Origin of the sequence: Aquabacterium humicola, from assembly GCF_030167915.1 — a bacterium.
Taxonomy (GTDB): Bacteria; Pseudomonadota; Gammaproteobacteria; order Burkholderiales; family Burkholderiaceae_C; genus Pseudaquabacterium; species Pseudaquabacterium humicola.
The window spans coordinates 1-57,671 of sequence record NZ_JARGNB010000013.1 but is presented as its reverse complement, the minus strand read 5'-3'; the positions used below and the strand labels follow the sequence as shown (position 1 = coordinate 57,671).

General features: G+C 68.0%; 43 protein-coding genes and 1 pseudogene (1 of these 44 running past the window's edge). 18 read left to right on the top strand and 26 right to left on the bottom strand.

Annotation, left to right across the window (positions count from 1 at the left end; genetic code table 11):
• The 7 genes and pseudogenes from P1K89_RS31660 to P1K89_RS31630 form a co-directional block, all read left to right on the top strand.
• Window positions 1–1,054, top strand: a pseudogene (locus P1K89_RS31660) (ISNCY family transposase); its annotated part reaches 253 nt to the left of the window's first position; the annotation flags it as partial.
• 701 nt (window positions 1,055–1,755) lie between these two features.
• Entirely contained in the window at window positions 1,756–2,760 is a 1,005-nt protein-coding gene (locus P1K89_RS31655) for a hypothetical protein (protein ID WP_284620553.1), read from the top strand.
• Between the two features lie 26 nt (window positions 2,761–2,786).
• Window positions 2,787–3,725: a site-specific integrase gene (locus tag P1K89_RS31650; protein ID WP_284620552.1), complete on the top strand. Its 939-nt coding sequence runs from the start codon at window positions 2,787–2,789 to the stop codon at window positions 3,723–3,725.
• Between the two features lie 34 nt (window positions 3,726–3,759).
• The gene (locus P1K89_RS31645; RefSeq protein ID WP_284620551.1) at window positions 3,760–4,974 is read left to right on the top strand and encodes a DUF1173 family protein; all 1,215 of its coding nucleotides are present in this window, start codon (window positions 3,760–3,762) and stop codon (window positions 4,972–4,974) included.
• A gap of 435 nt (window positions 4,975–5,409) precedes the next feature.
• Window positions 5,410–6,102, top strand: coding sequence for a vWA domain-containing protein (locus P1K89_RS31640; RefSeq protein WP_284620550.1), 693 nt, complete (start codon window positions 5,410–5,412; stop codon window positions 6,100–6,102).
• 26 nt (window positions 6,103–6,128) lie between these two features.
• On the top strand, window positions 6,129–7,523 hold the full coding sequence (locus P1K89_RS31635; RefSeq protein WP_284620549.1) for a PP2C family serine/threonine-protein phosphatase: 1,395 nt from the start codon (window positions 6,129–6,131) through the stop codon (window positions 7,521–7,523).
• Window positions 7,524–7,533: 10 nt separating this feature from the next.
• Window positions 7,534–9,600, top strand: coding sequence for a protein kinase domain-containing protein (locus P1K89_RS31630; protein WP_284620548.1), 2,067 nt, complete (start codon window positions 7,534–7,536; stop codon window positions 9,598–9,600).
• A gap of 17 nt (window positions 9,601–9,617) precedes the next feature.
• Here the strand turns inward: P1K89_RS31630 and P1K89_RS31625 are convergent, their stop codons facing one another.
• The 7 genes from P1K89_RS31625 to P1K89_RS31595 all read right to left on the bottom strand — a co-directional run bounded on the left by P1K89_RS31625 (window position 9,618) and on the right by P1K89_RS31595 (window position 18,349).
• Window positions 9,618–11,954: a hypothetical protein gene (locus P1K89_RS31625; protein WP_284620547.1), complete on the bottom strand. Its 2,337-nt coding sequence runs from the start codon at window positions 11,952–11,954 to the stop codon at window positions 9,618–9,620.
• A gap of 26 nt (window positions 11,955–11,980) precedes the next feature.
• Window positions 11,981–14,752: a hypothetical protein gene (locus P1K89_RS31620; protein WP_284620546.1), complete on the bottom strand. Its 2,772-nt coding sequence runs from the start codon at window positions 14,750–14,752 to the stop codon at window positions 11,981–11,983.
• Entirely contained in the window at window positions 14,745–15,962 is a 1,218-nt protein-coding gene (locus P1K89_RS31615) for a hypothetical protein (RefSeq protein WP_284620545.1), read from the bottom strand. The genes P1K89_RS31620 and P1K89_RS31615 overlap by 8 nt, the downstream gene beginning before the upstream one ends.
• A gap of 797 nt (window positions 15,963–16,759) precedes the next feature.
• Window positions 16,760–17,242 (bottom strand): SRPBCC family protein, encoded by a 483-nt coding sequence (locus P1K89_RS31610; protein ID WP_284620544.1) that lies wholly within the window; start codon window positions 17,240–17,242, stop codon window positions 16,760–16,762.
• Window positions 17,243–17,267: 25 nt separating this feature from the next.
• The gene (locus P1K89_RS31605) at window positions 17,268–17,630 is read right to left on the bottom strand and encodes an ArsR/SmtB family transcription factor (protein WP_284620543.1); all 363 of its coding nucleotides are present in this window, start codon (window positions 17,628–17,630) and stop codon (window positions 17,268–17,270) included.
• Between the two features lie 281 nt (window positions 17,631–17,911).
• On the bottom strand, window positions 17,912–18,088 hold the full coding sequence (locus P1K89_RS31600) for a hypothetical protein (RefSeq protein ID WP_284620542.1): 177 nt from the start codon (window positions 18,086–18,088) through the stop codon (window positions 17,912–17,914).
• Window positions 18,089–18,133: 45 nt separating this feature from the next.
• Window positions 18,134–18,349, bottom strand: coding sequence for a DUF3606 domain-containing protein (locus tag P1K89_RS31595; RefSeq protein WP_284620541.1), 216 nt, complete (start codon window positions 18,347–18,349; stop codon window positions 18,134–18,136).
• Window positions 18,350–18,480: 131 nt separating this feature from the next.
• Between P1K89_RS31595 and P1K89_RS31590 the strand changes: the two genes are divergently transcribed.
• Complete coding sequence (locus P1K89_RS31590) at window positions 18,481–18,699, top strand: AbrB/MazE/SpoVT family DNA-binding domain-containing protein (RefSeq protein ID WP_284620540.1); 219 nt, start codon at window positions 18,481–18,483, stop codon at window positions 18,697–18,699.
• Window positions 18,700–18,720: 21 nt separating this feature from the next.
• The gene (locus P1K89_RS31585; protein ID WP_284620539.1) at window positions 18,721–19,146 is read left to right on the top strand and encodes a hypothetical protein; all 426 of its coding nucleotides are present in this window, start codon (window positions 18,721–18,723) and stop codon (window positions 19,144–19,146) included.
• Window positions 19,147–19,178: 32 nt separating this feature from the next.
• On the opposite strand, the gene P1K89_RS31580 is transcribed toward P1K89_RS31585, so the two are convergent.
• A complete protein-coding gene (locus P1K89_RS31580) occupies window positions 19,179–19,382 on the bottom strand; it encodes a hypothetical protein (RefSeq protein ID WP_284620538.1) in 204 nt (67 codons plus the stop codon).
• A 70-nt stretch (window positions 19,383–19,452) separates the two neighbouring features.
• Here P1K89_RS31580 and P1K89_RS31575 point away from each other — a divergent pair, with 70 nt between their 5' ends.
• From P1K89_RS31575 to P1K89_RS31555, 5 genes are all read left to right on the top strand, one after another.
• Window positions 19,453–19,671 (top strand): hypothetical protein, encoded by a 219-nt coding sequence (locus P1K89_RS31575; protein ID WP_284620537.1) that lies wholly within the window; start codon window positions 19,453–19,455, stop codon window positions 19,669–19,671.
• 319 nt (window positions 19,672–19,990) lie between these two features.
• Complete coding sequence (locus P1K89_RS31570) at window positions 19,991–20,233, top strand: hypothetical protein (RefSeq protein WP_284620536.1); 243 nt, start codon at window positions 19,991–19,993, stop codon at window positions 20,231–20,233.
• Window positions 20,234–20,510: 277 nt separating this feature from the next.
• The gene (locus tag P1K89_RS31565) at window positions 20,511–24,086 is read left to right on the top strand and encodes a patatin-like phospholipase domain-containing protein (protein ID WP_284620535.1); all 3,576 of its coding nucleotides are present in this window, start codon (window positions 20,511–20,513) and stop codon (window positions 24,084–24,086) included.
• 83 nt (window positions 24,087–24,169) lie between these two features.
• Entirely contained in the window at window positions 24,170–24,511 is a 342-nt protein-coding gene (locus P1K89_RS31560; protein WP_284620534.1) for a hypothetical protein, read from the top strand.
• On the top strand, window positions 24,508–25,368 hold the full coding sequence (locus tag P1K89_RS31555) for a hypothetical protein (RefSeq protein WP_284620533.1): 861 nt from the start codon (window positions 24,508–24,510) through the stop codon (window positions 25,366–25,368). Before P1K89_RS31560 ends, P1K89_RS31555 begins: the two co-directional genes overlap by 4 nt.
• A gap of 141 nt (window positions 25,369–25,509) precedes the next feature.
• On the opposite strand, the gene P1K89_RS31550 is transcribed toward P1K89_RS31555, so the two are convergent.
• The 10 genes from P1K89_RS31550 to P1K89_RS31505 form a co-directional block, all read right to left on the bottom strand.
• Window positions 25,510–27,729: a DNA/RNA non-specific endonuclease gene (locus P1K89_RS31550; RefSeq protein WP_284620532.1), complete on the bottom strand. Its 2,220-nt coding sequence runs from the start codon at window positions 27,727–27,729 to the stop codon at window positions 25,510–25,512.
• A gap of 378 nt (window positions 27,730–28,107) precedes the next feature.
• Window positions 28,108–29,019 carry an endonuclease/exonuclease/phosphatase family protein gene (locus P1K89_RS31545; protein ID WP_284620531.1) on the bottom strand — a complete coding sequence of 304 codons (912 nt, stop codon included), beginning with the start codon at window positions 29,017–29,019 and terminating at the stop codon, window positions 28,108–28,110.
• A 394-nt stretch (window positions 29,020–29,413) separates the two neighbouring features.
• Window positions 29,414–29,992, bottom strand: a complete 579-nt coding sequence (locus tag P1K89_RS31540) for a JAB domain-containing protein (protein WP_284620530.1) — start codon at window positions 29,990–29,992, stop codon at window positions 29,414–29,416.
• A 371-nt stretch (window positions 29,993–30,363) separates the two neighbouring features.
• Window positions 30,364–31,035: a hypothetical protein gene (locus P1K89_RS31535; RefSeq protein ID WP_284620529.1), complete on the bottom strand. Its 672-nt coding sequence runs from the start codon at window positions 31,033–31,035 to the stop codon at window positions 30,364–30,366.
• Between the two features lie 115 nt (window positions 31,036–31,150).
• Window positions 31,151–31,705: a hypothetical protein gene (locus P1K89_RS31530; RefSeq protein WP_284620528.1), complete on the bottom strand. Its 555-nt coding sequence runs from the start codon at window positions 31,703–31,705 to the stop codon at window positions 31,151–31,153.
• Between the two features lie 995 nt (window positions 31,706–32,700).
• Entirely contained in the window at window positions 32,701–34,935 is a 2,235-nt protein-coding gene (locus P1K89_RS31525; RefSeq protein WP_284620527.1) for a S8/S53 family peptidase, read from the bottom strand.
• A gap of 1 nt (window position 34,936) precedes the next feature.
• Complete coding sequence (locus P1K89_RS31520) at window positions 34,937–36,373, bottom strand: phosphatase PAP2 family protein (protein ID WP_284620526.1); 1,437 nt, start codon at window positions 36,371–36,373, stop codon at window positions 34,937–34,939.
• Between the two features lie 49 nt (window positions 36,374–36,422).
• The gene (locus P1K89_RS31515) at window positions 36,423–38,231 is read right to left on the bottom strand and encodes an adenylate/guanylate cyclase domain-containing protein (protein WP_284620525.1); all 1,809 of its coding nucleotides are present in this window, start codon (window positions 38,229–38,231) and stop codon (window positions 36,423–36,425) included.
• 156 nt (window positions 38,232–38,387) lie between these two features.
• On the bottom strand, window positions 38,388–38,672 hold the full coding sequence (locus tag P1K89_RS31510; protein ID WP_284620524.1) for a hypothetical protein: 285 nt from the start codon (window positions 38,670–38,672) through the stop codon (window positions 38,388–38,390).
• A gap of 338 nt (window positions 38,673–39,010) precedes the next feature.
• Complete coding sequence (locus tag P1K89_RS31505) at window positions 39,011–40,039, bottom strand: hypothetical protein (protein ID WP_284620523.1); 1,029 nt, start codon at window positions 40,037–40,039, stop codon at window positions 39,011–39,013.
• Window positions 40,040–40,625: 586 nt separating this feature from the next.
• Between P1K89_RS31505 and P1K89_RS31500 the strand changes: the two genes are divergently transcribed.
• Entirely contained in the window at window positions 40,626–43,562 is a 2,937-nt protein-coding gene (locus tag P1K89_RS31500; RefSeq protein WP_284620522.1) for an AAA family ATPase, read from the top strand.
• A 66-nt stretch (window positions 43,563–43,628) separates the two neighbouring features.
• On the opposite strand, the gene P1K89_RS31495 is transcribed toward P1K89_RS31500, so the two are convergent.
• The 4 genes from P1K89_RS31495 to P1K89_RS31480 form a co-directional block, all read right to left on the bottom strand.
• Entirely contained in the window at window positions 43,629–45,284 is a 1,656-nt protein-coding gene (locus P1K89_RS31495; RefSeq protein WP_284620521.1) for an SH3 domain-containing protein, read from the bottom strand.
• A 160-nt stretch (window positions 45,285–45,444) separates the two neighbouring features.
• On the bottom strand, window positions 45,445–46,548 hold the full coding sequence (locus P1K89_RS31490) for a DUF3616 domain-containing protein (protein WP_284620520.1): 1,104 nt from the start codon (window positions 46,546–46,548) through the stop codon (window positions 45,445–45,447).
• A gap of 208 nt (window positions 46,549–46,756) precedes the next feature.
• Window positions 46,757–46,942, bottom strand: coding sequence for a hypothetical protein (locus P1K89_RS31485; protein ID WP_284620519.1), 186 nt, complete (start codon window positions 46,940–46,942; stop codon window positions 46,757–46,759).
• 78 nt (window positions 46,943–47,020) lie between these two features.
• Window positions 47,021–48,253, bottom strand: coding sequence for an alpha/beta fold hydrolase (locus P1K89_RS31480; protein WP_284620518.1), 1,233 nt, complete (start codon window positions 48,251–48,253; stop codon window positions 47,021–47,023).
• Window positions 48,254–48,598: 345 nt separating this feature from the next.
• On the opposite strand from P1K89_RS31480, the gene P1K89_RS31475 reads away from it, so the two are divergent.
• Window positions 48,599–49,129 carry an H-NS family nucleoid-associated regulatory protein gene (locus P1K89_RS31475; protein WP_284620517.1) on the top strand — a complete coding sequence of 177 codons (531 nt, stop codon included), beginning with the start codon at window positions 48,599–48,601 and terminating at the stop codon, window positions 49,127–49,129.
• 294 nt (window positions 49,130–49,423) lie between these two features.
• Here P1K89_RS31475 and P1K89_RS31470 read toward each other — a convergent pair whose 3' ends face one another.
• The 4 genes from P1K89_RS31470 to P1K89_RS31455 all read right to left on the bottom strand — a co-directional run bounded on the left by P1K89_RS31470 (window position 49,424) and on the right by P1K89_RS31455 (window position 55,823).
• Window positions 49,424–49,702 (bottom strand): HNH endonuclease signature motif containing protein, encoded by a 279-nt coding sequence (locus tag P1K89_RS31470; RefSeq protein ID WP_284620516.1) that lies wholly within the window; start codon window positions 49,700–49,702, stop codon window positions 49,424–49,426.
• Window positions 49,702–49,953, bottom strand: coding sequence for a hypothetical protein (locus P1K89_RS31465; protein ID WP_284620515.1), 252 nt, complete (start codon window positions 49,951–49,953; stop codon window positions 49,702–49,704). The genes P1K89_RS31470 and P1K89_RS31465 overlap by 1 nt, the downstream gene beginning before the upstream one ends.
• A 161-nt stretch (window positions 49,954–50,114) precedes the next feature.
• Window positions 50,115–51,212 (bottom strand): DUF4236 domain-containing protein, encoded by a 1,098-nt coding sequence (locus P1K89_RS31460; protein ID WP_284620514.1) that lies wholly within the window; start codon window positions 51,210–51,212, stop codon window positions 50,115–50,117.
• A gap of 60 nt (window positions 51,213–51,272) precedes the next feature.
• Complete coding sequence (locus tag P1K89_RS31455; RefSeq protein ID WP_284620513.1) at window positions 51,273–55,823, bottom strand: PDDEXK-like endonuclease domain-containing protein; 4,551 nt, start codon at window positions 55,821–55,823, stop codon at window positions 51,273–51,275.
• Between the two features lie 418 nt (window positions 55,824–56,241).
• Here P1K89_RS31455 and P1K89_RS31450 point away from each other — a divergent pair, with 418 nt between their 5' ends.
• Together P1K89_RS31450 and P1K89_RS31445 are read left to right on the top strand one after the other, a co-directional pair.
• Window positions 56,242–57,291 carry a hypothetical protein gene (locus P1K89_RS31450; RefSeq protein ID WP_284620512.1) on the top strand — a complete coding sequence of 350 codons (1,050 nt, stop codon included), beginning with the start codon at window positions 56,242–56,244 and terminating at the stop codon, window positions 57,289–57,291.
• Entirely contained in the window at window positions 57,288–57,593 is a 306-nt protein-coding gene (locus P1K89_RS31445) for a hypothetical protein (protein WP_284620511.1), read from the top strand. The genes P1K89_RS31450 and P1K89_RS31445 overlap by 4 nt, the downstream gene beginning before the upstream one ends.
• Window positions 57,594–57,671 lie beyond the last annotated feature (78 nt).

Sequence of the window (57,671 nt, the reverse complement as noted above, 5' to 3'; positions counted from 1 at the left end):
GCCGCAGATCCACCAGCCACGCAATCGCCGGGCGTGCCTGGGCGAGTTGATCCAGATCGACGGCAGCGACCATCACTGGTTCGAGGACCGCGCGGCGGCGTGCACGCTGCTGGTTTTCGTCGACGATGCGACGAGCCGGCTGATGCAGCTGTACTTCGCGCCGACCGAGACCACCTTCGCGTACTTCGAGGCCGCGCGGGCGTACCTCAAGCGCTACGGCAAGCCGGTGGCTCTCTACAGCGACAAGGCCTCGATCTTCCGGCCGACGCGCGACTCGACGGAGTTTGGCCGCTCGGCCACGCAGTTCGGGCGCGCGCTGTACGAGCTCAACATCGACACGTTCTGCGCGAACTCCAGCCAGGCCAAGGGGCGCGTGGAGCGCGCCAACCTGACGCTGCAGGACCGGCTGGTCAAGGAGCTGCGGCTGCGGCGGATCTCCACGATGGAGGCGGCCAACGCCTTTGCGCCACACTTCGCCGCCGACCTCAACGCCCGCTTCGCAAAGGAGCCGCGCAGCGCGTTCGACGCCCACCGGCCCGTACGTAGCGACGAGAACCTGGAAGAAGTCTTCACCTGGCGCGTGCAGCGCAAGGTCACCCAGTCGCTGACCCTGCAGCACGAGAAGCGCATCTACTTGCTGGCCGATTCGCCGGACATCCGCAAGCTGATCCACCGCTACATCGACGTCTGGGAGTACCCGGACGGGCGACTGGAGATCCGGGCCGATGGCCGAGTGCTGCCCTATGAGCGCTACGACCGGCTGTCGACCCTGGATTCCGGCGCGGTGGTCGAGAACAAGCGCCTGGCCAGGGCGCTCGAAGTCGCCAAGGCCATTCAGGAGCAGCGTGACGACCGGCGGCGCAGCGTGGCGTCTCGAACGCACCGCGGCGAGCCGGCCAATGCGAACCACGCCGAGCGCCGCCCCGGCACCAAGACGCAACGCGCCTTTACCGCGCAGGACATCCGCGCTGTCGTCGAAGAGGTGTGCTCGGGCAAGAAGCCGAAACCGACGTTTGCACCGCGAAAGCCGAGCCCTGCCCTCACCGCGCACTGAACACGGACTTGCCCACCGTCGGCGTTTGCGTGGCGGACCGCCACGCCGCCGGTGGACAAGGTCCTGCACCGAGCGCTGCGCTCAGCCCCGATGCGACACTTCAACTTAGCCAGCGGGGCGACATTTCAACTTTGCCTTGACACGAGGTGGCCGATCCAGTCCTGTGCCGGCACGTTCACGGCGGGTGCCGAACTGCTCGAGCGACATCTCATGCCGCACCGCCGCAGTTCACCCTTCGGGGTGCGACGCGCGTTTGGCTCCAGCCGGCGCGCGCTATTTCCGCCGGCGGTACCTCCATGCGCAGCGCTCGGCGCGCGGGTCTCAGGCGATGAGCCTGTACTTCGGCCGGGCAGCCTTTGCCCGGCAACGACCAACCGCAGAGGGCCTCGGCAACAGGCGACCCCGTTGTTGATGAAGTAGCCCTCGAGCCGGATCCGCTTGTCGATGCCATGCCAGCCGCCGGCTGCAGCGCGGAACGTGTCTCGACATGGTTCGCACTCTTGATCGACGGTCCTTGCAAGCTCGCCTCGCGTCTGGTGCAGCAGGCCTTGCCCGCAAGCCATCGCGTTGTCACCAGAGGCTCAGCCGCGCATGGCCCCACCATTGCGCCGCGGCGTGGGGGTGAGCGCTTCTTGCCGAACGTTCTCGGCGTTGTTCTAGGTCGCATGTGTGGCTCGGATCGTCCGGCGCGTCATCTGAGCATGCGGAACTCCGATGCCAGCGACGTGGAACCCCGGGCGGGTCTGGCGACCTGGCACCTGTGCTGGCAGGCGGCCGTCGGACGGGAGTTCTTCTCGGACGTGTCGCTGTACGGTCGTGTCCAGGCGCGCCTGGTCGATGCGCATCGGCGGCGAGGCGGGCAGTTGCTGGACTATGTGCTCCTGCCCACCGAGATCCACGTGGTGTCGGTGCTGCCTTCGGGCGAGACGCCGGGCGGCATCGCGCGTGCGGTCGGCAATGTCGTGTCCCGCTGGGTACGGCAGTCCCAGCCGATCACGAGCCCGGTTCTTGCGGCGCCGTTCCGGGCGCATCGGCTCCTGTCGCTCGGCGAGCTGCGTGAGGAGTTGCGCATGCTGGCCTGGCGTCCGGTGTTCCAGCGCCAGTGCAGGACACCGATCCACCACTCCCATGGCGCACTGCGCGTCGCGCTGGGCCTGCGGACGTCGCCCCCCGGCTTCAATGCGCGGCCCATGCTGCAGGCGTTCGACTCTTCGGTGGTCGAGGCGCGCGCCGCGCTGAAGGCCTGGATCGCGCGCCGGCCGGCCGACCGCGACCTGCTGGCCTGGGAGCTGGCGCGGGGCCTGAGGCTCGCCTGCGGCCGTTCCAGCCCGCAGCGCAGCGTCGCCGTGGACCTCCGCGGCACGGCGGCGGCCGCCCTCGTGGCCGAGGGCGGCTCGGCCGGGATCGACGGGGCGCTGGAAGTCCTTGGACGATGGGCAGCTGCGAGGCTCGGCATCGCCGGTCCGCTGGAGAGCCTTCCGAGTGTCGATCCAAGGGGCGTGCGGTGCCGCGCGCTCGTGGGTTGCCTTGCCGTCAGGCACCGGATCTGTTCGGCCGCGTCCGTCGCGCGCTACTTCGGCCGGGCCAAGGCCACGCTCAGCGAGCAGATGGCGGCTGCGCGGAAGCGGCCTTCTGAGCAGCTGCTCATTGCCACGCCGGTCGAGGTCATCCTGGCCGAGGTGGCCGCCGTGCGGCGCAGGAAGTGATGTCGTCGGCGTTGCGGGAGCACCAGATGGACAACGGAACTGTGGGCGGACGTCGCCGCACGACCGAACAGACGATACAGATGCTGCGCGAGGTGCTCAATGGCGAGCCGTATTCGGCGGTCTCCGCGCGGCGCGGCATCTCTCGCTCGGCCGTCGAGCGGCGCGTCAAGGCGCTGGCCGTCCAGATCACGCAGGCAGTCGGGGTGGACGGCCTTCAGGCCGAGGGCGCTGCCTTCGTGCAGCGCCTGCGGGCGCGCCGGGATGCCATCCTCGCCTCGCTGGAGCGCTTCGATCCGGAACGGCGGGGGTCGCGTCGGGCGGCACGGGTGCTGGCGGTCGAGGAGGTGAGGCTGGGCGCCTTGCGGGTGCGGTCCCGCTCGAGCCGGCCGAACCATGACCTGGCGCTGTACCACCTGCTGTTCGCGACCGGCATGCGCCCGCTCGAGATCGCGCGGCTGAAGGTGGGCGACTACCTTCGGCCAGATGGCGAGGTCCGCCGCGAGTCACTCGTCCGGGCCGAGGTCGCCATCAACGGAAAGGAGCGTCCGCTGCTCTTCGCCCATCGGCGGCTGGACGAGGCGCTTGCCGCCTACCTTGACGAACGCGTCAACGCGGGCCACGGCCTCGGCAGTCCTGGCGCATGGCGCGGCCTCGATCCTGGCAGCCCGCTCTTCCTCGATGCGGCGGGTGCGGCGTACCCGATCACGTCAAACGGGTCGGCGGGCCAGGACCGGCATGTGTGCCGGGCCTTGCTGGATATTTATCGGCGGCTGTTCCGGCAGGCCGACATGCGGTCGTTGTCCGCGCAGTCGGCGCGGCTGACGCTGATGTCGCGCATGTACGCCCGCGGGGCCGACGAGGACCAGGTCGGGCTGGTGCTCGGCATCGCCGACCGCAGTGCCGTTCGGGAGCAGCTTGCGCGGCCGCGGGCGCCGCTCGCGCAGTTGCTGGACGATGCGGAGTGAGCCGGCGCGGGTCGCCGGCGGGCAGGGCGATCGCATGAGCGAAGGCCAGAGATTCTCGTTCGGCGGCCGGGTCTTCGATGCCGAGGATCAGCGGCTGCAGGAACTGCTGGCGGCGATTCGGGAGTCGTCGACGCGGCTGCGCTGCATGTGCGTGCCGGGTGGCGTGGAGATGTACGTCGCGTTTCATCGCCAGTACATCGTCAAGCGCATGCCGGACAGCGGGCCGCGACACCATCCGGGCTGTCCGTCGTTCGAGCCCGGTCCAGCTTCGTCAGGGCTTGGGGAACTGATGGGCGATGCGGTCGTTCGGCTCGACGGGGAGCGGTTCGAGCTGCACGTGGGCTTTGCGTGGACGCAGTCCTCGAATCGCACGGCTGTACGTGGCGACCCGGCGGACGTCGCGGAGGTGAGCCGACCGAAGCGGCGGATGAGCCTGCGGGCATTGACGCACTTCCTGTTCGAGCGCGCCGGGTTCAACCGCTGGAGTCCCGCGATGGCGGGCAAGCGAGGGCAGGGCGTATTGCATCGGCATTTGGTGCTGGCGGCCGAGGACATCCGGGTGAAGGGCCAGTCGCTGGCGGAGCGCCTCTATGTCCCGGAGCCCTTCAGCGTTGAGCGCAAGGTCGAGCTCGCGGGGCGGCGGCGCGAGCGCCTGGCCATACTGCAGCCACGGGACGATAGCCATCCCATGGCGCTCGTGATTGGCGAACTCAAGGCCTGCGAGTCATTGGCCGGGGGTCAGCGGATCTGGGTCCGGCACATGCCGGATGCGCCGCTCGTGGCCGAGCCGCAGACTTGGCGGCGCATCGAGAGGGGTTTCGCATCGCTGTTCGAAGCTCGCGACGCCGATGGCGGGCAGGGGCTGAGGTTGCTGCTAGCCGCGCTGATCCGGGCGCGGCGCGAGGACACCTACGAGGTCGAGCTGGCCAGCCTCATGCTCGCCAGCGAGAACTGGATCCCGCTGGAGGGCGTGCACGAGGCGCCGCTGGTGCGTGCGCTGGTCGCGCAGGGACGCCGATTCATCAAGCCCATGCGCTATGACGCGCGCTCGGCATGCGCCTTCGCGAACGTGCTGCTGCTCGACGCCGGCATCCATCCGGTGGCCTTGCATGTCGTGAGCCCGTTCATGAAACAACGTGACAGGGCCCTGAAGGATCGCCAGCTGGATGCCAGCGGCTCGGGGGCATGGGTTTGGTCGCTCGACGGGCCGATGCCGGAGTTGCCCGAGCAGATCCCGGTGCGGCACTAATGCTGCCCGCTCTTGCGCGGCGAGATCCGCGCCATCGCGTACGCGTGCCGGGTCGATCGAGGCTTTCCAGCTGCGTCCAGAGCCGCCTGAGCAGCCGGGCACCTCGAGTGATCGGGGCACGGTCGCCAGCAGGCGTCCACAGGCCGGAAACGATGTCGCATGCGGCCGAGGGACGGATCCCCGATGCGCCGGTGGTGCCCGTCCGCAGAATTGATGATTGACGGCATACCTGCTGCACGTTCTACTTGGAAGGCACTGCCTCTCGCAGAGCAGGTCGGTTCCCGCCTGTGGCCGGCTTGGTGCCATGGGCCGAAGTCTCGGGTTGTTTGCACCTGCTGCGTCGAAGAAGATTCGATCATCGAGGACCGACAACCTGCCACGTAGATCGCCCCCGGCTGTACGCGGCGCGTCCATGTCGTAGGGAGTTCAAACCACATGAGCGACTTCGCCCCGCAATATCACCGCAACCCGTCGCAGCGAACTCCCTGCATGCTCGTGCTGGATGCGTCCGGATCGATGTCCGAGACCGTCAGCGAGACTAAGCGCAGCCGCATTGATGAACTGAACGATGGCCTGGGGCTGCTGCAGCGCGAACTCCTTGCCGACGAGACGGCCGCGCAGCGCGTGCAAATTGCGATCGTCGTCGTGGGCGGGCCCACGGCCGACGCCCACCTGTTGATGGACTGGACCGACGCCGCGCATTTCCAGGCGCCGAAGCTCACGACCGGCGGGAAGACGCCGCTCGGCAAGGGGATGAGGCTTGCCCTCGACCACGTCGCCCGGCAGAAGCAGACGCTGCAGCGCAACGGTATCGGATATACGCGGCCGTGGATCATGGTCATGTCGGACGGCGAGCCGACCGACGAGGAGAACGAATGGCTCGCCGCCGTGCAGGACTGTCGGGCGGCGGAGGCCGCACGGCGGTGCATCATCTATCCGATCGGCGTCGCCGACGCTAGCCTTCCCACACTGCAGCAACTCTCGTCGACGCCGGCCATGCGCATGTCCGATGCGCGCTTTCGCGAGTACTTCCAATGGCTGTCGAGCAGCCTAGCCAGCGTCAGCCGGTCGCGCCCGGGTGAGCAGGTGCAACTCGCCGCAGTCAATCCGTGGGCCATGGTCGGATAGTGCCGGCGGCCTCCCCGCCAGCGGCGGTGGTCGACGACGCGTCGGCCTGGCAGGCGACGGGCGCGAGCGTATGCGGCAAGTCACACATCGATGGCGGCCTGCCCAACCAGGACTACTTCGCGATCGAACGGGTGCTCGAAGGCGACGCGTGGATCGCCATTGTGTCGGACGGCGCTGGAACCGCGCCGCGGGCAGCGGACGGTTCACGCGAGGCCTGCCGGGTCATCGCCGCCGGGCTGCGGACGTTCGTGCACTCTCGGCGCGGCGGTGGGCCGGAACTTTCGGGATTCCGTGACACGATCGAAGCCTCCGTCGACCACTTGCGTGCCCGTCTCGCGGCGACCGGGTTTCCACTGTCAGACTTCCATTGCACCTTCGTCGCCTGCCTGGTCGCCGGGCCGGTCGGCTTCATTGCGCGCATCGGCGACAGCGTCGCGCTGACGACCCGCTTCGCCTTGGTGCCAGGCAGCGCGGATCGGCATGTCGACTTCTTTCCGGATGCCAGTTCCGTCTTGCACGAACCGGACCGCGGCGAGTACGCCAACGAAACCCACTTCGTCACTGAGCCCGACTGGCGAGATCACCTGCGCGTGACGCCGCTGCCCGCCCAAACCGATGCCGTCGTCTTGATGACCGACGGCGCGATGGACGTCGCGATGACAAGGAAGAAGGTCTTTCGCGGCTTTCTGTCAAACCTCGTCGGCCGGCTCGCCGTAACCCCGGGGCGGGCGGATCGCGACGCCACGGTCAGCGCTTGGCTGGGCGATCGCCAGACCTTCGCGATCACTGGAGACGACAAGACGCTGGTCGTGCTGTTGCGCAATGACGCCCGGAACCTGGCGCGGTTGCCGCTCTTCCTCGGCGAGGACCCGCCCGCATCGATGCCGCAACTGGCAGCCCCCTTGGCACCGGGCGACCACGCGTCAGGGTCGGAAGTGCCAAGCAGGCCGGCGGCGGGGGCCCTCGCACCCGTGGAGGAGGCACCTGTCGGTACAACGGACACGCCGCTGTCGTCGGTGCTGACGCTGGTCGGGGCCGCGCTGGTTCTGGCCGCAGCACTCACCACCGCCTATGCGATATGGCTGCATGAGCCTGGCGAGCTTGCTGCAGGCCGGACCGAGCCGCAAGCGGCGTCCGCGCCCGCATCGGCGCCGACCGTGGCCTCGACCGGCGCAGCCCCGGCGGCGTCGGGTGTGTCGGGTCCGTCCTCGTCCTCAGTGGCGGCGAGCCACCCATCGCCGCCTTTCGGTGGCGAAGCGATCCGCGAGGCCGCGAGCGCACCAGTGGAGCCGGGTGTGCGGGCGGCAACTGCAGCCGCCCCGACGGCGTCCGTCCCGGTGGCCGGTCGCCACCCGTCCGCTGTTCCACGTGCTGCCGACGCACAAGCCATCCGCCCGGATGCATCCGGCCGCCAACATTGAGGACGCGCACTTGACCACCTACCACGCAGCGCTCGCCGGACGCCGCACGCCGATCGTCCTCGACGACCCGATGATCGGACGCGGCGGCGAAGCCAATGTGTACCGCGTGCGCGGCCTGCCGGGCCAGGTGGCGAAGATCTACCACAATCGCGCCAGCGCCGCGCACGCGGATAGAGCCAAGCTCGAAGCGATGATCGCGACGCCACCCGAGCGAGCAACAGGCCAGGCGAATGGCCAGACGCTGCCGCTGTTCGCCTGGCCGGCGACGGTCGTCGAGGACGACGGCGGCAGCTGTTGCGGGTTCCTGATGCCCGAGATTCCGCTCGAGCGCGCCGTGACGCTGCACGGCTACATGTCGCTGCTGGACGGCAACCGGCTGCTGTCGCCGGACGACCGCAGCCTGCCCAGACGGTTGCTGGTCTGCCGCAACCTGGCAGCGGCGATCGCCGAGCTTCACCGGCAACGTCACTACTTCGTCGACATCAAGCCGCAGAACATCTACCTGTTCAAGGACACCGGGATCGTCTGCCTCGTCGACAACGACAGCTTCTCGATTGCCGGCCGCGACGGACGCCGCTTCCCTGCCTCCGCGTACTCCGCCGAGTACGTTGCCCCCGAGTTGCTGAAGGGCGCACTGCCGGCAAGCAGCGTGGTCGACGACCGGCAGGACTGCTTCGCACTCGCTGTGTTGATGTTCCGGCTGCTCGACAACGGCCTGCATCCGTTCCAGGGCATTCCCACCAGGGATGTCGACGAGTGGAACATCGACCTGTCGATCGAACGCGGCTACTACCCCCACGGCAAGGAGCCGGATCCGGCGATCAGGCCCGCGCCGTCGTCGACCTGCGACCTGTGGGATGCCTCTACGCGTGCGATGTTCGACCGGGCACTCGGGTCTCGCCTGCCCTCATTGCGGCCAAGTGCCGCAGAGTGGCGTGACCACTTCGACCGTCTGCAGCAGCAAGGAGGCGTCTTCGTCAAGTGCGAGCGGCGGCCTGCCAATGTGCTCCACATCCACTTCGCGGGAATGGGTTGCCCTGAGTGTCGGCTGGAGTCGCTCGACACGGTGACGCCCGTGCCGCCTCCGCCGCCTTCCGCGCCTGCCGAACTGCCGCCGCTCGCGGCCGCGCCGGCAAAGAAGGACCGCCGCTGGGCCTACGCGCTCGCAGGAATCGGCGTGGTCGGCGTGATCCTGGCGCGTCAAGGCGAGAAGGTGCCTGAGGCTTCTGAGGCGGCGCCACCGGCGGTGGCGACGCGGGCGCCGGCGCGAGTGCCGGCTCCGAAACCTGCCATTCCCGCACCACCGCCACTTGCCCCGGCGCCGCCTGAACCTGCACCACCGCGAACCACGGGAGAAATGCCCTCCACGGACGACGCTTCGCTCGCGCGATCGATGTCCGATGCCGGCCAGGCCGACGCATTGCAGGCCCGATGGCGCATCGTGGAACGTGCCATCAGCGACGTGGCAAAACGCCAGCAGGACGAACTCCTCGCGGTGCTGAAGGCCGCCTGGGCGGGCGACGATGCACAGACCTTGGCGAGCGCGCAAGCCGCGCTACGCCAGATCGCGTGGGATCAGCACTACAACGGATGGACCCGGTTCCGCGTCGCCGCCCGCCAGCTGAACACCGAGGCGTTGGCGCAGGGTTCCGACCCGGCGCGCGCATTCGCGCTGGAGGCCGCTGCGGTGGCGCTCGACCCCTACGACCGCGAGATTGCGGGCAACATGGGCTATTTCCTCGCCCGCAAGGGAAACGCCGCCGAGGCGAACCTCGTGGCCGTCTACGCGTTGAGCCTGCCGCGTAACGGCGCGACGGACACCGGACGTGGCGCCGACTGGCAGTTGCTGGGCTCGTCGTTGGCCAAGCTGGGGAAAGCCGACCACAGCCTGGCCGCCTACTACGTTGCACTCGCGACGACACCGAACCTGGCCGGGCTTTGCGCCTCCGTGCTGGCGCAGCAGGCCGCCCTGGGCGAGGAATTGAAGGCTCCGATCGACAGGCTCTTCCAGCGGATCCAGCAGCGTGGCCAGGACTCGACCGAGGGCTGCGCCTACCCGCCGCGCTGGCGCAACTGAGTGCCGCCGGTCGCACCTCAATGTGGCGGCAGAGATGCCGGCGCCTTCTCCGCGCTGGCGTCGACGAGCCGGCCGGTACGCGGATCCTGCTCGATGCGCACGGTCTGTGTGCGCTCCAACGTCGCATCCTGGCTCTTCCCGGCAGCCTCCAGTTCACGCTTGACGTCGCCGATGCGCGCCGTGAGCGCGGCGCGTGTCTCGCCACCGTAGCCGGTGTTTTCCTCCACCAACGCCGCGCGGCGCTCGAAGAGACGCTCGAGCTCGAGTTTCAATGCGGCGACTTCCATTGCAGCGATCTGGCCGGCGTTCGGCCGCTCGATGGTCAGCTGCAGCGGAAACAGCCGGATCACCAGGCCGAGCTCCTCGCTCATGCGGGATGTGAAGAGGTGGACGATCTGCTCCTTCACGTTCAGCCGCTGGAGTTCGCCCGGAGCGGCATTGACGATGAGCCCCTCCATGAGGCGCAGCGTGTCCTCGAGCGCAGCGCGGATCTTCTCCTTGTGCTCCTGCAGCGTGAGCCGGTTGGCGTTGTGGTGAAAGCTGCTCCAATGCTCTGGCGCGATCGATCCGATGAAGAGCGTGGCGAGCGCCCGCAGCGTGATCGTGGTCTCCGCGTCACCACGCCCGAATCCCAGCTCCAACTGATACGTCGTCGAAGACCGATTGAGCTCGCCCATCCGCTGGATCAACCGATCCTCGCCAGGAACGAGGCGGAACTCGGTCGCCTCAAGGCCGAACTTGCGGGCCAGCGAGGCGTTGATGGCCGCATGCATGTCGGCGTGGAACTGGCTGTCGTCGACGGCGAGAGAACGCCACTCGCCCGTTGCCGGGTCCTGCACCGTCCGCACACCGTTGACGTAGGGTGACGAGTAGTAGCTCAACGCGCTCACGTTTCGCAGCATGGCGCGCACCGTCTCCTCGATGTCGGCTGCGACGCGCGCCTCGAAGTCCTTGAACATCGCCAGTGCCCGCGCGAACATTGCGCCGTCGTCCTCGTGCTGGCGCACCTGCACGCGTGCTTCGATGTGCAGCGCCGGTTCAACGTGCGGATCGGCCAGGCCGTAGGTGCGCTCTGGGAGCTTCAACGCGCGGCCGTGGATGAAGTCCATCTCCGGGATCGCCAGGATGGTCGCCACCGCGTCGAGTCGATGCCCGATCGCCTTGATCGAGGCGCCGACGCGCGAACCGATTCCATCGCGGAACGTCTTCTCGCCGTTGTTGCCCTGCAGGAAGAGGGCGACGACATCTTCGAAGCGCTTGTCGATCAGGAACGACTTCGCCGCCTCGACCACCTGCGCCTTGATGAACGCCGCCGGATCCGGTGCGCCCTGCGCCTGCCAGCGGTCGCGGTCGACGAGCGTGAAGCGGATCGCATGCTCGACCTCGATGCCTTCTCCACGCACGCCCGTGATCGCATAGCGGGCGTTGAACTTCGTCGTTGACTCCGCGTACCCGTCGCGTTCGATGACTGGCAAGACGATCAGCGTGTCGACGACTCGTCCCGTCCCGGCCCCGAGCGCCTTTGACACCGTCCGCGAGACGCGCTCGATCATCTGGGCGTCGCCGGCCACCACTGCGGGCCACTCCTCGCGCGAAAGCGCTTCGGCCAGCAAGATGCGCAGCCAGTGCTCGAGCGGCTGCGTTTGACCGGCGACCACGGGATGCGATAGGCGTGGGCCTTCGCTACGGCCGCTGATGCTGCCACCGTAGGTGAGCCGGCCCGCTGCCTGTTCGTCTGTCGTGCCCCAGGCAAGCCTCACCTTGTAGCCCACGCGGTGGCTTTCCAGCGTGCCCACCGAACGCACGTGCAGCGGTTCGTTGGCGTCGTCGAAGTTGAGCGTCGGTCTTACGTCCGTCATGACCGGCGCGACCGTGATGCGCTGGGCCGGGAAGCCGGCATCGCGGAATGCCATCACGAGCGCGCGCTGCATCCGCTCGTGGCCATCGGTCTCGCGCAGGTGGTGCACGAACCCGCCCTGAATGGTCTTGGCGTAGTCGCCCAGTGCAGTCTCGAGCAGCCGGGAAACCAGCGGCTCGAACTTGAAGTCCGCGGCCAGCGCGGTTTCGACGAAGCGCCTCGCCGCTTCCTGCGTGTTGTCGACCTGGCCCTGGATGCGCGCCCTGCATGGGACATTGCGGACGACTTGCATCGTCATGTCGGGCAGCGTCACGTCGACATCGATCTCGAACGGGCGGTTCGCCTGCACGCGCAAGGTTTCGCCGGCGCCGAACAAGGCCATGAACCCGAGCACCTTGCGTGCCGCTCGATCGATCGTGAACTCGAACTGGTCTGACGGCAGCGCGAGCGGCTTGGGTCCCTTGGGAACCGTAACGAGCAGTGCGTCGATGTTCATGGATGCGATCCTGTGTGCTGTCGGTCTCAACCCTTGGGCGCCGCGACTGCCGGCCCGGCGGCTGCGCCGGCCGCCGCCACCGCCGGTGCGGCGGACGACGGGGCCGCAGGGGCCATTGGCGTCGCGGGTGCAGCACTGGCGGAACCGGCCGCCGGGTCTGCGCCGGCCGGTGGTGCCGTCGCCAATGCGCGCGGGCGGCTGGCACCTGCAAGTGGCTCAAGCATCCGCGCGAACCCGTGAAGTGCTGCCGTGCGATCCTCCATGGCGGCCTTGGCAGCGGACCAGTCCACGCCCCTCAACCGCAATTGCTCGTGCGCTTGCCGCCAGACCTTCTGGAAGTCGAAGCAGGCCCGGACGCGGTCGAGCAGTACCTGCGCCGGTGACTTGGCGGCATGACGCGGGATCTCGACCAGCCAGTCGCGAAGCGCGGGCGAGAACACGAATGCATGCCCGCCCGGCGCAGGCGGGGGCGCGTGCGTCGCAGCCATCATCGCCACCACGGGAAACATGTCGAACACCGGATCGACCGCTTCCTCGAACGCGGCGCCGACCTCCTCGTCCAGGCTGGTCGGATGCCCGACATAGCGCCACCAGAAGGGCGCGTAGCCGAACGAGTAGGCGGATATGTCGCTGCCCCGCTGGCGCATCGCGGCAAACAGCCAGATGTCGATCGCCAGGATGTCGAGGTCCCCGAAGGCGGCGCTGCCCACGACGGCATCGATGATCAGTTGCCCGAGGTCGAACAGCGCGCGACCGTTTTCGTTCGCATCGCTCGCCGCGCTCGATTTCCCGGCAGCGCCGTCGTGTCCGCGCAGGCGGGCCTGGCGGATCCAGTCGGCACTGAAAGGCCGGTCGCCCGCCAGCAGCAGGCGCGCCATCGCCAGGTCGGTCGGCGCCGAATTGCCCTGCAGTTGCGCCAGCGGCCGCATGAGCGACTCCCAGTCGGCGACATCGACCCAGCGGGTCCCGCGGACCGTCCGGCGCAGGTAGTGCATCCACGTCTCGGTCAGCAGGGTATCGCGCGCGATTTCGGCCGTATCGTTGGCGATTCGCGGAGCTTCCTGAGCGATGTCGTTGAGCAGCCAGACGAGCAGGTCGGGGCGATCGAAGTTGTCCAGGTGCCTGCGATCGCGGCCCTGCTCGAGCGGATGGAGGATGTCAAAGAGCGCTCGTACGCAGGCACTGCGCCCCTTCTGCGCGCCGGGGTCGCTCTGGAACAGGCCAGGGAAGTCGCGCAACCTGACCCGGCCGACGTAGTGCACGTAGAGCAGCCAGAACAGCCACGCGCTCCCGAGCCGCTGCACGTCCTCGGGAACGAAGCCCGAGCGGGTCGGATCCGGCGAGCATAGGGTCCGCACCGACTCGAGCAGGCGATCGTCCGATGACGAGCCCGCCAGTTCATCGAGCAGCGCCGGAACGCGATCGAGCGCCCGGTCGAACACTTCGACGCGGCGTGCAGCCTCCTGCCATCCCGCAGCTTCGCCCGGCGTGTCGCCCGCTGCCGCCGGGGCGTCGCCGTACACCGCGCGGCGCAGGCGCTCCTCGAGGGTATGTGCGTCCTCGTTCCCTGCAGCCGAACGCAGCGCCTTCGCTTCGTGACGGATGAAGTCCCGCGCGATCGGCCACGACGCGTGCCCCAGCGTGAGGCTGTTGGCCAGGAAGCGGAGGTAGCGCTCGCGAAGCAGCGGCGCACGCCGCTCGAAGAGCCAGCGCAGTTGCTCGGCGCGGCCGGGGCCTCCGCCACCTTTGGCATCGTCGTGCCCTCCGCCGGCCGATGCCAGCATGGCGGACATTTCGCCGCGCGTGCTTGGCGCGAACATGATGTTGCAGTCGGCCAGGACCTGGTCGGTAAGCAGGCCCGGCGCAGCGGCCTCGGCTCGCGCTGGGCGGCCCTTCGGCGTGTGCATGACCAGTGCGTCGCCGAGCTCGATGAATTGGCGGGGGGACAGGTGCGAGAAGTGGGAGACAAGGAAAAGGCTGGCTGCATGCCGCGGCCGATCCTCTGTCGGACTCATCACGTAGCGCTTGAAGCCATCGGCGACCTCGGGCAATGCGTTCGTCCTCAGCCGTTGCGCATGGCGCAGGAAATCGCCGTGCGAGGGCGTGCTGAGCCCGGAGATCACCCGCTCGAGGGTCAGGTCGGGCTCCTGGAGCAGCCTGTCCAGCCAGCGCTCGGCCTCGTCCTGGTCGGCGAGGTCGAGATCGGGCAGCGCAAGTCGCCACAGCGCACCCGCGACCAATCCGATCGCGTCCGAGACGTCGAGCAGCACGTCCGGATCGCCCGCCATGGGCGTCGCGTTCTTGCGCCGGTCGCACAGGCACACCACCCCGCCATTGAGCGACGGAACACTGGCGAGTTCGGCGGCGATCGCGTCGCGCCTGCCGAGTGGATCACGTGCGTCCCATGCCAGCATCAGCGATGCCGTCTCGCGCCGTGGCAGGCCGCGGCACTCGCGCACGAAGCTGCGGAGTTCGTGGTGCATGCTTACGGCGTCCGACAGCCGGTCGATGCGGCGAAGCCGCCGCTGCCTGCCTCCGACGATGGGAATGTGTATCTCAGGCAAGCTGTACACAGCCGCCGCCGCGAGGCCGAGCAAGGGATCCTCCGCGACCACCAGGCTGAGCGCCGGCAGCCGTGCCGGTGGCGCTGGAAACATGTCGGAAGCAGAGTCGACCAGGGCAGCCCAGAAGGCAGGTTCGACGAAACGAGGCACGAACTCGGACAGCGGCTCGAGATCCGTCGTCAGCGTGTCGTTGGCGTAGGCTTGAACCGCTTCCTTTGCTTGGGTTTCAGCCACGAGGAGCCTCCTGCGCCGCCGCCGCCACCAGCAGCAACTCGCCACGGTCCGCGGCGCCGGACTGGGTGACCAGCGCGCCGTCCGCCGCGACCGTCCAGAAGCCGCGTGGGACGCTCTGCAGACCGAGCCGATGGACCGCCCCTCGATCGACGGCCAACGTCTTGACGAGGCCAGCGGCCTCGCCGACGCTCGGGATGTCGAGGCCTTCGTCGCGCAGGGCCGGCCGTAGCGCCTCGATCGCTTCGCGCGACCATGTCAGCGCGCCCGCAGCACCCGGTTCGGCGCTAAAGAGCGTCCCGAATCGCCGCGCCCATGTTCGCGCGTGTCGGTTCGCCACCGGCGCGCTGGCACACCAGAAGGCCGACATGCGATCGTCGTCGCGCGGCAGGAGCACCAGCGTCAGTCCCAGTTCCGGGCGCTCCAGACGCGTCTTGCCGCCTGCATAGCGTCGGGCCAGTTCGGCTTGCCGCGTGGCAAGTGAGAGGTCCCCGAACGCCGGAGCGTCTTGCCCCGACGACTCGCCGCCCTCGGAAGCGCGCCGGGAGAACTCGTCGAGCCATGCGTCCTCGAAAGCGCGGGCGTCGGTCGCGAGCACATCGCACCAGCCGCGCCAGGACGTCTGATGGGCCTCGAAGACAGCAGCGACCCGTGCCCGGATGGCAGCCGCCGCATCTACACAGGCGAGTGCATACACACTGCCGGCGGATTGATGGCGACGCCGGAACTCGGGCAACATCAGCGACGGCACGACGTTCATGCGCTGCCAGTCGCGGGCCAAGGCTCTTCGCGCGGGGTCCGGCACGTCGCGCCATTGGTCCTCGTCGACGTCGAGCCAGCGTATCGGAACCACGAGGGCCGACCAGAGGTCTTCGAACGCCGCCTGCGGATCGTGCGGCTTGAGCACAGCGGCTGCACGACGGACACGATCACGGAATGCCTCGAACTCGAGGCGGCAGACCGGCCGATGCAGCCAGCGCGGCGACTGGACCCAGAAGAGCAGCGTCGAGCGCGCCACCGCCTGGACAATTCCACGCCGCCAGTCCTCGCCGCTCGCCAGGCCGTTAGCCGCCGAATCCCGGAAGATCCGCAACGGCATCGGCGCGATGGCCTCTTCGAGCGATGCCTCCATGGCGGCATGCAACGCATCGGTGCCCTGCAGCTCGGTGGTCCGCGAGTAGCTCCAGAACGCGTGGACCGTCGGCAGCCGCATAACTGGAACCCCCGGTGAGCATGCGCTTGCGCTCGCAGCACTGCTGCGCTGCATTCTGTCAACTGGAGTGAAAATGTAAAGGCTCCAGCAGCGCGTTCCGCCCTCGGCCGGGCGAGTTCATCCGCTTGATTGCGGGTAGCCGTCTTGTCAGGGCATGCCTCGGCCGACGCGCTCCATCCCGGACCAGCCACTGGTGTGCCCGGGCTTACCTGGCGACAACGGGACGGTACGCGCATCCGCCAGCGACCGACTTGCGAACACCTGCCGCAGAGACTCGGCGTGCTGGCATCGGGCTGCGGTGACAGCGGCTCCATCGAAGCGTTGCACGCTGCGGCAGCAGAGCCGGCTGCGCCGGCGGTGCTACACGAAGGAGCGCGCGAAGCTGTGGTCCGATTCAGTGGACGAACGCCTTCGGGCCACCCGCATCAGCGCCGGTCTGCAGGTTCGCTGCGGGCTCTGGCCGCCGGCCGCAAGCCGAGAGCGGGTACCGCGCCAATGGCGTACTGTGCATCATCAGTCTTGATGACGGTGGCTGGTTCAGCGACCTTGAAGAGACTTGCGCCATTGCGCCTGCGACCTGAATCAACCACGCAAGCTGCAGGTTTCTCAGGTTGCGCTGCCGCGCCGGTCGCCCTGGACGAGCGCTTCACGCGTCATCTTTGCCTTCGCTCAACTGACCGGTGCTGCGTGCCACATGCCTTCGAAGTACTTGCGATGCGTGCTCGACTGTCAGCCTCGTGCCTGAAGCGGCCTGAGCACCGGGATCGTTCGCTCCTCCGGGCGTGCTGAAGACGTCACTATGACCGGGCCGGGCTCGCGTGCGGGGCGGCGAGGAGCTCGTCGAGCTGGTCGAACGTCTCGTCGTTCCAGTTCGTGCTCCCGGCGGCGATGTCGTCGTCGAGCGCTTGCTTGGAGGGATAGAGCTCGTGCACGACAAGCAGGGTCTGCCCGGCCCTTTCCTCGAACGTGACCGTCGTGACCTGCCCGTTCCCGCTCGCTTCCTCATTGGTCCAGACGAGGCGCGAGGGCGGTGTCACTTCCAGGTACCGGCCATGGAATGCCATGGGCTCGGGTCCGGCAGGGTTGCGGAAGACGAGGCGGTATGTGCCGCCCGCGCGAACATCGAGCTCGCAGGAAAGCAGCGCCAACCCGAATGACTTCGGCACCCACCAACGCCGGAACAGCTCGGCCTCGGTCCATGCCCGGAACACTAGTCGGGGCGGGGCATCGATGGTTCGCGTGACGACGAGCTCGCGCTCGGACTTTCGCTGTACCGACATTCGATTCCTCATGGAGGCTGGCTCGCTACTTCTTGCTGCGTCCATCGGTTCTCTCCTTGCGTTTCAATTCCTCGATGACCCTGTCCAACTCGTCGAAGCGTTCGTCCCAGAGGCGGCGATAGCTCTCGATCCACTTCGCCTCCTCATCCAGTCGGCGACGGCCGAGCGTGCAGGTCCGCACGCGCCCGACCTTCTCCGTGATCACGAGCCCGGCCTGCTCAAGGACGTCGACGTGCTTTCTCATGCCCGTGAGGGTCATGCTGAACTTCTCGGCCAGGTACGTGATGGAGGCGTCGGCACGCACGAGCTGTTCCAGGACGCCACGCCGCGTCGCGTCCGAGAGGGCGGAGAAGGAGGCATCGAGTCGGGTGCCCGAATACTGAACCATATGGTTCAGTATGACGCCGGCCCGCGGGAAATGCAAGGACAGGCCGCGGGGCTTGGGTCACACGCCGCGACGCAGCGGCTGAGCGGCTCAGCTGCTCCGGTTTCTCATCGCGTCCTCGCTGTCACACGGGCGCGCGGCTGCTCGCCGGCCGCCGCCTTCGCGGCGCTCAAAGCCAACAGATCAGCAACAGGATGATGGCCGAGCCCAGCAGCGAGACGAGGATCGATCCGAGGCAGCCCAGGCGGTTGGAGAAGAAGACGAACATGCGCTCCTCTTGATGCCTAGGTCCGACCGTTGCGGTCCATGACTTTCAGCGGTGTCATGAGCTGTTGGCTGGCCTTGAAGTAGGCTTGCCACTGATCCGCCTTGGCCCAGTGCTTCTGGAGGACGAACGAAAGGGCCTTGCGCGGCTTCGCGCGCAGGCCCTTGTGTTCCGGCGTGATGCCGAAGTTGCGCATGACGTGTATCGCTCGAGCCGGCCCGCGCCCGCCGCGGGCTTTGCTTCAGCCGCGCGAGGGCTTGTCGCCGCTGCCCCCGCCACCGGACGACCTCAGGTGGTCCCTCACCTTCTCGGCGTTGTCGCCGACCGCCCGAACGGCTTCCTTGAGCTGTTCCTTCGTGACGCCGAGCTTCTTCGACCAGTCCTGCAGCTCGTAGTCCTGATCGACGTCGATGCGCTTCCGATCCTGACAGCCTGAACGTTCCTTGTTGTCGGGCATGAGGTGTCTCCTCGCTGGCCTGCATCTCGGCTGGCAAGGATCGTTCCCGAGGTCCCTGTCCGCATGGTCGCCCTCCGCAGGCCCGCCGGCATACGGGTTGCTGCACTGCGGACCAACGCTGAGCCACGGCGATGAAGCTGACTGCCAGGATCCAGACAAGGGGTCGGGTCACCCTCCCTGCCGAGGTCAGGCGAGCGTTGCAAGTCGCAGGAGGCGACGAGCTGGTCTTCGTGGAGACCGCGCCGGGCCGCTATGAGGTCAAGGCAGAGGCACGAGGCGCCGCGCTGCTCAAGCGCCGTCGCACGGCAAGACTCGAAGTCCCGGTGAAGCGGCAACTTGACCTGCTCTGATCCGGCTTCGCCCCATCGCGAATGCTGTATGCTTATCCAGTGTTGTGCGATGTCGTCCTCCTCCGCGAACGCGGCCGGCGGCTGCGCCGGCGCGAGTTGAAGCCGCCTGTGCGCGGCATGCTCGTCGTGGGCGAGGGGGATGGGCCGCGCAGCTCGTTCAAACGCGAACTGTTGACCGCTCGGCTGCAGGTGGCCAGGGGCGTCAACCATCTGGTGGTCGACGCGCTCATGTTGTCCGATGTTCGGCTGCTTCGCACCATTGGCGACACGCTCGTGCTCATCGGCATCGAGCTGTCCTCCAGCGGAAACCGAGAGACGGGGATCCGGGTGACCGAGTCGGTCCAGATCTGGCGCTGCACGGTCATCGGGCCGAGCCAAGGAAGGCCACCCGACGCCCAGCTGCCCGCAGCCTCGCCGACGACGTCAGAGCGCCTGCTGCCCGTTTAGCCGAGCCGGTGTCGCGTGGCGTGCATCGGCGGTCATCTCGGGCGCTTGGCCCCTTGCTGCTGGTCGAGCTGCGCCGACTCTTCCTTCGCGGCCTTGATGGGATCCACGTCCTTGGTCCCATGCCTGTGCCAGGCCGCCATGCCGAGCGTCGAAAGAAGCCGCTCGGACAGGTGAGGGCGCAGGATGCTCATCTGCCCCTCGAAGGAGTCGATCCACTGGTCTTTGTTGTAGGCCATTGCCAGGCTCCGTTTCGTGCACGGCGTACCAGCAATGTAGTCCTTCGAGCGAAGTGCAGAATCGCCCTTCATGACGGACGAAGAATTGTGCGCGTTTAAGCAAGCGGAAGTGGCGGCCCTACGCCGCCACGTTGAATCGATGCGTCGATTCGCGCGCAGCCTCGAAGGCCAAGGTGCCCAGGCGGAACTGTTGCGCCAGGACACCCTCGAACTGGCGAGCCTGGTCGATCCCGATCGGACGCAGGACCCGATTGCCACGGCTGCGATCGACCGGGCCAAGTGCGTGTGACGCGACCGACCCAGCAGAAGGATCAACTCATCGATGTGCTACTCGGCCCAGATCGTCCAGGACTACCGGCGCTACGTGCGCGCCTTCGGCGCCGACATCGTTCTTCCGGGCCTGGCTGACAGCGACCAGCTCTCCGACGCGCCATCGACCTTGCTGGCGCTGTGCTGCTCGCCGGCGCGCTCCGATCGAGGCGACGCGCGCCGCAGGCGCCATGCCGAGGCCGATCGAGTCGTTGGCGGCCGCCACGCTCGTGCATGCTGCCGCGTCGACTTTCTGGACGCTGGTCTTCGTCCGCTGGTTGCCACGTCGGCAGATCTGATTGTGGTCGACCGCCGCCGCCGCGACCGTCGCGGTGCTGGACCTTCGGATCATCGCGTCGCTGCTGTTCCCCGCCATCGCAACGCTGTCGTCCTGGCCGCAGTTCGCCGACCACCTGATGTGGGGCGCCTGTCTCGGCGGGACGCTGCACTGGCTGGTGCGGCGGCGGGCGATCGAGGAGCGACGTAACCAGGCAGCGAAGATCCGGTTCCGGCGCGCGCACCACGCTCTGCCCCACCGTTGATACTCAAGGGCGAGTCTCATCCGGGAACCGGACCAAGCTCCATCGCGGTCAGCAATAGCGGCAGCATGAGCACTGCATCACCAATGCTGTTGATGCAATACGAGGAGTTGGTTTGTAGCCTCTCCAGGGTTCCATGATGTGTGCCCGCGGCGACGCTCTGATCGCCCGGCGACGCTCCTCGATACTTCCCGCTTCCACTGGGCGTGAACTCAGGTCGGAGGTTGGGGGTGGCTTGTCAGGGCGACAGGCATGCTTCGGATTGCGCCCGGGAGGCGGCATGGGCAGCGATTGGGCAGGGATCGTCCAGAAGGGAATCGAAGAAGCGGCGAGCCGAGCCGTCGGCAAGCCATCGGTCCCGAGGGCCGACATTCCGCTGCTCCGCGCGACGGATGGGATGCTGGCCGAGGAGGCGGTGCTTCTCGGCTTTGCGCCATCCATGCCGAACGCAGGCCCAAGTCGGCCCTCCGATCCGGTGGTCGCCGAGGTCACGTGGAGTCAGGTGCGCGAGCATCTGAACAGCTTGCCCGCGGACAGTCGACCGGCTGCGCTATGCCTGTCCGGTGGCGGCATTCGCAGCGCAACGTTCTGCCTCGGCGTACTGCAGTCACTCGCACGGACCGGCAAGCTTGGCAAGTTCCGGTACCTCTCCACGGTCTCCGGCGGTGGATACATCGGCAGCTTCCTGTCTGCGCTGGTCGACGAACACCGCAAGCAGGGCAGGGGTGCGCCGCGATCTGCGATCGACAGTCTCGCATTCGACAGGCCGGCGGGGCCCGGCGCCACTGATGAGGTCAGCCGCCTGCGGGCCTACAGCAACTACCTGAGCCCGATGACCGGCATGTCCGGCGATGCGGTCACCCTCGTGTCGATCTTCCTGCGCAACCTGCTGCTGAACCTGCTGGTCTGGCTGCCGCTGATTTGCGTGCTGCTCATGTTGCCCCGCGTCTACCTGCTTCTTCTTGACGCCTGCATCGAGGAAGCGCGAAGCAGTCCGGACGCCGCGTTGAGTCAGCTGCTCGCCTGGTTGGCGCTCGCCGGCTTGATGACCGGCCTGGCCTACATCGCCCGCGACCTGCCGCCGCCGCGCAAGCCTCCGAATCCTCCATTGGAGCAGTTCAGTCCCTTCTGCTTCTGGCCCATGCTTGTATCGGCGATCCTGCTCAGCTTGTCTGCTGCGGCGGCTTCGCAGGACCATCACTTCCCCTACTGGTACTTTGCCGCTGCCGCCATAGGCGCGCATGTCGTAGCGGCCGCCACTGGCTCCATCTGGCGTGTCGTCGTGAAGCAGGAGCCGCGAGAGATCAACTTCGTGCTGCTGCGGCTCTTGACGATGATCGTGGCAGCTGGCGTCGCCGCAACCCCGACGTGGCTGATATGGATGGGAGGGCGTGCGCTCGCGGACATGGAGCCCGATGCGCGCCTGCAGTACGCGACCGTCGGCGTGCCCTTGCTGCTCGTCGCCCTCTGGGTCGGCATGGCAGCCCACGCGGCGGTCGGTCGGCGCGCCAGCAACGAAGACGAGCGCGAGTGGTGGTCTCGCTCGGGCGGGTACTGGCTTCGGGCGGCTGCGCTCTGGATGCTGTTGTTCGGTTTCGTGATCTTCGTGCCGCCCCTGGTAGTCGACTGGCTGGGAACGGCGGCTCCGGCAGGGCTCCAGTTGGGCGCCGGTGGCGCGCTGCTTGGCGCAATCGCCAGCGCCGTCGGTTACTGGAGCAAGAACGGCGCGACGCTTTTGAAGAAGGCGAGCGGGGTGGTGCAGGCGACTGGCGCGCGAATGCTCGACGTCCTGTCGGCCTTGGCGCTGCTGTGCTTGCTGCTTGCACTGAGTCTTGGCATTTCGGCGCTGCTGGTCTGGCTTGACGAGACGTTCGGGGAAGGCGCGCTCCAGGGGCAGGTCCGCTACCTCGGCTCTGGCGCCCTTGGAAATCCTCCGATGGCCGCGGACGTGCTCGCGGACTTCGAGCCGATATACCGCCTGGTGCTGCTCGAGGCGCCCGGAGCACTCCTGATCCTCACCGTGATCGCCCTGATGCTGCTCTCGTACGGTGTATCGCGATTCATCGGTGCCAATGCGTTCTCTCTGCACGGCCTCTATGGGAACCGGCTCACGCGTGCGTTTCTCGGCGCCGCGCGCGACAAGCGCGTTCCCCACCCTTTCACCGGCTTCGACCCGGACGACAACCGGCCCCTGCACGAGATGCGAGGCAGTGGCGCACCATTCCACGTCATCAACATCGCCCTGAACCTCGTGCTGCCGAGCAGCAACCGGCTCGCGTGGCAGCAGCGGAAGGCGGCGTCGTTCACGGCCACGCCGCTGCGCTGCGGCAGTGACTGCACCGGCTACATCGACAGTGCCCGCTATGCCGCCGACAAGGGCATGTCGCTCGGCAGGGCCATGACGATCTCCGGCGCCGCTGCCTCGCCGAACATGGGCTACCACAGTTCGCCGCTGGTCACAGCCTTGATGACGCTGTTCAATGTGCGGCTCGGCTGGTGGCTGCCCAATCCGAGAATCTTGACCGGCACGGATCCGAGCGAGAATGACCTGAAGCGCCTGCGGGCACCCGAGCCACCGACCGGCCTTTCGACCCTGCTCGACGAAGCCCTCGGGCGTACGACCGACGACTCGAAGTCCATCTACGTCTCGGATGGCGGCCACTTCGACAACATCGGCCTCTACGAGATGGTCCGGCGGCGTTGCCACTGCATCGTCGTCATCGACGCGACCGCCGACGGCGACTATGGCTACGGCGACCTGCTGGAGACGGTGCGCCGCATCCGCATCGACCTCGGCATCCGCATCACGCTGCCCGACGAACTGCCCGGGCAGTCCGGCAAGGCCCGCTTCGCCCGAGCGGTGACGGGGCAGATCCACTACTCCGATCAGGACCCTGACGCGCCCGTCGGACTGCTTCATGTCGTCAAGCCGGTGCCGCGCACGGAGACGGATGCCAACGGAAAGGCAGATCCGCAGGAGCTTCGAGCCTATGCCGCGAGCACCGAGGGCAAGCGAGGCGGCCGTTTCCCGCACCAGAGCACCTCGGACCAGTTCTACGACGAAGTCCAGTTCGAGAGCTACCGTCACCTGGGAGCGATCACAGCCATGGAGGTGCTGAAGGGCGACCTGCTCGAGCCGATCCTGCCGCCTGCGCCGCCACCACCGCCTCCGAAGCCGCCACAAGGCGAGGAATCCCTGCCCGGTCCGAAGCAGGGGTTGCTGGCGGCACTGGACCCTGCTGCGCTGGCCCTGGCCGCGCTCGCCGTCGGCGGCACGCTCGGCGTCGCGGGGACGGTCACGCTGGCGCCGTCGGAGATTTCGCTGTCGGCAGCCGACCGGGCGCTGCTCGCGCGTCCGATGACGGTCGAGCTGCGCCCGTCTGAGGATCTGCGTGTCAACGGCGTGCGCCTCAATGCCGGGGAGGTGACCGCGGCGCTGGGAGACGTTGAGCGGCGACTGGGCGAAGCTGCGGACCAGCTGAAGACGATCGGCGGTGCCCTGAACCAGCCGACCCTTCGTGACGGCTTCGAGCTCGTGGCGGCTCAGCTTCGGGACATCAACGTCGCTCTCCGCGACATCAAGCCGTTCTCGACATCGGCGGTCATTGCCGCCATGCCGCGTGCGGGCCAGGAGCCGCTGAAGGACGTCCGCCAGAAGCTGGAGGAGATCGAATCCGCGGTCCGGCAACTGCGCAGTACTTCGGTCACGAGCAGCTCGACCGGCACGGGCAGCGACCTCGCGAGCGTCGTTGCCGGCCTGGGCAAGGTCGAGGCCGCGGTCAAGGCCCTCAACGACTCGGTGGTGCAACTGTCCCCGCGCCGCAACGTTCAGGGACCCGAGGGAGCGCGCAAGTGATGTCGTGGAGAACCTGGGCCGCCTGTGCAGTCGTCGGTGCGCTGTCGGGATGTGCGACCCGGCCGGTGCCGGCGTGCTTTGACGTGTCGGCCCGCTGGTACTTCTTCGACGGCGGCCTGCAGTTGATGGTGTTCAACGAGAGCACGCTGGATGCCGAGCTCACCCGCGTCGCGCTCAACTCGCAAGGGTCCGTGCCCGGCGGCTGGGCGTGGAGCGTCCCGCGTCCGGGTGTTCCGCTGAAGTCCGGCGAGATCCGCGTGCTGCCTGCCGCGCAGTTCAGGAGCGAATCGGGCAAGTCATTCCCTGAATGCACCGCGCCAGTGCACGTCATGATCCAGTGCGGCCCTCACGAGCAGTCGGTGCGCTTGTCGGGGTGGCCGAGTTCATTGCCTCCCGAGTGGCAGAAGTGCGGTGACCAGCCATGAGAATGCGTGTCGGCATTTCGCGTGCGTGTGGCGTTTGCGTCGCCCTGGTCGGGCTTGTGGCGCTGACCCAGGCCGCCACGGCGCCGCAGGCCGCGAGCGATCCGTGGAAGGCGACCGGCGAGGCCTATCGGCGTGTGGTCCTGCTGGATCTGCCGCCGCAGTCTCTGGCCCGCGAACTGGTCAGCTCGGTCGATTTCGTCCAGGAGCGCTCCCCGTCGGTTGATGCGCGCATGCGCCATCGGGGCGGTGCGCGCCGGGTTGTCGTCACCACGGCGTGGATGTCGACCATGAAGGAACTGATGCACGCGGCGGCAGTGGCGAGTGTCGCCAGGAATCCAGACTGCTTCGCGGGTTTCCTGGCGCAGCAGGCGGATGCGCTGTCGCCACCTGAAGGGGGCGCACTGGCATGGTCGCGTCGCATCGCCGCGCAACCGTTCGGCGACTATGCCGAGTCGTCTGCGGGGCGAGCCTGCAAGGGGATCACGCGCAGGCTGCGCCACGGGCCCGCTGTGGCGGCGGCGACGCAAGCGGGCATGGATGCGGCGATGAGCCTGGTTGTTGGACGAGCTCTCGAACCGTTGGCGGTGGCGCCCGGACCGGCCGACGCGCGGGGAACCGCTGCATCAGCCACCTGCGCGCCGCCGCCGCACGAACTTCGCGTCATCGAGACGATGAGCAAGCTACGCATCGACGCCGCTCCCTTGGCTCCGCTGTACCTGCTTGAGGCACGCGTTCGAGGCGCATCTCTCCCGGGATGCGGGACCCAGCGAGAACGCGCCGAGGCATACCTGGCGCTGCTTCCGACGTCCGCACGTGAATCGTCGAAGCCTTGGGTGCAGGCGCTCTGGCCGAACTGAGCGAGAGACGCTGCCACTGAAGCCACGGTGGTGGATCTTAGACCCAGGGCTGCTCGTGGCCACTCCGGTCGACACTGAGCCGGAGCAGCTGGTTCACCGGTGTGGCGCTTGCTGACAAGCGCCTATCCGCGCGTTGCGTGTCTAGGCGGCGGGCGCGATCGGGACGACAACCGCTGTTGCAGGCTGCGGCCGCGCGCGCAGGATGCCCGCGCGACGCAGCACTTCATGGCCACCCGCCGTGTCGGCCTGGTCCGCGAGGTGGAGGACCGGGTCGAAGGCGATGCTGTCGCCGGTCATCGCCTCGATCTCCTTGAGCGTGTACATGTACTCGCGCCAGGACGGATGCATGCTGAACTCGTAGGTCAGCGAGACGCTCGAGAGATCCTGTTCCAGCACGAAGCCGTAGGCCTGCAGCTTGCCGTCGGTGCCTCGCGCCACGACGACCTTCCAGAAGCTGGCCGGTACCTTGAACTTGAGGTCCTGGTTCTTGTACTTGGCGGTGAAGTACTTGTCCTCGTCGCGCAGCACGCAGCCGGCGAAGACCGAGAGCTGTTCGGCCTTCGCGTTGTCCTTCACCACTTCCTCGAGCAGCCCCCAGACGCCGTTCTTCTGCGACTGGTTGTAGTGCGCAACCTGCGGGGAGCAGTTGGTCAGGTGGTAGGTGTCGCCGTTGGCGCGGCGAACCTCGTCGTAGCTCGAGCCCCAGCACACGTCATCGCGGCGGACGATGTGGCCTCGGTCGAATGCGCCGCGATCGTTGCTGTAGAACTCGTCCGGAATCTGATGGAGCTCGCCCAGGCGCGGGTCGGTCAGCCAGGCTTCCAGGTCGTTCTTGCCAAGGCCGCCCAGCGAGTCCCGGTCGTACTTCCTGCTCGAATCGGGCTTGCGCATCGCCTCGCGGTAGTCGACGTTGGAGGCGGCCAGGATCGCCAGCCGGCGCTTCCTGTGCACGCACAGGCTGAAGTGCACGTAGGGGATGAAGTGCTTGCCGTCGTAGCTTGCCGCGGTCGACGGATCCACCACGGTAGGCAGCGGCACCGGTACGCCCAGGAAGTCGGCGTTGTAGCCCTCAGTGGCCCGGTTGTCATAGTCGTCGTCGAACCACGGCTTGACGTAGCGCTCGACCTGCTCGAGCGGCTCATCCGGCGCAAGAGGGGCGGCGACGCCGGCCGGCTGCTGGGCGGCGACCGCGCCCGCGATGCCGACACTGATCCGCAACTCGATCGGCACCACGAGGACGCCAGCTTCATTGTTCGCGTTCGACATGGTGATGCTCCTGGGGGAATTGGGCGCCGGGGAAGACGCTGAAAGGTTCGCCTCGACCGGACCGGCTGATGGCTGTGCTGGCGCGGGTGAATGGCTCCGGTTCAGCACGGTCGCAATGAGATCGGGCGGACGCCCGGCGATCGCCTCGCGCAGGCCCTGGTCGATCGGCGTGGGCCGCAGTCGCGGCAGGACGTGCCTGCACAGCGCGCTCACGCGGATGCCTTCGTTTGCGATCCACTCCACCTGCTCGTCGTCGATGCCGCGCAGGCTCGCGACCTTGCTGCCATCCTTCAGCACATAGAGGCCCGCGTCGTCGCGCGGCGCGACGCCCATGTGGTGCAGTGCGACGACCTGGAGGGAGTCGTTGAATACCGGCGCCCCGGAGGATCCGCGCGCCGTATCGCTGCGGTACCACAAGGTCTGCTGGCCATCCTCCTTGCGCACCAGCTTGTTCTCCCTGATCGCAAACTGCCGGCGCTGCCCTTCGGGGTGCTGGATGATGGTCAGCCAGTCGTGCTCCTCGGCCTTGCCCGTCTCCGGGATGAGCCGGTGGAAACCGAATCGTGAAAGCGATCGCCTTCCGGTCTCGTCGTCCGCCTGGATGCCTACAAACGCGTAGTCCAGATCCTTGTCGTCCAGGAACAGGATGTCCGGCCGGACGCGAAAGTGGACGGATTCGACCGGGTCGCCGCGAATGTCCAGGCTGTAGTTGAATTCGGCGATGGCATGTCGCGGATCCATGCCGTCCTGGAAGACATGCCAGTTCGTCAGCATCACCCCGGGCGCGACCATGAAGCCGGTCGCATGGCCGCGTTCGCTGCCGGACGCACTGCGGAGCACGATCCGGCATACCGGATCGGCCGCCCGCAGCGCGCGCTCGAGGTAGAAGCCGTCGACCAGGTCATTGCCGTCGATCGCGCGCTCGAACTCCGTCGGTGTCGGGGTGTTCTCGCCCAGGCCGTAGTAGGTCAGGCGCCGCTTCACCTCCTTGACGTCGGGCGTCGGTCGCGGCGGCGGGTCGAGCAGTGGTGTGGTGGCGTCGAGCGCCCGGGCGCGCGCTTCGCTCGCGCGCAAGAGATCTTCGTTGATCTTCACGAGCCCCCCTTATCGACAACGCGCGGCAAGCTGCGCGACACGGGTCATGTCGGGCATCCTGGCGTGCACCCATGACAAGCCGGTGGCACAACGTCATCCGACGGGCCGAGAATCCACCGCCCCGCGCTGCCCCGCAAGAGGCCGCCGCATGCTCGAACGGTCCGGCCTCCCGAGAATTGATGAACACCTGTGCCGGAGGGCCTGCGCCAATGCATTGACCAGCAGCAGCGCTGGAAGGTGACCTTCAGCCGACACTGATCCTCATCGCACAAGTGAGGAGGGCGGTTCGCACCGGTCTGCCCGGCCGTGTCCTGCAGTGCGCAGCGCCGCGCGCTGGAACAGCTTCCGAGTCGAGTGGCCGGTGGTGCGGGTCTCGCGTCAGCAGGTCAAGTCCAGTTCGACGAGCACGGGTTGGTGATCCGACGCGGTCGTCGACGAGTCGACGCGGACGTTCTGCACGCGCCTGGCGATGTCGCCGGTCACGAAGACGGTGTCGAACGACACGGGCTGGTCGTTCCACTGGACCCGGTCGTGGACCCCTGCCGTTGCGGGATGCTGCGCGCCCGGAGAAGCCACCTGCCAGGTGTCCAGGAACGGCGGGGTGAGGTCGTCGACGGCCGAAGTGATCCGCAGGCGCTCCGCAGAGCCTGGGACGCAGTTGAAGTCGCCGGCGAGGATGGCCGAGCAGCTGCCGGCATGGCCGTCGTACGGCCCGCCGGCCGGGGAAACTGGCCGCGGCCGTCTCGCGTGGGCCGAACCCTCGGCATGCAGCATCAGCAGCCGTTCGACCTGCGCATGCCGCTGGATCGCCGAGTAGTACTCCAGGTGGGTGGTCGTGAGGCGGACCTCGCCGAGCGCGGTGTGCAGGAGCACCTCCAGCGCAACGCGCTGCATGCTGCGCACGCCGGCATCGGCTGGCCAGGGCAGCAGGTGCGGCCGGACGGCCACGATGGGGCAGCGGCTCAGGATCATGTTGCCGAATCGCCGTCGGCGGCCTGTGGAGGGAGGCATGTCCACCGCGACTCCGATCGCGGTCTCATGGCGCGGAAAGTAGCCGGCCAGCGCTTCGAACTGGTTGCTGCCGTCATGGCCCGCGAGCTCGTTGTCGGCGAACCCGTCCGCAACTTCCTGCAGGCAGATCACGTCGGGCATCCCGAGGCGCTCGATCTCGCGCGCCACGCGCTCGAGATCCACGCGCCCGTCGACACCTCGGCCCCATTGGATATTCCAGGTCATCAGGCGCACGATCCGAGCCCTCCGCATCGGCAGTTTGTCACCGCGAGCCAGCATGCAAGCGACACCTGGATCACCAAATGGAGGGACACGGGACGGACCCGTTCATGGTGGGAACACAAGCACTGATGGCGGTCACTGCAGACTGGCAGCAATGGGACCCGGAAGGTGGATGGAGAGGGCGCGCAGAGCCGACAACGTGCGTCGGGTTAGCCGATTGGGTCGGTGTCGGCTGGCTGGCGCCGAAGGGTCCGTGTTCCCGTCGCCCAGCGCGCAAACGCGTTGGCGCCGCCTTCTTCTGCGAACCCTTCTGGTGGCACCTCGATCGGGACTGGCTGGCAGCCCAGCACCTTTTCGGCGCTGGCTCCGGCCTTGTACGCATGCTCGACTCTTTGCTCGACACGCCGATTGCGCGTGCCTGCCGTGGTCGGCGCTCGATCGATCAGGGGCTTCAGACCAAGCCTTGCTCGGCCATGGAGACAACCCGGTCGCCGGCCACGATGAAGTGGTCGATCAACCGGACATCGACCATGGCGAGCGATGCCTTCAGGACCTGCGTTAGGTACTCGTCGGCGCGGCTCGGCCGGCCGTCGCCGCTCGGGTGGTTGTGGGCGACCGCCAGCGCTGCGGCGTTGTGAACCAGGGCGGCCTTGACGACTTCCCTCGGATAGACGGAGGTCTGGGTCAAGGTGCCGAGGAACAGCGTCTGCGCCTCGATCAGCCGGAGTTGGTTGTCGAGGAACAGGCCCAGGAACACCTCGCGCTCGAGCCCGCCGCAATGCAGGCGCAGCCACTCGCGAAGCCTGTCTGGCGTGCCCAGGACCGGTTCCTCGGCCAGGCGGGCCTGCAGCTCCCGCTTGAGGAGCTCTCTTGCGGCGTCGAGGCGATGCCGCAGCAGCGTGCGAGGCGATGCGGCGTTCTCCTCGGGGCTGGCCTCCGCGCAGCGCGCGGCTGCGCGCGGGAGCCTGCTCGTGTCCCGGCCGAGCACTTCGGCGGCCAGTTGGGCATCGGACAGCAGTTCATACTTCATGGCGTTCTCCAGGATGCGGGAACGCCTTGCCCGATCGGGGGGTGTCCCCGTGCGGGTTGAAGGGTGGGCGGACCGTCCGGCGGTGCGGAACAGCTCGGCGCGTGTTGTGCAGGTGTCGACTGCGACGCCGGCGCATGGCCGGAACGCACTGCGAACGAGTGCGTGGCGAGCCGTGCCAGTGTGCGACGAAGCGGGGCGGTCGCATGGGCTTCCGCTCGATCGCCCGGCCAAGCTCCTGCGCGGCCAGGGATCTGGGCGTTGCTCCGAATGCCGCTGGCCTTGCGACCGTTGCGCGCAAACCGAACGGCCACGCCACAGCCCGATGGCTGGGGACGTGGCCGGGGCCTGCGTGCCGATGTCTTCGTCGGGGTTCAGCGGAAGAACCGCGGCTCGACGCTGGCGCCGCGCATGAAGGCGATGTAGGCGCCTGCCTTGCCGATGTCGGCGAACCGCGCGATCGTGCTGTCCCGGTGCATCACGCTCCAGGGTCGTGACTCGTGTTCGCAGAAGGCGAGCTTCAGCTCGGGTGGGCGGTAGCCGGGGTGCCTGTACAGCGCCAGGCCGGTCTCCCAGTCGAGGATCGCGAGCACGCGGCCGCAGGTGACCGGCGAACCGAACGCCTGCCCGTCCTCGAGCAGCAGCGGAACCTTCAATGCACCGTGGGACCTGCCGATGCGTCCGACGACGTCGTTGTCGTCGAAGGCGACGGAGCCGGTGCCTGTGTCGCCGACGACGAGGTGCACCTTGCTGCGGCTGTGCCGGCAGGCTTCGAGTGCCGAAGCCAGCTCCTTGGAGCAGCCGGGGCCGAAATAGGTCTCCTCGGCGCGCGGGGAGTCCAGCCAGGCCTGGATGGCCGACAGGTACTTCCGGTAGCCCGCGGGCGTGCCTTCCTCTTCCGGTGTCGGCTGGAGGTCGGGTCGCATCAGGCAATCGGCGATCCGGCGCGCGTGGTCGCGTGCCTTGTCGAACCCCAGGCACCTGACGCCGTCGCTGCTTGCGATGACGTACAGCCGGCGCCTGGGATCGATGGCGATGTCAAGCATGTTGATGCCTCGTGAAGTGAGCGGGCATCCGCCCGCGGGCGGGTGCCCGCGGGGCTCTTGAGTGGATATGCCTGGTCGGAAGCGCCGCCTTCGGCGATCGAGGTCAGGGGGCGGCTCAGCGGCGCAGCGTGACGGCAGGCGTCGGGTCAGCCATTGCGTTGCGCACGGGATCGGACCCGCGTGCCGGAAGGTCGGACAGGCCTTCGCCTTCTTCCTGGGGCGCGCCGCGCACCAGTTGCCTGACGCTCGGACAGGCGGGGCCGGTGGCCGGCTCCGCTGGCTTGGAAGCGGAACGGCCATCAGGCCGACCGTGAGTCTTGCGGACCGGAGCGAAAGCGGCGATCAGGTCGGCTGCGCGAGCGGCTGCCGTTCTCGTCGCCCGGAGCGGCCGCAGGATCAGCGCCCGGAGCACCAGTCGCACAAGCTCGCCAATGCGTCGATCACGTGCCTCCCGGGCCTTGTGGCAACGAACGGACTGCTTGCACAGCAGGTACAGGGCAAGGTGGCGTCGCTTGGAGTCCGGGTCCGGGTCCAGCACGGCCATGATCTCGATGGCGAGTGCCGGGTGCCGGCCGACGCGTTCGTAGAAGCCGATCCAGGCGCGCTCTTCTGCTCGGTCGACGCTCGCCGGCGGAGCGTCGCGCTGGGAAACGTGGTTGTCATGGGCCATGGGGTTCTCCGATTGACTTGCGGGGAACCCCGGCCCGCCGGGAGGCAGCGGGCTCCCGAAGGGTTGGTGGTGACGACGACAGCGGCTCGCGCAGCTGCATGAACTCGGGGCTCCGGGCGATGGCGGCGCCGCTTGCGCGGATCCCCCATCTCCCTGAACCCGATGAACGGGATCACCCGCGCAGTGCACGTTGGTGCGCTGCACGGGACTCCCGCGCGTCTATGCCGGTGTCATCTGGCTCCATGGGGAGCCGTCGAACGACTGGCAAGGCTTCGGTGCTTCTCGTGCTGGCGCCGACCGCCCGTGGTCCGAATGGACTGCAGCCGTCGATGGCACCAAGGCGTCGCGAAGCTGCGTCGCCAGGTCCGCGGCGGATCCACCGGTCGTGGCATCCGACCCGGCATCAGGCCACGCCTGGAGCAGCATCGGCACGATGGCATGCACGCCCGTCGGAGCAGGGGCGCGCCCTGTCCCGCCGAGCAGCATGCCGACCGCTGCGCCGCTCTTCCTCGGGATGAAGTGACTCACGCGATCCTCCTTCGAGCTTGAAGGGGAACGCGCCTCCCGACCGGGAAACGCGGGTTCCCCGGGCGGGCTGCTTCGCGAGTGGCGAAGCGCTGGGTCCGATCACCTCGACGGTGACCGGGACGACTGACTTCTGCGACCGGGACGAGCCAGGCGCATCGGCTGGTCTCGCCAGGTCGATCCGAGAGCGCGGCAATCGCTCGGGATTGCAGCGTTCGTTCCGGAAGGCAGGTCACGACTGCGACGCCAGCGGGGCTGGACTTCGAGGCGACGCGAGGTCGCCGGCGAAGGCTTTGCGGTCGCGATGGCCGCAGGTAGCCTGGCCAGTATGCGCCGGCGCGCCATGGAAGAGTGGGCCACCAGTGGCGATGCCACGATCAAGCGTCGGTGCGGGCCGGGGCTTGCGGCTGGGGCCTGTACTGTGCGCGGCGCTGTGTCTGGGGCCGGCGAGCGCTCCTCGTCGCCGAATGTCAGGTTGCGACGGCCGCGGTCGGATCGCGCACTGCGCTGTTCTTCCGGGCCGATGCCACCTGCTTCTTCGGCCTGAGCCCGCCCGACAGGCGCAGGCGTCCGTCTGCAGCGTCCGGGGTGGCCGCAGGGGCTGGCGCCGGTGCCGGCGCATTGGGGTGCCCGACCTTGCCTGCCTGCGGCGGACCTGGGGGCGGGGCGTGGCTGGTCACCGGGGCCGGCTCCGGCGACAGGCCTTCGACGATCTCCGTTCGCGTAAGGCCTCTCGCCATCTCGTTGGCCAGGAAGCGCGCCGCCTGCGGGGCCGAAGCGCTGGTGCCGTTCATCCGGCGCAGGGTGTCGCCGCGATTGCCCATCACCCGAATGCCTGGATGGCTCCTTCCGGCGTCTGCAACCGCCGCGAACGGCAGGTACTGGCGACCCGCCGTTCCGGCCGGGTCCCTTGGCTGGCCGCTGTAGCCGCACACCGGCCCGGCCGGTACCTGATGGCCGTTGACTTCGTGCGCTACGGCGCGGCCGCGGAAGGCTGCCACCGGGAACGTCAGCCGGCCGGTGGCGATGTTGCTCAGCGTGTCGGAGAGCTGGAGCGGCGGCGCATGCGGCCGCTCGTGGCCGGCCACCGGGCGTGCCGGCTCGAGGCTGAAGAACCGGGCGACCTGATCGCGACGCTTGCCGAAGACCACCTCGTCGCGCTCCACCCAGGCCCGGACAACCAGTTCCCCCTTGGAGCGGTTCTTGACCCGAACCGTCCACGGGCCGCTGCGAGGGATCCCGGTGCGCGAGCTCGTCACGGTGGTGCCTGCGATCGCGAGCATGGCCATCGTTCGATCAGTCGCCTGCACGACGGACGGATACAGGAACAGCGCTGCCATGACCGCGCCGCCGCGGTCCTTGAGCAGACTCTCCGAATGTTTGCCGTGGACGGTGAGCGTGCCAAGGCCTGGCTCGGTCACCGTGATCTTCACGTCGCGCAGGTCGGTGCCCTGTGGCAGCCAGAACTCCACGCAGGTGTCGAAGGGGTGCGACGCCGGCACGAACAGGCCGACCTCGGCCACGCCCGCCGCGGGCACCTCCAGCTGTGCATGCGCGTCCGTCTCGCGGCTGTTGCCGGCGGCCAGGGTGATCGCCAGGCGATCGTCGGCCTCCAGCAACTCGTCCATCGCCCGCTCGAGCATCGCCTGGCCGGCATGTGCGCCCGCGCTGGCGCCGGAGGACAGGTTCACGACGACGGGCACCTTGGAGCCGTCGGCCCTTCTGAACCGGCGACGTGCCTCGCCGATGATGAAGCGGATACCGTCGAGGGCCTGCACCGGCATCCAGCGGCCTGAAGAGATCTCCACCTGCTCTCGCGGCAGGTCGACGCAGAGGATTGGACAGTTGGCGGCAGGCTCATGGGCGGCCTGGGTGGCGTCCTCGCCGTGGGGCCGATGGCAGCGCGTCTCCTCGTCCTGCAGCGAGTAGGCAGCGCGCACCGGGGCGGCCGCCAGCCCGATAACTCCCGCGCCGTGCGATGCCCGCGTCAGCATCGCGCGCGATGGCTTGGGCCACGACGCCGCGACGCAGGGTTGGCCGTCGGCATGGTCCTGCACCGTGTAGGCCAGCTCGTAGAGCAGGCGCTCGTCGACCTCGCCGAAGCGACACGACTGCCAGATCAGGGCTTCCATCGAGTCGCGATCCAGCACGCGTCCATACGGAAAGTCCGCGGGAAGTTTCCATGGATGGCTTGCCGGGTCCCGCGTCGTCTGCTGCCAGACGGCGGCGATGCGCGGATTCCCCTTGCCGTCCAGCAGGGCGGGGTGGCCGAAGGGGCAGCCGTCGTCGATCACGCCAAGCACGACCTCGGCATTCTCGGGGTCGCCTTCCTGCTGGCCAGGGGGCGCGCTCGCCTGGGCCACGGCTGCGCCGCGCGGGTAGCCCAGTTGCAGGCGAGCGACGTGCTTGCAGCCGGCGATCTTGCGCACCCGCTTGTCGACGTCCACCGGGAGGTCGGTTGGCCGGGTCGCCAGCCTCAGGGTGGCGAAGCGGGCAGCGTGGCCAGTGGCAAGTGGCAAGTCGTAGGCGGCGGCGATGGTGCCGTTGATCTTCTTGCCTGCCAAGTACTGGCGCATGTCGTCCCACGTGCTCTTCTTTGCGCGCTCCACGACGAACGTGAGCTCGGCCGGCCATCGGCCGCCCGGCCGGAGGCGACGCCATCCGGTGGCACGCGTCCAGGCGAGGTAGGGATCCCTGGGTTTCATGTCAACGGGGCCTCTTGGCAGCGCCCTTTGCCCGGGGCTTGGGTGCGGGTGCAGGTGCAGGTGCAGGTGCAGGTGCAGGTGCAGGTGCAGGTGCAGGTGCAGGTGCAGGTGCAGGTGCAGGTGCAGGTGCAGGTGCAGGTGCAGGTGCAGGCCAGTCCTTCCACTCCGCGAGCGCTTTCCGCCAGGCATGCCTCAGCAGCGACATGGGCTGGGCGGACTGGTCTTCGTCCTTCAGCTTGCCGAACAGCGATGACGACTCGAGCGTGACGGGAGTCGGCGGCTTCCCCTTGGCGGGCTTGAAGTACGCGGGCAGGTCGGCGCCGCCCAGCTTGGGGTCGGCCAGGTCCATCGGTGTATGGCGATCGAAGTCGCGCATCAGCTCCGGGAGTGGCGTAGGTTCCTTCGTGGTCGGATCCTTGGCCATCGTTGCGGCGCCGACGAAGACCCGCGGCTGGTAGTCGCTCCTCGCGCCGCATCGCGCCAGCAGGTACTCGGCCAGCGTGACGCCCATCATGCGGCCGGCCACGTTGTCGATGGGGAAGTGCACGCCGGCCACGACCCGGTTGTCGGAGATGCGCTTGGCCAGCCGTTGAAGCTGGGTGTAGAGCGCGCCTTCGCGCGGACCGTTCGCGGTGTTCGCGACGCTGGTCTGGCCGCTCAGCTCCTGCAGCAGGCGCGCCACCAGGAACGCCTCGGCCGCGTGGCCGCAGGGGAAGGCGCCGAACCGGCGCGGGTTGATCATCGGCTGGATACTCGGCGAGAAGGCCGTCGGCCGCGGCTGGGCGAACGCATGCTTGGCGAACTGGTTCACGTGCGACAGCACGAGCAGGCCGACGCCCAGCAGTTCCAGCGTGCGCCGCTTGTCGGCGAGGTTGAGGTCGGTGATGGATGCCCAGAACTGCATCGGGATGCCGATCTGGGTGGTGATCTCGGCCAGCCGTTCGTTGCGCAGGTCGCTCATGTCGAAGACCAGCTGCGTCTGCGCCTTGAACAGTTCGATCGGCGGTCGGCTGAGCTCGGCGATGGGCGAGAACGTCGCCGTGTCGCCCTGGAGCGCCAGATGACGCAGTTCGAAGACGCCCTGCGCCGTGACCCGCATCGAGACCGACTGCATGAACTCGGTGATGCAGTTCTCCACCCGGATGTCGTCGGCCCATGCGTCGGAGTTTCTTGCTTCGCCGATCTCCGGCAGGGCCACCGGGCGCGGCGGGTCCCATGGTGCGGCGACGCGCGGCGCCACCAGTTCCTCGCGGCTGGAGGTGAGCGCGAAGCTGACCCCCGGATCGGCACCGGGGCCCAGCGTGGCTGCCGGCGATGCGCCTTGCCCGCCGAAGTGCGGTGACCATGACCCCTGCGAGCCCTGTGATCCCTGCGACCCCTGGGAACCTTGAGAGCCCTGGGAGCCTTGAGAGCCCTGCAGCATGGTGTAGCCGGACATGTCTTCCTCCTCGAAGCCTTGTGCCGGTCCCTCGCGGACCGCCCGAACGTCAGCCTGGCGGCAGCCCGGCGTCGGCCAGTGCCTGCGCGAACCGTCGGTTCTGTGCGCTGTCGACTGCAGCGCGGGCCACGAACTGCCTCACGTTCGAGCCGGGCTCGATCGCGAGCAGCCGCTGCACCGTCACGCGCGCCTCGGCAGGCTGGCCCAGCATCGACTGCGCGATGGCCAGCGTGCGATAGGCCGACCCGTGCATGCAGTTGGCACGGATCGCGTGCTGTGCCAGATCGACCGCGCGCTCGTAGCGGCGGGCGCCCATGGCCGCGGCAGAGCTGAGGGAGTGGTAGTAGTAGCGCAAGGGGTCCAGCGGCGACAGCTGCAGCGACCTCTCGCTGGCTAGCAAAGCCTGCTCGCCTTCGCCCAGGAAACCATGTGCCACTCCCTTCAGCAGCCAGGCCAGCGGCTCGCTCGGGTTGCGAGCCAGGGCCTGGTCATAGTAGGAACGGGCCGCGTCCATGTCCAGTTGCACGCCGGCCTGAACCGATCCGGCCATCACTAGGGCGAGGGACGAGTCGGGCTCGATGACGAGCGCGCGGTTTGCGTATTCGAGGGCATCGGCGCTGTCCTTCGCGCGATCGTCGGACCAGCCCTGGACGATGCGGAACACATGCCAGCGCGCGAGCCATGCCAGCGGCGTGGCGTGGCGCGGCACGCGGTCGCGCAGGGCCTGCAGCATCTCGTGCGCACGCTCGAACTCCTGGCGCCCGAACCGGTGCAGCTGGTTCACCGCGGCCAGGTGGAGGGTGTGGAGCGCGAGGTTGGGCAGAGGGCGTCCGCGCGCGAGCTGCCACTCGGTGACCAGCAGCGCCTGCACCACCTGTTCGGCGATGCCCGCGACGGCCGGGTGGGTCAGGTCCACGATGCCGTCCTCGTGCACCCAGACTTCGTCCTCCCAGACACTGTCGCCGCTATCGACGTGGATGAGCGACAGCTGTGCGCGCATCGCCTCGTATCCGATGCCCGCCGTGCCGGCGAGTACGAAGTCGGCCTGCAGGTGGCGTCCGGCCGCGCGAGGCTGCATTGCTCGGTTCTTGAACGCCACGCTGGACTGGCGCGAGGTGACCTGCAGCATCGGGCTGCTCGACAGGGCGGCGATCCACTGGTCCAGCAGCACGTCCGCGAGCGGAGGCAGTACCGAGCCCTGGTCGGCCGGCACGAGCGGGAGGATCGCCAGCCGCACGCGGATCGGCTCCGGCCGCGGCAGCGCGGCCGTTGCCGGGGCCTGCACGTCGGCTGGCAGCGGCAGGCTCGTGGGCGCGGGTTCGATGCGGAAGGCGCGCACCGGATGCGGCAGGTGGCGCAGGTGGCAGGGACCGAGGTCGTGAAGCTCGCCGTCGAGCGGCTCGATGAGGTGGTCGCGCACGGCCTCGCTGACGATGACCTGCCCCGGCGACGCCATCGTCGCGAGGCGGGAGGCGATGTTCAGGCCCTGGCCGTAGGCGGCGCCCGACTCGAACATCAGGTCCGCCAGGTGCAGGCCGATGCGCAGCCAGATGGGGTCCTGGGGCAAGTCTCCGGCGGAGGCGATGTCGGCGGCAGCGCGGTGCATCCCGTAGGCCGCCGCGACCGCCTGGCGTGGGTCGTCGAAGGCTGCCAGCAATGCGTCGCCGCGCCGTTCCAGCACGGTGCCGCCATGCCCGGCGACGACGCGGTCCTCCAGCAAGTGGAAGAGGCCGCGCAGGCGGGCGATCTGCAGGTCCTCGTGGTGCGCGTACAGGCGCACCGACTCGACCACGTCGGCGAAAACAACGGTCTTCGTGACCCAGGGCAGGGGCGCGAGTTGGGAGGCGTCGACCGGCATGACGCTCTAGATTACCGGAAGAAACATCTCCAGAGGCTTTGGCCGTGCAATTCGACGCCGCGGGCGAGCGTCCAGGCGGCGTTGACTGACGCAGAACCGGATTGCCGTGCTGTCCCGGCTGCCGGCGGTCCTCACGCGCGCGGTGTTGGCCGAGCATCAAGAGGGCTGATGGCGGCCGGAACCAGCGTGGTCGCGGTCCGGCTCGTGACGAGCGTCCAACCGCTTCCGCGGCGCCCTGGCGGCGTCGTAGCGCTCCTGGGTGAGGCGGGCGCCGGCCACGCGCGCCTCGGCATCGCGCAGGCTCATGCTCGGCTTGGTGTTCGCGCGGACAGCAGCTTCGGCCGCTCGCCTTGCCAGTGGGATGTCCGCCGTGGTCGGATGCGGCGTCTTCAGTGCATCACGCGTGGTCCGGTGCGTTCGCTTGTCCGACGGGTCGTTCATCGAAGGCGCGCCCGGTGGCAACTGCATGCGGCACCTCGATCGCCTGTGCGAGCCCAACTGCCAGGCCATCGAGTACCGGACGACGCGGGACGAGCTGGAAGTCCGTCTCCAGACCCGGCGCGCCATCGTCCCATGGAAGAGCTGACGACCGACTACGCCCTGCAGTCGGAGGAGCCTCCTGCGAAGTTCCCGTGCTATTGCGGCAGCGGCAGCGGGGGATGCCGCTGCACCTTTGCCGGCGATTGTCCGAGAACGTGTGGCGTTAGGGATCCAGAGTGCGCCGCCGCATGCAGCTGGCGGCGTCGCGAGCGAGTTCCGCGGGCAGGCAGCCCGGGACGCTACTTCTGTATGCCTTTCGCGGCGAGGTAGGCGGCATGGCTGAGCCCGAGGAGGGCGACCGCGTTCTCCTGGAGATCAGGCATGGAGGGCAGCATCGTGCTGGACTTGCGAACCTCGAGCATCTGCCATAGCAGTACGGCGTACGCGATCAAGGCGAGCAGCGTGAAGATGAACTGCTGCAGGCGCGACACGTCGACCGCCGTCCTGTTGCCGGTGTACTCCCCGACGAACAGGTCCATGAAGCTCCAGGCTCGCTGGGTGGTGCGAGCGTCCACCGGCCCGATGTTGGTCACCTCCTGGCTCTCGACGTAGGTCGGGCCGGGCTTGTCGCTCTGGCCGTCCTGCTTGGCCGGGCCTTGCTCGGTCTTGGACTTCAGGATCAGGCTGCTGGCCAGCGGCGAGGCGAACACGATGCCCAGCAGCAGCCACAGGTCGCGCGACATCGTCGGTAGCACCTGGTCGCCAGTTGCGGCGAGCCCCGCATGCGCGATGCCGATGTTCCAGGCCGACACCGTCCAGTATCCCGAGAGGATGAGGACGGACCATGCCACGAGCTGCAGCCGGGAGAGGCTCATTCGTCCTCGCTCATCGACGAGGAAGCCCAGGGGTTGCCGGTCCAAGCCATAGGCGATGACGGCCAGCAGGGAGCTGAGGGCGGCAAGTGCCAAGGCCCACGCAGGTAGCAGGGACGGCGGCTGCGCCTTGTCGAGCGCCGCCTTCGTCTTCTTGACCGCCTCCAGGGCCGCGGCACTGCGCGTGGCAAGCGCTCGGTCATCCGGTTTCTCCGCGACGGCCTTGGCGGCCGAGTCAGCTGCGGCGACGGCACGCTCGTGCTCCATCCTGGGCACCTGGGCTTGTTCCCGCAGGTAGTTCGGCAGCCATGCGGAAAGAAGCAGCGCGGCCAGTACGGCCACGAAAGCAGCTGCGCCGAAATACGGCTTGCGATAGCCTGGCTCAGGCGTCGTGACGACCGCCGGGCGCCCATCCGGATAGCGCCCCGATCGCGAAGCACCTTGCGCGACCCCCACGGCTGGATCGGATTGCCGTGGCGCTGCGCTTTCCCTACTGGCTCCAGCGCCGTGGAGGTGAGCCAGGGGTGTTCCTGGACCAGCCCCTGGATCATCGTCGGTCTGTCGGCCGTCAGGAACGCGACATCCGGCTCACGCGGGCCGAAGCTGGGCGGCGCGGCGGGATTGGCTGCGGCTTGCTGGCACGCCTGCCAGGCAGCGAGTTGGTCGGGCGTGTCCGTCACTGCACTGCCCGGGTCGACCGGGGCGCCGTAGCCAATCCCGCGATCGGACCTCCTGATCATCCACGCCATGACAGCGCGAATCTTGGCGAGCTCGTCCGGGGCATCCGGGTCCGCGGTGAGATCCGAGGTCTCCGCGAAGAGGATTCGAGCGACCACGCGCTGGTCGTAGATGGGCATGCCGGCTCCCTGCGTGTTCCTGGACTTGGCCCCTTGAGCCGCTGAGGCTAATTCGGACGTCGGTGCCGGTCATCATGAATGCGGTGCTTGACCAGTCGTTCCTGACGCGGTATCGCAGCGTCCAGGAGTCGCGAAGGTTCAATGAATCGAGTCGGCGCATTGGACGCCGCGCCTCCCCTCCTTGATTGATTCCTCGGCAGGGGCTGCGATCGATACTCGCGCGCGGCAGGGCGGGTGCCCTGCATTCATCACTGGGGGAGTCGATTCAAATGGCGAACAAGTTCCTGGAGGTCGCTGCCGGCGATGCGGTGAAGGCATTCGTCGACAGCAAGCTGTCCGGCGGCACGGACCCTGAAGCGCTCGACGCAGCCAAGTCGAAGCTCAATGGCGCGCTGCTGCAGGCGTTCGACGACTCCGACAAGGCCAGGAAATGGAAGCCGCTGGCGTTGCCGTTGGCGGACTTGCGCGCCGACGGCGACGGCCTGGACCTGTCGCTGATCGCTCCAGAGGCCAACCACGTTGCGAAGGCCGGCGACTGGACCTGGACGCTGAACACCAAGGCCTCGTTGGCGATCATCGCCGACGTGCTGGACGACGAGCAGCTGTCCACCCTCGGCCTCGCGCCGCGCGACGGCCACCAGATCGTGCGCTATGCAGTCAACGGCGAGCTCGGCGCGGGCGCGTCGGGCGGCGCCAGCGCCGGGATCTGGTCCCTGAAGGCCGGCGCGCAGGCGTCCGCAAAGGCGGCCCTCGAGTGGTACATCGCCGGCGCCAATCACAGGCGCCTCGGCCAGGCGCTGCTCGAGGCCGTGCCATTCATGGTGCCGCCGATGAGCCTCGAGAAGCAGCTCGAGCGCGCGGGGGACTTCGAGTACTGGGGATCCACTGCCGAGCTCGTCGGCAGCCTCGGCGTCTCGTTCTCCGCCAGCACCTCGATCGTCAAGTCGGGCTGGACCTGGGGCTTCGACGGCGAGAGGGCGAAGCTGTCCTATTCGCTGGGCATCTCCGGGAGCGCCAGGTTCGGCATCGAAGGCCTGTTCCGCCTGCGCTGCATCGTCAAGGAGGCCGGCACGCGACCCGATGGGACCAAGCGCTTCGGCGTCGAGGTCAGGCTGGAGCGTTCGAAGTCCTCATCGAAGTCTCTTGCGCTGTCGCTTTCCGCGGGGATCGACGCCACTGCACTCGCGGCGTCGGCCGATCGCTTCCTGCGCAGCCAACTGCCCGACCCGGACAAGGTGGAGGACTCGCTCGCCCTGCTCACCCAGCCCGGCACGGCGATTCGTGACGAGGTCCGTGCGGCGCTGGAGAAGCTCCTCGGCGATTCGAAGGCGAAGGACCTCGTCCTGCTTACCGCCGGGTTCGGCGACCAGAAGGCGCTGGCCAAGTCGCTGGCCGATCGCATCGCTGCGCCGCTGGTGGACGAGATCGACAAGCTCGGCGGCAAGTTCGCCTCGATCGCGGGCAACGCCAGTGCGCTGATCGATCGCTGGCTCGAACGCGCCTTCGGCGGCCTGCCGATCGCCGCGGACCTGCGCACGAAGCTCGACCAACTGGCCGATGCACAGATCGCCGGCGCGAAGAAGAAGTTCGAGGGCGCGGTCGCCAAGATCGAGGGCGATATCAAGGACAAGACTTTGGCCGCAGCCACCAAGCTGCTCGAGCCGCTCGCCGCGCTCGGCGACAAGATCCAGGCCGAGCTCCAGGACGTCGCTGCGAAGATCTCGGAAACGCAGGCCGCCGATGCGATCACGCGCGGCCTGGCCGAGTACGCGAAGCTACGCAAGCGCGTGCTCGACGTCCTGGGCGATGCCCAGCGCGCCAAGATCGCGCTGACGCTCGCCGGGACGCTCGAGGACACCCGGCTCAACCAGACCTTCTTCCGAGCGACCTTCGTCCCTGCGGACGACCTGGGTGCCGCGGAGCGCCTCTTCCAGGCGCTGTGGAGCGGCCGTCTCGACGACCTGGTCGTGCTGGTCGAGTCGGCCCGTCGCAGCGGCGCGATCCACGGCGAGCCGGAGGGCTGGCTGCTGCGTGCGTCCAAGCGCGTCAGCACCGCGTCGACGTCGATCAACCTCTTCGGGTTCACGATCGACAACAAGGTCGTCAAGACGTCCGAGTTGCAACTGCAGGCCGATCTCGCCGGCAACGTGCTGGCCAGCGGCAAGAGCACGGTGCAGGCCGACGCGGCCAGCTACTGGACCGAGCGGCACGCGAAGATGGTCCTGTCGGTCGTACGGGCGAATGCCTCCGGTCCTGCAGCGATCGAGTTCGCGTTCAACGGCGCGTACTCCGCCAAGGGCCGGGACATGACCGCGGAGCTGTTCGAAGGCATGCAGCGCGCGCTCGCGCGCGTGGCAGGCGGCAGCGGCACGCTGGACATCCGCGCCTTGCTGAAGGGGCCGGACGGCCAGTCGATGGACGACAAGCACTTCCGGCGCAATGTCGCATTCCTGCTGCCCATGACGCTCCAGGGCGACGAGTTCCGACGGTTCCTGGATACCGCGCCGGACGACCTGCGGCGCGCCATCGTGCGCTTCGGGATGCGCGCGCTCGACGCGGAGTTCGGCGAGGTATGGGACGTGCCGCCGAGTGCCTTGCTGCGGGACCTCGCCGCAAGGGTGGACGGCCAGTTCGATGACGAGATGGCGCGGCACATCGCCTGCTTCGGGCGGTTCCCGTCGCGCTGGAGCGCGCGTCCGAGCAACATGTCCAGCTCGGTCTACGAGCGGCTCGGCCTCGATGCGCGGCTCATGATCGACGGGTCGGAGCTGCACCGCATGCTCGGCACGATGTTCAGGCTGTCCGTGCTGCTGAACGCGATCGTCGAGCTGCAGGCACAGTGCCACTCATTGCGCAGTGCGCTCGAAGCCGTCGACCCGACGCAGCTGGCACAGAGCGAGGCCGCCGCCCGTGTGCCGCTGCGCGCCATCACCGATGCGCTGGCCCGCTTCTCGGTGGCCAGCCAGACGCTGGTCGGCAACTCCGAGATGGTGTCGTGGCCGTTCGCGACCTTCGCTGCTGCCATGGCCCAGTTCTGCGGCCGAGCCGTGCCGCCGGGGTTCGTGGCCTGCGCGGTGCTGCCGGGCCAGGAGAACAGCCCGATCCCGCTCATCGCGGGCTGAGCGCCGGTCTTATCTAGGCCCGCCGGCCCCTTGGGGCCGGCGCGGGCCGCTCACATCGCGAGTTTGTCAGGCGTGCAGCCAGAACGCGAACTCCGCGAACTCCTCGCCGAGCCACCAGTTCTTCCTGCCCGTTCCCCGCCGGAAGTTGCTGGCCCCGGCCTGGCTCTGCAGCGGCGCGGTGACATCGCCGCTGCCGTCTCGCTTGGCGGTGTCGGAGTCCGTCTCCGGAACGACCATGGCGATGTGGCCGGGGCGCTTGCCTTCCTTGCGTCTCGCCACGATGACGCCGATGGCACCCTGGTTCACCTCGGTCTGCAGCTTGGTCAAGGTGCCGGTCTGGCGCCAGCCGAACTCGAGACCGAAGTCGCGCAGCCAGGCGAAGAGTTCGTTTGCCACCACCTCGCCGATCGTCGCGCCGAGCCTCGGCTCGACCGTCTCGCCCTTGGCCAGTGCGACGAGCGCCTTGTCCGTCCACCAGACCCGCGGCAGGTAGGCGCCCGCGAGGTGGCAGAAGTCGTGCGCGTAGATGTTGCAGAAGGTCAGGCCGTCCCTCGGCTGGTAGCGGGCGTGCATCGGATTCTCGACGTCGAGCCACTCGATGACGCGGGCGATCGATGCCCGCAGCTCGTCGGCCGTGGCACCGCTGCGCGCGGGCTGGTTCGGCTCGTTGAGGGACAGCGCCGTCGCGATGGTCTTGCGCCGCGCGATGACGCCGGGCCTGGTCGGCGCATGCACCGCCTTGATGCCCGCGGTCGCAGGCTTCGTGATGGGCACCAGCACCTCGATGGCGCCGGACGCGTCCGCGACCGGCTCCAGGAACTTCTGCGAAGCGAAGCCGTGCAGCAGCGCGCCGTTCAGGCTGGTCTCGACCTCCACGAAGCGCCTTGTCGTCGGCGCGCCGAGCACCCGGACGGGATGGCCGTCGGGCAGGTGGCCGATGACGTTGGCCTGGGACGGCTCGGAGATCCTCGGCTCGCTGCGCAGGCGCAGCATGCCCTCGGCGACGCGCACGCACATCGCCGCGCCCGCGCTGGTCACGATCGACGGCGGCAGCACGGCCGCTTCGCCGTTGGCGGGCGGCGGCACTTCTGGCGACGCACCTGGCGCCGCGACCGTGTGGGCCAGCCTCAGGAAGTCGAAGAGTGCCTCGCCGTAGAACTGGCTCCCGTTGTGATGACCTTGCTTGAGGCCCTTCTCCGGCTTGAAGCCACCCGTGTTGTAGACGATGCCCACGGCGGCGAGCTCGAGGTCGTCGAGCGAGGGCCGGGTGTCGAAGCCGAGCTTCTTGAGGCATCGCTTCAGTTCCTTCAGGGCCTCGGCGAGCGTGCCTTCCAGCGTCTCGTAGGTCCTGTCCAGGAAGAAGCCGGGATCGACCTGGAAGAACTGCAGGTCGCGCTGGAACAGCCCAAAGCCATGGCAGAACTTGTTCGGCCTGGCTGCCGCGCCCGCGTAGGCCGGGATGGACTTGGCCATGTCGACCAGCGCCTGGCGTGCGATCTCGAACATCCGGTCGCCCTGCGGCGCCGCCACCAGGTCGGCCTTGGTCCGCGGGAAGGCCTTGCGCCCCTTGTCCGAGTCGAGCGTATCGCCGACGCACAGCGCCAGGACCTGCGGCACGGTCATCCCATTCTTGCGAAGCGTGGGCCAGACTTCCCCGGTCTCCTGGCAGGCCAGCGCGGCCATGAAGTCGAGCGTCAGCGGTGTTCCCGCGAGCGCCGGCACGATCTGCGGTCCCAGCTGGACCTTGAACCATTCGATGTCCCTGGCTCCTGGCATCATGACTCCTCTCTGGGATACGTCGGCGACCTGTCCCGGGGCGCCACCGGCAGGGCAAAAGAGATCCGCGACCGGCCGATGCGTCGGACCGGCGCGCTGCGACCGGCTACTTCAGCTCGAGATGCATGGACCGGAACTTCTGCGCGGCCTTGCCCGACTTGCCGCACTTGATGCCGTCGTCGACGCCGTCGTCGCTCAGCAGCACCAGCTTCCTGTCCCGGGTCCCGGGGATCGCGACCAGCGCCTCGAAGGCATGGCCGGCGGGCAGGGATCCAGGCAGGAGGACGGGCTTGTCGTTCGCGTTGCCTGACCAGCGATAGAGGTCGAAGGAACCGACGTTGGCGGTCGGGCCGGCGACGATGACGTAGTGGTCGCCCACGCGGTCGATGCTGCGAATGCCGCGCTTGTCCAGGTCGAGCAGCAGCGGGGGCGCGAACCTCGGTGCCTCGCCCGCGAGGACGGCCGATGGGTTCTCGAGGGGCACCAGCACCGCCTTGTCGCCGCTGCGCAGCGGGCTCCTGAAGCCGATGAGCAGTCCATCGTTCCCCCAGGCGGCGAGACCTTCGATGTTCAGGCCTCCGGGTTCTTCGGGCAGTTTCGCAGCAGCGTCCGCGAGATTCAGGCCTGCCAGGTTCTTGTCGTCGGCCGCGGCCTTCATCAGCCCGGCGTGCGGCTTCCCGAATGGGGTGACCGTCGGCGGCGACGTCGACCTGTCGACACGGGTTGCGAAGAAGCGGTGTCGCCACTCGTTCGCCTTGCCGGACTTCGTCTGGCTGTGGGAGGAGATCCAGTAGATGAGATCCCCGACGCGCGCCGCTCCTTCCAGGTCCGAGGCCTTGCCTCCAGTGCCCAGGTCGAGCTCGATCGGCTTGCCGACCGGCGACGGCTGGCCGAACTTGTAGACCAGGAGAGTGTTGCACTCGTCCTCGGCGACGACCATGTGCTCCGCGTCGAGCGCGGCGGCGGCCGAGGCTTCTGCCAGTCCCGTGTAGTGGCCGGGGGTCTGGGCGGCGGCGAGGGACGCGAGCAGCACCGGCATGAAGGCTACTGTCCGAAGGGTGGGGCCGCAGGACCTGCTCGTCGAGGTCGCATCGGACATCCGCTCGCTCATCGCCCCCTCCAGCCGTTGTGTGCCGTGATCATTCCGCAAAGCGCGGCGCGCATCCTCATCCGTCCGATGGATGCCCGGACGATCGACCGGGCCGGCCATGGACTTCGCTTGCGGTCGCTCCGGTTTGCCGACTCGGGATAGTCGCCGGCGTCGCTCGCGGGGCGCGCCGTTTGCGAGCTTGCGTACCACTTGGAAATTGGTGATGGAAATTCAGGGGCGTTTGCGCCAACTACTGACTCGCGGGGGCAGAGATCTCATTCGCAAAGCCAACACTTGGAGAGACGCCGTGTCGACTTGAAGCTAGCGGTCAGCCAACCACTCGGGGGGACATCATGTTCGGAATGCTCTTTGGCTCGACCGCTGTAGCGACGCTCGCGATAATCTGATCCACGGCCCAGTGCGCCTTGATCAGTGCGTCCGCGTACCAGATGAGTTCGTCCACGACCAGGACCGAGACGCAGTTCGTCGCGGGCCGCGGCGTGGCGGTGAACACGCAGACGCCCCCGGTTGCCTCGGGTTCGCCGCCGCCGCATCGGCTTGGCGCCGGGCCTGCGGTCGCGAAGGACGCGATTTAATGGCAATCCGTCCTTCCGGTGCCGACGCACTTGAAGAAGTCCTGCAGCTTGACGAGTACCGGCTTCCGGTACCGGTCGTCCTCGATCAGGAGCGCGTGGCGGCCACCTTCAACGACGTAGCCCTTGCAGTTGGGGGCAGGCTTGCCGCGGTTGACGTTATCGCAGAACTCGACCTGCCGTTCCGGCTTGACGATCCTGTCGTCCCCGCCCTGCAGTAACAGCACAGGAATCTGGATCCCCGACGCTGCACTGCCGCGCGCTTCGCGGGAGGCGGCGCAGGCCTGATTGAACCAACGCTTGGTGGCTCCGCCGACCTTGGCGTTCCCGTGCCCGCAATGCGCTCCAGCGCAGGGCGCCGACCGAGCCTGCCAATTTAGCGCAAGGCGCCTGGGGTCCTGGGTGATGCTGAACTTGTCCGGGCCCGCGGCGGCGGAGGCCTTTGCCTGCACATCGAAGTCGCCGCCTTCGGCAAAGCTGGCCGAGACGAAGGGTACGTTGAAGGTAAAGGGGTAGGCGATGTCGTCGCAGTACTTGTCCGCCACCTTGTTGAGAGGCTCCTGACTCTCGCCCGCCGCCCACGGCTCGTGCATGGGTGTGACGAGGGCCACCGCCTTGTAGGGTCCGGCCTGCTTCTGCAGCAGCAGTGACGTGATCGCACCGCCCATCGAATGGGCCATGATGAAGAGCGGACGCGCGTTGCCGCTGCGCTTGCCGACGACGCGGTCAGTGAAGGAGCGCAGGTCGTCGACGTAGTAGTCGAAGTCGTCGACATAGCCACGCGACTCGTTTTCCTTGCCGTCGAGCAGCCTTGAGGAGAAACCCTGTCCGCGATGGTCGTGGATGTAGACGGACCACCCGTTCGCCAGCAGATCCCCGATCGTCTCGTAGTAGAGCGCCAGGCCCTCGGTGCGGCCGCTGACGATCACGATGCCGCCGACAGATTCCTGCGGGTTCTCGAACATGCGGTAGTGGATGTCCACTTTGCTGTCGAAGGGCCACAACCATCCGGTAGAACGACCGGGGAACGATCCCTCGGTGACAGTTGCACGCCTCTCGGCCTCCCTCTTGAGCGCCTCGACGGTCATGCCGGCTATGCGCTCGGCACTGCTTAGTTCGTAGGAAGCGATCCGGTCTTCGGAAACTTCGAGACGCTCGAAGCCAGCCGCCATCGATTGGCCACTGACGCAGAGGCTGACCACAGTCGCGACCAGGGATCTCCTGATGGACATGCCACTTCTCCGGAATGGGTGTTGACGGATGAGCGCAAGACCATGTTGGGCAGGCGCGCCGGCATGGGCGGCCCAAGCGTCCGCCAGATGCGCCTTCCGATCATGCACAGCAGTCCATCGGAGCGGCTCCCCCGTTCTGATGACATGACACAGGGGATCGGTCGGCTGGAGTTCGAAGCAATGCCTGGAAAGCCGGTCTGGAAGGCGCCATTTCGAAGCGCCGGTACCTCCACGAGAAATGGGACGAACGCCGATACCTGTGGAGCCTCCGACAGTGCATTGGACAGCTCGTCAGTCCGGTGGTGCAGAATCGCCATCTTTCCAATTCGGCATCCAAGGACTTCGATGAAGCAGACCTACAGTGAGATCACCGCCGAAATCGCGCGACTGCAGGCGCGGGCCGAGTCGTTGCGCAAGGCCGAGGTATCCGGCGTCATTGCGCGGATCAGGGAAGCCATCAATGTCTATGGCCTTACGGCGGCCGATCTCGGACTGACCGCGTCGACGGCCAAGGCCAGCGCGCCGGCGAAGGCGCCGCCTGCGAGCGGGAAGATCCGGACGGGCGTCCCGAAGTATCGGGATCCGGATTCGGGCCAGACGTGGACCGGTCGTGGCAAGCCGCCGCTGTGGATCAAGGACGCCAAGGACCGCACCGCGTTTCTCATCGACGGGTCGGCCTCGCCGGCGTCATCGCCGCCGACTCCGGGGCGCAAGCGCACGCCGCGTGGCAAGGCGGCCAAGGCGTCCACGGTCGGGGTGGCGAAGTACCGCGATGCCGAAACCGGCAAGACCTGGACGGGCCGCGGCAAGCCGCCGGCCTGGATCGCAGGGGTGAAGGACCGCAGCGCCTACCTGATCGACGGCAGCGCCGCGTAGGAGGCCCCCCGGGGGAACCACGGACGTTCCCACTCAAGGGGGATTGCCACGTTGCGGCACAGTGCGCTCCGGGCCGGCGCAGTCGCGGCTTCGGCGAGCGGGACGGGCTTCGGGTCGGATCGTGCCGGCCCGACCGCTCAGTTCACAGGCTCATTGGATTGAGCCGGTGTGCGGCCGAGCGGTCGAGCGACGGTGCACCAGGCGAGCCGGCTCAGGGCATCGAATTGCATTTCCTCCAACCGAGGCCTTGCTTCCCGCCAGTCAGGCGCACGCGGTTCCGCTGGAGCGCCGAGGCTACCGGGCTCGACAGAGCTTGACCTCGGCACGCGTCTTTTCCTTGTGCAGGCCGATCGCAAGCCATTGGAGGTTGCGGAGTTCGTCGCGGCCGCCGCATACGAGCGCCTCGATGTGGTCCACGTGGTACCCCGGGCAGGGGCCGTGGGTCGCCCCGGTGCTTGGGCAGGGATGCAGCCGCTGGAACTCGGCGCGCAAGGTGCGCGAGCGGTCGGCGGGAAGGGCGCTCGCCGATGCGACGAACGCCAGGAACAGGACGGAGCGGAGCCGGCGCGGCATCAGGCGCCGACGGCGTCCTTCGTGCACTTCTTGACCGAAGAGTTCTTGGCGGCACCCGACAGCTTCTTTTCCTTCGCGGTGGCTTCGCACGTAGCCGCAGCATCTCGTTCGCACTTCTTCAGGAAGGACGTCTTCGCTGCCCCGGAGAGCTTCTTCGCCTCCGCCTGCCCCTTGCAGGTGGTCTCTGCGGCCCAGGTGGGCGAGGCGGCGAGGACGAGCGTGGCTGCGGCGACGATGGACGAGATGCGCATGGGCAGGCTCCGTGGTTGGCGAGGCGATTGTGCAGTCGAGGACGCGCTGCACAACCACGACTCGGTGGATGGCACGCCCGGCGCAGAGCGAACTGAACGGAATGCACGCCCAGTTGGTGCATGCCGACGTGACAGGCGCTTCCCCGCCCTGGCTGGCTGAGTCACGTGGCAGATCGTCGCACCTGGTCCAGCGCGGCGGCCAAGGCATCGAATCCACCTTCCTTGGAACCGAGGAAGCGAACATCGAGGCCATCGGGCGTCGACAGGTTGAACTGGTTGTAGGCGCAGACGGGAAGCTCGCGGTTGTTCTTGAACCGCCTGTCAGGCCCGCCCTTCTTGTTGACGTACTGCCACGTGCGGTCGATCACGCGGGCGTCCGAGGGGACGGCTTCATGCTCGATGAAGCGGACGAATGAACTCTCGGCCTGGAGGCGCTGGTACGTGATGCCGCCGACGGCATTGCCCTGGAATGCGAGCACCCGGTCGGGATAGAAGGCGAGTGTCGTCCTGCTGGCGCGAAGGATGGGGACGTCGACGTTCGCCACGACGCCGGGTGCCTGCCCGAGCGTCAGGACGGCGTTCTCGAACTTGAGGCCCTGGGTGGCTCCCGCTGAGTACTTGGTGTCGCCGTACCGGGAGGTGCTCGCCACCGAGCGTAGTTTCTTGGCGGCCGCGGCCTGCCGTAGCGCTGTCGAGAGTTCGGAATACAGCTCGTTCGTATGCGAGTCCGGCTCGTAGAACAGCACCGTGAGCTTGCGCATCCTGTCGCGCCAGCGCACCCACATCACGATGCCCGCGAAGATTGCCGCGATGCCCAGATAGGCGGATGGGGACCAACCGGCCTGCAGCAGAACAAGCAGCAGCAGGCCGAGCATGAAGAGCGCAAGCGGCCACAGGGCGGACTTGCGCCGCTGCTCGTTCATCGACTTCAGCAGCGCATCGCCGGTGCAGTCCTCCAGCTCCAGCACGTTCTTGGTGTCGTGGTCGACTGACGCAACGATGTTTGGGTCGGGCACCGTGGTGACGACGGCCGGCACAGGAGCGGAGGAGGGGCGTGCGGACGGCGCTGCTCGAACGCGCCTCCTGCCGCCCAAGCTCTGGCGATAGCGGAAGCCCGCGAATCCGCCGCTGATGTACGCCCCTCTTGGGCCCGCGCCGATGCGCAGGCCAGGGATGCCCGCCGAGATCCCGATGCCTGAGCCGCTGAAGTTGAAGCGGACGCCGCCCAGCTTGACGCTCTTCGAGAACGAAAGTCCCATGAGTCCTTCCCTGGTGGCGTCGACCGACGCCGCTCGTGCTTGTTCGTCCAGCGCCTGGCGTCACTTCGCTGCCGCAATGGCAGCTTCCAGTGCCGCCACGGTGGCGTCGTTCGCCTCGTCCCTGGTCGGTTTGACACCCCACTGGCGGTGCTCGACCAGCGACGGGATGCGCTCGACCGCGCCGAGCGGCTCGATGCCCATCGCGGTCAGGCGGTCCAGCAGGTCGCGCAGGACCTCCTCCTTGCGCATCGCCCAGGTGGAGGCGAAGCATCGCCAGAAGGTCCAGCCCGCTCTCTCCAGCACCCGCTGGCGGCTCATGTCGGCGGCCCAGCGGTCGGGACCGTGGAACTCGTCCCCGTCGCACTCCAGTGCGAGACGCGCATCGTTGGCACCTTCGACGACCATGTCGATGCGGAACGAGCCAGCCTTGACCTGGGGGATCACGCGATACCCGCGCTGGAACAGCTGCATGTAGACGTCGCGCTCGAAGCCGGATTCGCATTCGTCGACGAGGCTGCGGACTTCCCCGACGCTGCCGTCCTGGGGCTTGGTGAAGTGCGCCAGGAGCCCGCGGCGCAGGTCGGCCGTCGACAAGTCCGACAACTGGACCGAGCGCACCAGGTACATGCGATCCCGGGCTCGGCTGGCAGCGACGTTGAACCGCTGCTCGAACGTGTTGCCGGACAGCGCGCGGCAGTTGGTCGGATCCGCCACCATGGACAGGAACATGATGTCGCGCTCGCTGCCCTGGAAGAGCCGGGCATCGCCGCAGTCGAACCGACGCCGCATCAACTCCATGGCATCGACGCGCGAGCGCACCAGGGTATCGATGTGCCTGGCCTGGTCCGGTCCCAGCAGGGACACGACTCCGATCGTGCGCCCGGCGTACCTCGGATCGGCGAGCAGCGCCTCGATCTCCTCGACGATGGCTTGCGCCTCGAGCCGGTTCTCGTCCTTGACTCCGCGATGCCCGCCGGCGACGTGGATGTCGACGAGAGGCGGATCGAGGCGCTCGGATGCCTTGGGGATGCGCAGCGGCTGGATGAACCCGTCGTAGAACTTGTTGCTGTACGCGATGATGGGCGGCACGCATCGGAAGTGCTCGCGAAGCATCACCTTCTGCGCCGCGAAGACCGTCGAGGCGACGTCATAGAGCGACTTCTCGGGCGTGAGCACTGTCGAGAAGGGCTGGTCGCTTAGGAAGCGGTCCTTCAGTTCCTGGATGCGCACGGCGGAGATGAACGCGCCATCGGGGGACACCTGCTTGTCGTCACCGACCACGAGGATCTTCTTGCCGCGCAGGACGGCAGGCAGTGCCCACAGGTCCGACTGGCTTGCTTCATCGACGATGACCAGGTCGAAGCAGCCGAGCTGCGAGGGCAGCGTCTCCGACACCTTGGCATGGCTCATCACCCAGCACGGCACCGCGCCTTGCGCATTGTTCATCGCTCGTTGTGCGTCGCGGCGATGCCGGGTGGCATTGGGCCCTGTCCCCTGGCCGATGCGTCGTACCGCCGTGCGGTAGGTCTCGAGCGCCGACAGGACCAGGGGTGACGCTCCCAGCTTTGTCTGCAGCCAGGCCGACTTGGACACCAGGTCCTCGTAGAGGCGCGAGAGACCGGCCTCGAGGTCGCGGCGCCGCGCTGCAAGCGTTCTCAGTTCGTCCCTGGCCTCGATGGCATCGAGGTGGCTCTTGATCCGAGCCCAGTTCCAGGCGTCGCGCCAGGCTGTCGGTAGCGCCGCGTCATCGCCTGACGAGCCCACCGCAAGGGTCCGCAGGCGTGCCGCCAGGCGCTGGCCGCCCGCGGACTCGACGCGCGTGGAGAGGGACTCGACCAATGACAACTCGTTCGAGAGCGACTCGACGCGCCGCACCTCGCTGACGAGTTCCGCGTAGCGCGCAACGATGCGCTCCTCGGTGAAACGGCTGCTGCCGAGTTCCTCCTCGATGAACTGGCGAAGCGCCACCGAGGCGGGCCCGCCCGTGCCGGCGAGCTTCTCCTGCAGCGTCGCCAGCGAGGTCGCTGCACGAGCGAGGTCGGCGCGGGTGAGGTGGCTGCGCAGGTGCTCGCGCACCTCGCCCAACTGCCCGGAGGTGCCCTTCAAGTGCTGCACCGGCTGCTTGGCGAAGACACGCTCGGCGAGGGCGGGGTGCCGGGCATCGAACTTAGTGGCGAGCCGGTGCGCCTTTTTCGCAAGGATCGAGACCTGTTCGATGGCGCGCAGCGCCACGACGCTGCCCTGCACCTGGGGCAGCGAGAGCAGCGGTGCGAACTCGTTCCAGCGCACGCTGAAGGACAGGACTTTGGCGTGCAGGTTCGCGTACTGCAGTACATGGCCCCAGTCCTCCGCGCCCGCCGGTGCGAGGCCCGACACTCGAATGGCTTCCACGTACTCCTTGGCGGCACCGGCACCGAAGGCGAGCAGCCCGAACGGCTTGCCCGTCTGCGCGCCCCGCTCGAGGGCCTCGCGGACCTTGGCGTGGCCGAGTGCCTCTGCGGGCACCTCGACCGGTCGCTTCAGGAACGCCGCCCGGGCCTGGACCAGCTGTGCGGCCTCGTCGAACAGCGCCTCCAGGGCGGCGCGCTCTGCCTGGAACGATGGCTGGACGCACTTGCGCCTCAGCGTTTCCGTCCAGATCTCTTCCGACTCCTCCAGCTCGGCAGCCAGCGCCATCGCTTCCTCGATCGATGCGAGCAGGAGCCTTGCCTCCTCGAGCACTTCTCGCGTGGCGGCGCGCAGCGCGGGCAGTCCGCCGCGGGCTTCGCTGGCCTCGATCGCGCGCATGGCGGTCAGGGCCTGGTGCAACTGGCCGACCTCTGCGGCCGGCAGCAAGCCGACGCTCGCGGGCACGCGATTCGTCACATACACGAGGTCCCTGCCGAGGCGCCGGCGCGCTTGTCGAAGGTTGGCCGCCTCGTCGCTCGTGAGCGGCGGCGCATGCTGCGGCGTCAGGGTCAGGGCGTCATCGAACCAGGCGTGCTGCTCTTCCCCCCGGACCACGAGCTCGGCCATCTTCTGCGCGCGCATGGGCACGCCGTCGACCTCGACGTCGGCGAGCTGCGTCTGGGCGATCGTATCCACGCGCGCATCGATGGCCGACAACTCCATGTGCGCTCGGTCGATCGCGCTGTGAAGCGTGCCGATCTGCTCCCGGACGACGTCCGGGTTCAGCTGCGAGACGTTGTGGATGATGGCCTCGATGGAGGCCTGGAACTGCCTCAGCCCTTCGCGGTCGCCGGCCAGCAGGGCAACGGTGAGGGGCTGCACCTCCTTCGGGATCTTCGATTGCAGCACCTCGAGCGCCTGCTCGCCCTTTGAGGTGACCAGGACCTTGCGGCCGGTGGCCAGGAAATGGCAGACGATGTTGGCGATGGTGTGCGTCTTGCCCGTGCCCGGGGGACCCTGGACGGCCACCCCTTGCGAGCGCTCGAGCTGCTCGACGATCGTCACCTGCTCGTGGTTGTACGGCAGCGGGAAGAAGAGCTCCCGAATGGGGCCGCCGTCGCTGCCGCCACCCAGCGTGCCGGTGGTGCCACAGAGGCCCCTGAACCGGACCGGCTCGAACGACAGCTTCTCGTCCGACGGCGGCGTCACCAGTGCCATGGGACCCAGCGGAATGTCGCAACCGCCGGCGATCCGGTCCTTCAGGCGCTCGATGTCCTCGTGCAGGTAGTTCTTGGAACGTGGCCGGGCGAGGATGACCCAAGCGTCCGTGACCACCAGGTCGGCGCTGGGCGTCGGGAAGGATTGCTGCCCAGGCGCGAAGCGGCCCTTCTCGTGTAGGTTGCCGGCGATGAGCTTGAGGTAGTGCTCGTAGCTGCCAGGATCGAAGGGCGTGATGGGACGGTCGCCCGATCGCGCGAGTGCTTCGCGCGCGGCGCGCTCGACTTCCGGCGTCGCCGGAAACGAGCAGGCCGCGAAGGCATCGAACTCGAACCTCGGGTCCACCGCCCGCGGGCGCAGCTCGATGGCGAGCGTCGTGGCGTCCAGCGCCAGCTCGATCGACTGGGTCAGCAGCGGGTACTGGAAGTCGACTTTGGTGGTGCCGGTGCGCTCCGCGTAGTCCAGCTGCCAGGCCGTGACGCCGAGGCCCCAGACGAGCTCCTGCGGGTTGGCTGTCTCCTCGGCATCGAGCTGATGCTTGATGGCGAAGAGGTCGCCGTAGAGCGCGATCGTCTTGCGCCTGGGCTTCTCGCCTTCGGCCCAGGCGGTCCACAGGGGCGCGTAGATGGCCAGGGCGGCCTGGGCGGCATCGCGCCACCGGGCGTCGATGTCCGTGAACGGCTCGTGCGGCTTCGAGTGCGCGTCGGCGGCAATGCGCTGCTTGAGGCCCCGCTCGTCGATCCAGGGCGCCGGACCATCCGGGCTGTCCGCGCAGGTGATGACGCCTCTCCACTGCGCCTGCCCGACGGCGGGCGGCGGCGCACCCTCGAGGCGGGCGACGCGCATCCAGACATGATCGCCGTCGACCTTCACGTCGAAGTCGACGCCGGGAAGGGCCGCCACGTCCGGACGAGCCTTGATGAAGCCCTTGTGCGACTGCAGCCGATAGCCGCGAGGGTCGATTTCCTTGTCCTGCTCCAGGACGTAGTCCAGCAGCTGGGTCAAGAGTTGGCTCGGGTTCACGCCCCCTCCCTGGGTTGCATCTCGTGTTCTGGCCGGTTCCGTCGACGGCGCCGGGACGCCCACCGGGCGGCCATGGACGGCAACTTCTCCAGAGGGTACGTCTGGATTCGCTGCTCGCTACAAGCTGCGATTTCGAGCAGCCGCTTGAGCTCGGGCTTACGCGGAGCTGGCGGAAACGGTTCTATCGGCTGGCATCAACGGGTTGGTCGGCTGTGTACGGCGGGATACGTTACGTCGCTTCAGAGGTTCCTGCAACGTGTGGTTACGGGCTTCGAGGCCTCTCATTTCGCGCTCCACGGGCGATATGGGTAGGCAGGGGCGTCAACGCTGGTTGTTTGGCGCAAAAGGAGTTGGCAGGGCCGTTGCAGAGTAGCTACCTGAATGATAAGGTAGCAACTCGATGTCAAGTAGCTACCTTCTTCCAGAGCGGCTCTACGACGCGCGCTACCCGTCCGCGAATGGAGACGTGCTCGTCGAGGTCAAACACACCAGCAACGTGCGTGATCTGCGCGATGCCCTGTTGGCGCTGGCCTATGCGCTCGCCGAGGACACCGGGGCGAGGTACGCACTCTGCGTTCTGACACGTACGAGACTGTCCGGGCAACGGCTGAGCGAGGAACTTGTGCGTTTCCGGGGAGCAGCCAGGACGGACCTGGGCCAGCGGATCTTCCTGGCTGCCGCTTCCGACGATGGTCGTTTCGTCGGGGAGTTGCCACCAGGCGTGGCTGAGCTGGAACCGCTCCTGGGAGAGGTCATCGGTTCCGAAACGAGGGCTGGCCGGGTGTCCCGCCAGGTGGTGAAGGCCTATCTGGTGGAGTGCTGGCTGAGCGGGGCGGGACCGCTGTCCACAGCGAAGATCCGGCAGGACACCGGCGCAAGCTACCCGACCGCCGTCGCGGCGATCGAGGACCTCGATCACCTCGGCGTCCTGAGCGAGCGGAAGGCGGGTGGCACCATGTTGCGAGAGCCGGGGTGGGATGCCTGGCGCCGCCTGGCCGAGGCTCAGTCCGCCGATCGGAGGATCCTGCGCTTCGTCGATCCGAGCGGGCTGGCGCGATCGCCCGCCCAAGCGGCGTCGCGACTGAGGACCTTGGTCGAGAAGGCGTCGATTCAGCAGGTCAGGCTCGGTGGTGTGTTGGGTGCGCAGCTCTACGATCCCCAGCTGGACATCACGAACGCACCACGGCTGGATCTTCACGCTTCGGGCAATGACATCCGATTCATGCGCAAGCTGGATGCTGCGTTGGTTCCGGCCGAGGACGAGAAAGCCAGGGCTGACGTCGTCCTGCACATCGGCCGGCAGCCGTCGCCCGAAGTCGCTCGTTGGCGGCCGGACGCGCTCGCGGCATCGCCGCTCGATTGCCTGGCCGATCTGCTGGCGCTCGGTTACCAGTCCGAGGCCAGGGACCTTGCGCGCTCGCTGGCACTGCGCGCCAAGGTGAGCTCATGACCGAGCCGACGCACCTGCTGACGCCAGAACAGGTACTCGACGAAGTCGCCCGGGCGCTGCCCGCACGCATGCGGGAGCAGGTGATCATCATCGGCAGCCTGGCGGCTGGCTATCACTACTTCGCCGGCGATGGAGCCCCCGCGATCCGAACGAAGGACGTGGACTGCCTGTTCTCGCCTCATGCGAAGGCGGTCGCGAACGCTGTCGAGGTGACCGAAGTATTGCTTCGGGCACGGTGGTCTCCACGAGAGGATGGTCGCGTCCCAACCCGTGGTGTAGGTCCACAGCCCGGACAAGGCTGAGACGCACGGTACTCAGCGCGCCACAGCGGGCAGCCGAGTGGGGGCAGTATCGGTGAGGGTCTGCAGGCCTTCAAGCTG

Excerpts from the sequence above, each read along its gene's own strand:
- P1K89_RS31655 (WP_284620553.1), top strand. The coding sequence starts at position 1,756 with ATGCGGAACTCCGATGCCAGCGACGTGGAACCCCGGGCGGGTCTGGCG.
- P1K89_RS31650 (WP_284620552.1), top strand. The coding sequence starts at position 2,787 with ATGGACAACGGAACTGTGGGCGGACGTCGCCGCACGACCGAACAGACG.
- P1K89_RS31645 (WP_284620551.1), top strand. The coding sequence starts at position 3,760 with ATGAGCGAAGGCCAGAGATTCTCGTTCGGCGGCCGGGTCTTCGATGCC.
- P1K89_RS31640 (WP_284620550.1), top strand. The coding sequence starts at position 5,410 with ATGAGCGACTTCGCCCCGCAATATCACCGCAACCCGTCGCAGCGAACT.
- P1K89_RS31625 (WP_284620547.1), bottom strand. The coding sequence starts at position 11,954 with ATGAACATCGACGCACTGCTCGTTACGGTTCCCAAGGGACCCAAGCCG.
- P1K89_RS31615 (WP_284620545.1), bottom strand. The coding sequence starts at position 15,962 with ATGCGGCTGCCGACGGTCCACGCGTTCTGGAGCTACTCGCGGACCACC.
- P1K89_RS31610 (WP_284620544.1), bottom strand. The coding sequence starts at position 17,242 with ATGTCGGTACAGCGAAAGTCCGAGCGCGAGCTCGTCGTCACGCGAACC.
- P1K89_RS31605 (WP_284620543.1), bottom strand. The coding sequence starts at position 17,630 with ATGGTTCAGTATTCGGGCACCCGACTCGATGCCTCCTTCTCCGCCCTC.
- P1K89_RS31600 (WP_284620542.1), bottom strand. The coding sequence starts at position 18,088 with ATGCGCAACTTCGGCATCACGCCGGAACACAAGGGCCTGCGCGCGAAG.
- P1K89_RS31595 (WP_284620541.1), bottom strand. The coding sequence starts at position 18,349 with ATGCCCGACAACAAGGAACGTTCAGGCTGTCAGGATCGGAAGCGCATC.
- P1K89_RS31590 (WP_284620540.1), top strand. The coding sequence starts at position 18,481 with ATGAAGCTGACTGCCAGGATCCAGACAAGGGGTCGGGTCACCCTCCCT.
- P1K89_RS31585 (WP_284620539.1), top strand. The coding sequence starts at position 18,721 with ATGCTGTATGCTTATCCAGTGTTGTGCGATGTCGTCCTCCTCCGCGAA.
- P1K89_RS31580 (WP_284620538.1), bottom strand. The coding sequence starts at position 19,382 with ATGGCCTACAACAAAGACCAGTGGATCGACTCCTTCGAGGGGCAGATG.
- P1K89_RS31575 (WP_284620537.1), top strand. The coding sequence starts at position 19,453 with ATGACGGACGAAGAATTGTGCGCGTTTAAGCAAGCGGAAGTGGCGGCC.
- P1K89_RS31565 (WP_284620535.1), top strand. The coding sequence starts at position 20,511 with ATGGGCAGCGATTGGGCAGGGATCGTCCAGAAGGGAATCGAAGAAGCG.
- P1K89_RS31555 (WP_284620533.1), top strand. The coding sequence starts at position 24,508 with ATGAGAATGCGTGTCGGCATTTCGCGTGCGTGTGGCGTTTGCGTCGCC.
- P1K89_RS31545 (WP_284620531.1), bottom strand. The coding sequence starts at position 29,019 with ATGCTGGCTCGCGGTGACAAACTGCCGATGCGGAGGGCTCGGATCGTG.
- P1K89_RS31540 (WP_284620530.1), bottom strand. The coding sequence starts at position 29,992 with ATGAAGTATGAACTGCTGTCCGATGCCCAACTGGCCGCCGAAGTGCTC.
- P1K89_RS31535 (WP_284620529.1), bottom strand. The coding sequence starts at position 31,035 with ATGCTTGACATCGCCATCGATCCCAGGCGCCGGCTGTACGTCATCGCA.
- P1K89_RS31530 (WP_284620528.1), bottom strand. The coding sequence starts at position 31,705 with ATGGCCCATGACAACCACGTTTCCCAGCGCGACGCTCCGCCGGCGAGC.
- P1K89_RS31525 (WP_284620527.1), bottom strand. The coding sequence starts at position 34,935 with ATGAAACCCAGGGATCCCTACCTCGCCTGGACGCGTGCCACCGGATGG.
- P1K89_RS31520 (WP_284620526.1), bottom strand. The coding sequence starts at position 36,373 with ATGTCCGGCTACACCATGCTGCAGGGCTCTCAAGGCTCCCAGGGCTCT.
- P1K89_RS31515 (WP_284620525.1), bottom strand. The coding sequence starts at position 38,231 with ATGCCGGTCGACGCCTCCCAACTCGCGCCCCTGCCCTGGGTCACGAAG.
- P1K89_RS31510 (WP_284620524.1), bottom strand. The coding sequence starts at position 38,672 with ATGAACGACCCGTCGGACAAGCGAACGCACCGGACCACGCGTGATGCA.
- P1K89_RS31490 (WP_284620520.1), bottom strand. The coding sequence starts at position 46,548 with ATGGCCGGCCCGGTCGATCGTCCGGGCATCCATCGGACGGATGAGGAT.
- P1K89_RS31480 (WP_284620518.1), bottom strand. The coding sequence starts at position 48,253 with ATGTCCATCAGGAGATCCCTGGTCGCGACTGTGGTCAGCCTCTGCGTC.
- P1K89_RS31475 (WP_284620517.1), top strand. The coding sequence starts at position 48,599 with ATGAAGCAGACCTACAGTGAGATCACCGCCGAAATCGCGCGACTGCAG.
- P1K89_RS31470 (WP_284620516.1), bottom strand. The coding sequence starts at position 49,702 with ATGCCGCGCCGGCTCCGCTCCGTCCTGTTCCTGGCGTTCGTCGCATCG.
- P1K89_RS31465 (WP_284620515.1), bottom strand. The coding sequence starts at position 49,953 with ATGCGCATCTCGTCCATCGTCGCCGCAGCCACGCTCGTCCTCGCCGCC.
- P1K89_RS31460 (WP_284620514.1), bottom strand. The coding sequence starts at position 51,212 with ATGGGACTTTCGTTCTCGAAGAGCGTCAAGCTGGGCGGCGTCCGCTTC.
- P1K89_RS31450 (WP_284620512.1), top strand. The coding sequence starts at position 56,242 with ATGTCAAGTAGCTACCTTCTTCCAGAGCGGCTCTACGACGCGCGCTAC.
- P1K89_RS31445 (WP_284620511.1), top strand. The coding sequence starts at position 57,288 with ATGACCGAGCCGACGCACCTGCTGACGCCAGAACAGGTACTCGACGAA.